Below are 56134 nucleotides of genomic sequence, written 5' to 3' on the forward strand. Positions count from 1 at the left end.
CTGATGCCGTTCACCTACTCCATCACCAACGGTGTGGGTGCGGGCCTGATCGCCTACGTCGTGATCAAGGCGGCACGCGGGAAGTTCAAGGAAGTGCACTGGCTGCTGTATGTGACCAGCGCGGTCTTCGTCGCGTACTTCAGTATCAACGCCATCGAGCTGGCCTTCGCCTAGTTCTCCGCGCGGCCCCGCGGCACAGCCCAAAGGCTGTGCCGCGGGGCCTTGCTGGGTTGACAGCCATGTTTTGTATTTCTCTCCGAGAGCGCAGGTAGCCTGATGCCCATGTGGCTGCGTGCTGAGTTCACCACCGAGCCGTTCCATGGCGAAGGCGATCCACCGCCGCATGCCGCCGAGACCCTCGCCGTGCTCGAAGCCGCCGGTCTCGATTGCGATTTCGGCCCGCTGGGCACCTCGGTGTCCGGCCCGAGCGAGAAGTTGCTGGACCTGCTGCGCGATGTCCTCGCGACCGGCTTCGCCCACGGTGCGACCCGGGTGACCTTGCAGGTGGAGCGGGATGGCGATGACTGACACACACCTCGACCCCACGCACCCGGTGCTGGTGACGATCACACCGCTGCTGGACCGGGTCGGTGGTCGTCTCGTGCCGCCCGGCGACTGCGGTCCCGATGACGTTCCCCTGGTGTGGGAAGGCGCCACGCTGGCGGCTGTGCGCATCGTCGGCAAAGGACACAGCTCCGAGCGGGAAGACAGCGCCGCGGCTGCCGCGGCCACCGACCCCACCACCGAGGGCGGTCTGGCTCGTCTGCTCGACGCTGTGGCGACCGAACTGGGTAGTTCCCTCACCGACCTCAAGCGGGCCGACAAACAGCGTGCGGTGCGTTTGCTGGAAGAGCGCGGGGCGTTCAGCTACCGCAAATCGGCGGAGACTGTCGCCGAAGCGCTCGGCGTCACCCGTTTCACTGTGTACAACTATCTGAACCGCACCCGGTCCTGAGCCCGCCACTTGGGCTTTCACCCCAACTTTCAACAAATTGTTGATTTCCGAGTGAGACCTGTGCCACTCTTCTCGAAGTAAGCGGATGTGACCTCCGCTACACGAGAAAGGCCAGGCAATTGGGGACTACGGCAGCGTTCGATTCGACCGCTAGCGAACAACTTCGGCCGGTACTACTGGCTTGCTGCGACGTTCCGGCATGGGCCGACGCCGTCCTGGCGGGCCGGCCGTACGCCGATCTGGACAGCCTCTTGGCGGCGGCCGACAGCGCCGCTCGCACCTTCACCGCCGAGGACGTCGACCGAGCCCTCGCCGCTCACCCCCGGATCGGGGAGCGGGCCAACGGCAGCACCGTCGACGCCAAGTGGTCGCGTGGCGAGCAGGCCGGCGTCAGCCAGGACCTGGCGACCGCCGCGTCCCTGATGGCCGGCAACCAGGCTTACGAGCAGCGGTTCGGGCGGGTCTTCCTGATCTGCGCCACCGGGCTCTCCGCCGAGGAGATTCTGGCCGCCCTGCAGGCCCGCCTCGGCAACGACGACGATACCGAAGCGGCGGTCGTCGCGGAGGAGCTGCGCAAGATCGCGATTCTGCGGCTGCGCAAGGCAATCGATGAGATGGAGGTGGCCACGGCGTGAGTGCAATTACGACGCACGTGCTCGACACGGCCCTCGGTAAGCCCGGCGCGGGTGTGCCGGTCCGGCTGGAATTCGTCAAGGACCGCGAGCCGGTGCTGGTGGCCCAGGCGGTCACCAACGCCGACGGCCGCGTCGGCGAATTCGGCCCCGACGAGCTCGAAACCGGCCAGTACCGCCTGGTTTTCGACATTGCCAGCTACGCCGCCGCCACCGGCCAGGACTGCTTCTTCCCCGAAGCCGTCATCACGTTCGAGCCGAAAGGCCCGGCCGGCAGCCACTTCCACATTCCGCTTCTGCTTAGCCCGTTCGCCTACTCCACCTACCGAGGGAGCTGAATCTCAGCATGGCCATCCAGCTTGGACCCAACCAGTACGGCAAGGCCGAGAGCCGCGTCGTCCGCGTCTACCGCGACACCGCTCGCCACCAGATCCGTGATCTGAACGTATCTTCCGCTCTCCGTGGGCGTTTCGAGGACGCGCACATCACCGGTGATCAGAAGGACGTGCTCCCCACCGACACCCAGAAGAACACCGCCTTCGCCTTCGCCAAGGAGAAGGAGATCGGTGCGATCGAGAACTACGGCCTGACCCTGGCCGATCACTTCATCGCCCGCTGCCCCGGCGCCGACGGCGCCCGCGTGGAGATCGAGGAGTACGCCTGGGATCGCATCAACGTCGACGGCATCGGCCACGATCACTCGTTCGTGCGCAGCGGCGCCGGCGTGCGTACCGTCCACGTGAATGTCGACGGTGTGGGCCCGGATCGGCGCGCGCACGTGGTCTCCGGCATCAAGGACCTGGTGCTGTTGAAGACCACCGGCTCGGAGTTCCACGGGTACTTCAAGGACAAGTACACGACCCTGCAGCCGACCAACGACCGCATCATGGCCACCTCGCTGGTCGCCAAGTGGCGCTACGACAACGCCGAGGTTCCGGACTGGGACAAGTCCTTCGACTCGATCCGCTCGATCCTGCTGCGCCAGTTCGCCGCCGTGCACTCCTACGCGCTGCAGCAGACCCTGTACAGCATGGGTCGCGCGGTGCTCGAGCAGCACCGTGAGGTCGCCGAGATCAAGTTCTCCGCGCCGAACAAGCACCACTTCCTGGTCGACCTGAGCCCGTTCTCGCTGGAGAACCCGAACGAGGTCTTCATCGCCGCCGATCGCCCGTACGGCCTGATCGAGGCCTCGGTGGTTCGTGACGACGCCAGCGACGCCGGTTCCGCCTGGCACGCCGTGCCCGGATTTTGCTGATCGCGGAGAGGCGACACCCATGTTCAACCGCCGTAGCACCCCGCCCGCCGGGGCTGCTTCAACCGCCACGGTCCGGCCGGAAGATACGAAATATCCACCGCTGCAACTGATTGCGTATGGTTTGCAGCACATCCTGACGATGTACGGCGGTGTCATCGCGCCACCGCTGATCATCGGCGGGGCGGCCGGACTGTCGGCCACCGACATGGCCTTGCTGGTGACCGCGGGACTGTTCGTCTCGGGTCTGGCCACCATGCTGCAGACCTTGGGCCTGGGGCCGTTCGGCTCCAGACTGCCGATCGTGCAAGGCATTTCGTTCGTCAGTGTGTCGACGATCGTGTCGATCGCCAATGACGGCGGGCTGCGGCCGGTGTTCGGCGCGATCATCGTCGCCGGTGTCATCGGATTGATCGCCTCTTCGTTCTTCGCACACCTGGTGCGGCTGTTCCCGGCGGTGGTGACCGGCACGATCATCACGGTGATCGGGTTGTCGCTGATGCCGGTGGCGTTCCGGTGGGCGATGGGTGGCAATGCGAAAGCCACCGATTACGGCTCCATGGCCAATATCGGGTACGCCGGTTTGACGCTGCTGATCATCTTGGTGATCAGCCGGCTTTTCCAAGGCGCGATTTCCCGGTTGTCCATTCTGATCGGCCTCGTCATCGGAACACTCGTGGCGGTCGGCACGGGCAAAGCCGATTTCTCCGGAGTCGGCGATGCCAAATTGGTCGCCTTGCCCTCGGTGCTGCATTTCGGTACGCCGACTTTCGAAATCGGCGCGATCGTCGCCATGACCATCGTGATCCTGGTGATCATGACCGAGGCCACCGCCGACATTCTCGCCATCGGTGAGATCTTGCCGACCAAGGTCGACAAGAAGCGGCTGGCGGACGGCCTGCGCGCCGATATGGCGTCGAGCGCGGTGGCGCCCCTGGTGGGCTCCTTCCCGTGCAGCGCGTTCGCGCAGAATGTCGGACTGGTCGCGCTGACCGGCATCAAGAGCCGCTACGTGGTCGCGGTCGGTGGCGCGATTCTCGCGCTGCTCGGGCTGCTGCCGGTGGTGGGCGCGGTGGTCGCCGGGATTCCTTATCCGGTGCTCGGCGGCGCGGCGATCGTGCTCTTCGGCTCGGTGGCCGCCAGCGGTATCCGCACGCTGTCGCGGGTGGATTACGAAGACAACCTGAACATGGTCATCGTCGCGGTCAGTGTCGCGATCGGCGTGATTCCGATTGCGGCGCCGGACTTCTGGCACGCGTTCCCGAAGGGGATCGCCGTGGTCCTGGAATCCGGGATCAGTGCGACAGCGGTGGTGGCGATCGTGCTGAACGTGGTGTTCAACGAGATTCGCGCCGGCAAGCGCGAGGGTGTGTCGGTGTTCGCCGCCGCACAGGACCAGCGCGAGGAACTCGGCGATCGGCTCGACGACGATATCCGAAAGTAATTTCTAAATACCAACCCTGAGAAGGGCATTGAAATGCCTCTGATTTTCCTGAACGGCTCCGCTATGCGCGGAGGACCCCTGAATTACCTGCTCGACGGTGCACCGTTCGCCGGTGAAGCCGAAACCGCGCCGCGTTACCGCTTTTATTCGGTGGGCGACCGGTTCCCGGGCCTCGCGCCTGTCGCCGATGGCGGCGCGCCGATCGCCGGTGAATTGTTCGATATCTCCCTGGACGTATTGCGGGAGAAGCTGCTTCCGGCCGAACCGCCGGAACTGGAGCTCGGCGTGATCGAGCTGCAGGACAACCGCTCGGTGCTGTCCATGGTGATGCGCAAGCCGCCGACCTCCTACCCGGAGCTGAAGGACATCACCGAGATCGGCAGCTGGAAGAAATACAAGAAAGGAGCTTGATCGTGCCAAAATTCGATGTCAATTGCTCGATTCTCTTCACTGATTTGCCACTGCTCGAGCGTCCGGCCGCTGCCAAGGCGGCGGGCTTCGACGGTGTCGAATTCTGGTGGCCCTTCGGCACCGATCCGACGCCGGGCGACAAGGAGATCGACGCGTTCGTCTCGGCGATCGCCGACGCCGGCGTCCAGCTGGTCGGGTTGAACTTCATCGACCTGATCCCGGCCGGCCGCGGCCTGGTCTCGGTGCCCAGCGCGGTCACCACCTTCCGCGACAACATCGAGGTCGCCGTCGGTATCGCCGAGCGCACCGGCTGCAAGGCGCTGAACGCGCTGTACGGCAACCGGATCGAGGGCGAGGACCCGGCCAAGCAGGACGAGCTTGCGCTGGAGAACCTGCGCCTGGCCGCCCAGGCCGCGTCCCGGATCGGCGCCACGGTGCTGCTGGAAGCGCTGAATGCGCCGGAGTCCCCGGACTATCCGGTGGTTTCGGCCGAGCACGCGATCCGCATCATCGATGCTGCCGGTGAACCGAACATCAAGTTCCTGTGCGACCTCTACCACCTGTCGCGCATGGGTGAAGACCTGCACCAGGTGATCAACACCTACGCCGATCGCATCGGCCACGTGCAGATCGCCGACAGCCCCGGCCGCGGCCGTCCCGGCACCGGTGATCTCGACTTCACCGCACTCTTCAACAGCCTCGAGTCCGTCGGCTACGACGGCTGGATCGGCTTGGAATACAAAGACGCAGACCTGGATTGGAGCTGGACGCTGTGAGCACTAAAAACGTGAGCAAGATCGGATTCGTCGGACTGGGCATCATGGGTGGACCGATGGCGGGCCACCTGGTCGCCGCGGGCCACGAGGTCACCGGCTTCGACTTCAGCACCGCCGCGCTGGACAAGCTGAAGGCCGCGGGCGGCAATGTCGCCTCCGGTGCAGCAGAAGCCGTGCGCGACAAGGACATCGTGATCACGATGCTGCCGCAGGACGAGCACGTGGAGTCGGTGTTCGCCGACGTGCTCGAGCACGCCAACCCCGGCACCCTCTACATCGACTTCTCCACCATCACCCCGAAGACCTCGCGGTGGACCGCCACCGAGGGTGCCAAGAAGAACCTGCGGGTTCTGGACGCTCCCGTCAGCGGCGGCGAGCCCGGCGCGGTCAACGCGGCGCTGTCGATCATGGTCGGCGGTAGCGAAGAGGACTTCGCCGCGGCCAAGCCGATCTTCGAGGCGGTCGGCAAGACCTTCGAGCTCGTCGGCCCGAACGGCGCCGGCCAGGTCGTCAAGGCCGCCAACCAGCTGATCGTCGGCGGCACGTATGCCCTTGTCGCCGAGGCGATCCTGCTGATGGAGAACCTGGGCGCGGACGCGGGCAAGGGCCTGGACGTGCTGGCCGGTGGTCTCGCGGGCAGCAAGATCCTCGAGCTCAAGCGCAAGACCATGCTGGAGCGCTCGTTCGTCCCCGGTTTCCGGATCGACCTGCACCACAAGGACATGGGCATCATCCTGGCCGCCGCCCGCGACGCCGAGGTGGCGATCCCGATGGGCGCGCTCACCGCGCAGCTCATCGCCGCGGCCCGCGCCATGGGCTACGGCAACCTGGACCACTCCGGTCTGCTGCTGGTTGCCGAGGCGTTGTCGAAGCGAGACAACGCGTGAGTACTGCTGTCGCACATGAAGAGTGCGTGACCCATGTGCCCGAAGGCTGGGTACTGATCGATGTGACCGATGAGGCGGAGAACTGATATGGCACGGATGCGTACCGTCGACGCGGCGGTCCTGATCCTGGAAAAGGAAGGCGTGACACAGGCTTTCGGCCTGCCCGGCGCCGCGATCAACCCGTTCTACAGCGCCATGCGCGCCCACGGCGGACTCAAGCACGTACTGGCCCGCCACGTCGAGGCCGCCTCGCACATGGCCGAGGGTTACACCCGCGCCAAGGCCGGCAACATCGGTATCTGCATCGGCACCTCCGGCCCGGCCGGCACCGACATGATCACCGGATTGTATTCGGCCAGTGCGGATTCCATTCCGATCCTGTGCATCACCGGTCAGGCGCCGGTGGCGAAACTACACAAGGAGGACTTCCAGGCCGTCGACATCGCCTCGATCGCCAAGCCGGTCTGCAAGTGGGCCGTCACGGTGCTGGAGCCCGCGCAGGTGCCCGGCACCTTCCAGAAGGCCCTGCACCTGATGCGTGAGGGTCGTCCGGGTCCGGTGCTGATCGACCTGCCGATCGATGTGCAGCTCGCCGAAATCGAGTTCGACATCGACACCTACGAGCCGCTCGTGGTGCACAAGCCCGCCGCCAGCCGCGCCCAGGCCGAGAAGGTCCTGGACATGCTGGCTCAGGCCGAGCGCCCGCTGATCGTCGCCGGTGGCGGCATCGTGAACGCCGACGCGGCCGAGCTGCTCGTCGAATTCGCCGAGCTGACCGGGATTCCGGTGGTGCCGACGCTGATGGGCTGGGGCACCATCGCCGACGATCACCCGCTGCACGCGGGCATGGTCGGCCTGCAGACCTCGCACCGGTACGGCAACGCCACCATGCTGGAGGCCGATTTCGTTCTCGGCATCGGCAACCGGTGGGCCAACCGGCACACCGGCGGCGTCGAAACCTACACCAAGGACCGCACTTTCGTGCACGTCGACATCGAGCCGACGCAGATCGGCCGGGTCTTCGCGCCCGACTTCGGCATCACCTCCGATGCCGGCGCCGCGCTCCAGGTGTTCCTCGAGGTGGCGCGTGAGCGCAAGGCCGCGGAGACGCTGCCGAGCCGCGCGGACTGGGCCAAGCAGTGCAAGCACCGCAAGAACGAAGGGCTGCGCAAGACGCACTTCGACTCGGTGCCGATCAAGCCGCAGCGCGTGTACGAGGAGATGAACAAGGCGTTCGGACCCGACGTCCGCTACGTCAGCACCATCGGCCTCTCGCAGATCCAGGCGGCGCAGCTGCTGCACGTCTACCACCCGCGGCATTGGATCAACGCCGGTCAGGCCGGGCCGCTGGGCTGGACGCTGCCCGCCGCGCTCGGTGTCGCCACCGCCGATCCGGAGGCGACCGTGGTCGCGCTCTCCGGTGACTACGACTTCCAGTTCCTGATCGAGGAATTGGCCGTCGGCGCGCAGTTCGGGATCCCGTACATCCACGTCGTGGTGAACAACTCCTACCTGGGGTTGATCCGGCAGGCGCAGCGCAACTTCTCCATGGACTACTACGTCCAGCTCGACTTCGACAACATCAACAGCCCCGAAATCGGCGGCTACGGTGTGGACCACGTCAAGGTCGTGGAAGGCCTGGGCTGCAAGGCGATTCGGGTCACCGAACCGGACAAGCTCGAGTCGGCGATGGAAGACGCCAAGGCGTTGATGGCGAAGCACCGGGTGCCGGTGGTCGTCGAAGTCATCCTCGAGCGCGTGACCAACGTGTCGATGGGCCTCGAGATCGACAACATCATGGAGTTCGAGGAACTCGCCCAGTCGCTGGAGGACGCGCCCACCGCGACCGCCCACCAGCCGGAGCCCGAGGCTGTCGGGGGCGCCAGGTGATCACGCCTCGGCGAGCGCCACGGCCCCGGTGGCGGGAAGGATATGTGGTCATCGCGCCCGATAAGTTCAAGGGCTCGCTGACCGCACCCCAGGTGGCCGAACATCTGGCTGCCGGCCTGCGCCGGGTCCGTCCCGATGTCCCCATGGTGACCGTTCCGGTCGCCGACGGGGGCGACGGCACGGTCGACGCGGTGGTGGCCTCGGGTTTCGCCCGGTTCCGCACCAGCGTCACCGGGCCGATCGGTGATCAGGTCGTCGCGTCGTTCGCTATGCGCGACCAGACGGCCGTGATCGAGCTCGCCGAGGCCTCAGGCGTCCGCAAGATGCCACACCCGCCGACCTCGTCGACGTCGCGAACCGTGTCGAGCACCGGCACCGGCGAGCTGATCAGGGCCGCCGCGCAACGCGGTGCCCGGCGAATCCTGTTGGGGCTCGGCGGAAGTGCGTGCACCGACGGCGGCGCGGGCATGATGTCCGCGCTCGGTGTGAAGTTCCTCGACGAGCGCGGCGAACAGCTGGCGCCGGGCGGCGCGGCACTGCGCCGTCTGGCCCGCATCGACGCCAGTGAAATGGTGCGGGTGCCGCTGGTGACGGTGGCCTCCGACGTGGACAACCCGCTGCTCGGTGAGCGCGGGGCGGCCAACGTGTACGCCCGGCAGAAGGGCGCCAAGCAGTTCGACGTCGAGGATCTCGAGCGGGGTCTGGCCCGGCTGGCGTTGATCGTGAAGCGCGATCTCGGCATCGATGTGGCCGAGCGCCCCGGCGCGGGAGCGGCCGGCGGGGTCGGGTTCGCCGCGATGGCGTTCCTCAACGCGCAGGCGCGTCCGGGGATCGACATGATCCTGGACCAGCTCGGTTTCTCCGGGCAGGTCGACGGAGCGCGGCTGGTCATCACCGGCGAAGGCTCCCTCGATCAGCAGACGCTGCACGGGAAGGCGCCTGTCGGCGTCGCGCGGATCGCCAAAGCCGCCGGTGTGCCGGTGATCGCCGTCTCCGGGCGGCGCTCGATCACCGCCGAGCAGCTGCGGCGGGTCGATATCGAACAGGCCTACGCGCTGACCGATATCGAGCCGAACCCGGCCGCGTGCATGTTGCACGCCGGGCCGCTGCTCGAGCACCTGGCGGCCAAGGTAGCCGGAAAGTGGCTGGTGGACAACAACCTTCGCAAGGTGGCTGGTGGACATGGGTAGTTCCGGGAATTCGGTGGGTCTGGCCTCGGGTTTGGTGGGCGTCGCCGCTGGTTCGGTAGGCGCCGCCGCGGGCCTGGGGGCCGTTGCGGGTTCGGTAGGCGCCGTTGCCGGTTTGGTGGGTGTCGTCGCGGGTTTCGTGGGCGTCGCCTCCGGGTCGGTCGGAAGCTGGCGGCGGTTGCCCGCCGTCATCCCGGCAGATGCCGAGCCGTTTCGTGGGCAAGGAGTGAGCAGGCATGTATGACTTGGTGATCCGGTCGCGCCGCGTGGTCCTGCCGGAGGGGATTCGTCCCGCATCGATCGCGGTGCGGGACGGGCGAATTGCAGCCATCGACCACTACGCCACCGATCTGGCGGCGACCACCACCACCGATCTGGCGGATCTGGTCCTGCTGCCCGGTCTGGTCGACTCGCACGTGCACGTCAACGAACCCGGTCGCACCGACTGGGAAGGGTTCGCCACCGCGACGAAAGCGGCTGCGGCGGGCGGTGTTACGACGATCGTCGACATGCCGCTGAACTCGTTGCCGCCGACCGTCGACGTGCCCGCGCTGGCGGCGAAGCGCGCGGCGGCGGCCGGGCAGTGTCAGGTGGACGTGGCGTTCTGGGGCGGCGCGATTCCGGGGAACCTGAAATCGCTGCGGCCACTGCATGAATCGGGTGTGTTCGGGTTCAAGTGCTTCTTGTCCCCGTCCGGCGTGGACGAGTTCCCGCCGCTGTCGCTGCCCGAGATCGAAGAGGTGATGACCGAGCTCGTCGCGTTCGACGGGCTGCTGATCGTGCACGCCGAGGATCCGGGTCAGCTGGGTGAGCCGGTTGACGGATCGTATGACGCCTTCCTGGAATCACGGCCGGGAGCGGCGGAAAGCGCTGCGGTGCAAGCGATCATCGCACTCGCCGAGAAGACCGGCGCCCGCACGCACATCCTGCACGTGTCGGCGGCGGACTGTCTGGCACCGCTGGCCGCGGCGCAGGCCCGGGGTGTGCGGATCACCGCCGAGACCTGCCCGCACTATCTGACCCTGGCGGCCGCCGAGGCGCACACCACCGCGTTCAAATGCTGTCCGCCGATTCGGGATTCGGCGAACCAGGACGCGCTGTGGCAGGGTCTGGCCGACGGTGTGCTGTGCTGCGTGGTCTCCGACCACTCGCCGTGCCCGCCCGCCATGAAGGAGGGCGACTTCGCCAGCGCCTGGGGCGGGGTCTCCTCGCTGCAGATCGGCCTGCCCGCGGTCTGGACCGCCGCGCGCACCCGGGGTTTCGGCCTCGAGGACGTCATCCGCTGGATGGCCGAAGCGCCCGCCGACCTGGTCGGACTGGAGAACAAGGGCCGGATCGCGGTCGGCTGCGATGCCGATCTGGTCGCCTTCGATCCGGACGCGGCGTTCACCGTCGAGCCGGCCGCGTTGCAGCACAAGAACCCGATCACGGCATACAAGGGGCGCGAGCTGTCGGGCGTCGTCCAGTCGACCTGGCTGCGCGGCGCGGTCGTGGGGGACCGCGCTGCCGGCCGCTTCATCGAAAATAGCTGAGGGAGAAGACATGTCAGACTTCACCGCACTACCGGACCTGGCGCTGCGCAGCAATCTCGGCAGCGTGATCGCGGCCAGCGACGAGTCCTTCGAGGAGCGCGAGAACCTCATCAACCCGTGGGCCCCGAAGTTCTCCCCGGAGACTTTCGGGCCCAAGGGCCAGGAGTACGACGGCTGGGAGACCCGCAGGCACCGCGGCCCCGGCGACGACTGGGCCATCGTGCGGCTCGGTATGCCCGGTGTGGTCCGCGGCGTCGTCATCGACACCGCGTGGTTCAAGGGCAACTACCCGCCGTTCGCCTCGATCGAGGCCTGCCGCGTCTCGGGCTACCCGTCGGTGGCGGAGCTGGAGTCGGCCGACTGGGTGGAGATCCTGCCGCGCAGCCCGCTGACCGGCGACGCCGTGCACGAGTTCCCGGTCTCCGACGACCGCGTGTTCACCCATGTCCGGCTCACCATCTACCCCGACGGCGGCGTGGCCCGGCTGCGCGTGCACGGCGAAGTGGTGCCCGACCCGGCGCTGCTCACCGGCCTGACCGTCGACCTGGCCGCACTCGCCAACGGCGCTCGCGGCCTGGGTTGCTCGGACATGTTCTACTCCGCGCCCGACAACATGATCAGCCCCGGACTGGCCCGTAACCAGGCCGAAGGCTGGGAGACCAAGCGTCGCCGCGACAGCGGAAACGACTGGGCGACAATCCAGCTGGCCGCCCAGGGCGTGCCGCAGCTGCTCGAGCTCGACACCACCAACCTGCTGTTCAACGCGCCGGGCGAGGCACGGCTGCTCGGTATCGACCACCAGGGCGACGAGCCGCTGCCGGCCGCCGACGACGCGGCCTGGTTCGAGCTGCTGCCCCGGACCAGGTTGCAGCCCGACACCCCGCACCGGTTCCGGTTGCACAACGACCGTGCGGCCACGCACGTGCGCCTCGATATCTACCCCGATGGTGGTCTCGCCCGCCTGCGGCTCTTCGGCTCGCTGACCGCCGCGGCCGAGGAGCAGCTCAACACTCGTTGGGGCACCGCGTAATTCGCTGATCCGGTGTCGCACCGTATTTCTCCGTCGTCCCGGCGCACGCCGGGATCCAGTACTACGTCTTTGGGCACCGGCGTGCCCCGGGGCGACGGAAACGGTGTGACGCGGGACACCAGCAGTTCGGTTGTGCACAACTTAATTGCGGACTACCGTTCAGAACGTGACCGACCATCTTCGTCTCGACGAGCAGCTGTGCTTCCCGCTGTACGCGGCGTCGCGGGCGATGACGGCGGTCTACCGGTCCAAGCTGGACAAGCTCGGGCTGACCTACCCGCAATACCTGGTGATGCTGGCGCTGTGGGAACGCGATGGCCGCTCCGTCGGTGAGCTCTGCACGGCGCTGTCGCTCGATTCCGGCACGCTGTCGCCGCTGCTCAAGCGGCTGCAAACGACGGGATTCGTGGAGCGTCACCGCAGCACCGCCGACGAGCGGCGGGTCGAGATCCGGCTCACCGGCGCCGGTCGCGAACTGCGGGCCCAGGCCCGCGACATACCGAACGAAATGGCCGATGCCGTCGGCCTGTCCCTGGACGAACTCGCCGCCCTGCGGGACACCTTGCGGCACATGACCGAGACGCTGTCCGCACAACCGCGGGCCGCGCACCCTCGAAGCGAAAGAGAGCACTCATGAACACCCTCTACACCGCCGAAGCCCTCGCCACCGGCGACGGCCGCAACGGCCACGCCCGCACCACCGACGGCAAGGTCGATGTCGACCTGACCTCGCCCAAGGAGCTCGGTGGCAGCGGCGAGGGCACCAACCCCGAGCAGCTGTTCGCCGCCGGCTACGCCGCCTGCTTCCACGGCGCGCTGCGCCTGGTCGGCAAGAACGACGGCGTCAACGTCGACGACTCCGCGGTCGGCACCAAGGTCAGCCTGGGCAAGAACGACGCGGGCGGCTTCCAGCTGGCCGTCGTCATCGAGGTGACGCTGCCGAACCTGTCCCGCGACGAGGCGCAGGCGCTGGCCGACAAGGCGCACCAGGTCTGCCCGTACTCCAACGCCACTCGCGGCAATATCGACGTCACCGTCACCGTCGCGGAGGACTGAGCCGTGCGCGCGGTGGTGATCGACTCCTTCGGTGAACCGAAGGACGTGCTGACCGCGGGGGAGCGGCCGATGCCCGAGCCGGGCGAAGGCCAGGTGCGGATCGCGTTGATCCTGGCGCCGATCCACAATCACGACCTGGCGACCATTCGTGGCGTGTACGGCTACAAGCCGGCGCTGCCCGCGATCCCGGGCACCGAGGCCGTCGGCCGGATCGATGCTCTCGGTCCGGGCGTGAGTGGCCTGGAAGTCGGTCAGCGCGTGAGCGTTTCGGGCATCCACGAGGCCTGGGCCGAGTTCTTCCTGGCCAAAGCCACTCAGGTGGTGCCGCTGCCGGATTCGATTCCGGACGAGACCGCGGCCCAGCTGATGGCCATGCCGCTGAGCTCGCTCATGCTGCTGGAAGACCTGAATGTGGCGGCGGGCGAATGGATTACGATCAACGCCGCCAACGGCGCGGTTGGCCGGTTGCTCAATGTCCTTGCCCGCCAACGCGGTGTGCACGTGCTGAGCCTGGTGCGCAGCGCGGAATCGGCGAAGGCGCTACAGGATCAGGGCGCGGAGGCGGTCGTCGACACCGGATCCGAGGGCTGGCAGCAGCAGGTTGCCGAGCTGACCGGCGGCGCACCGATCGTGCGCGCGGTCGATCAGGTCGGCGGTAGCGCGGCCAACGATCTGCTCTCGCTGCTCGCACCGAGCGGTGAGCTGATCTCCTTCGGTGCGCTCTCGGGCAAGCCGCTGATCATCGATCCCGGCCCGATCATCTTCAAGCAGGCCGTGATCAAGGGGTTCTGGGGCTCCAAGCGTGCCGAGCAGACCAGCCGCGAGGACATGCGCCGCCTCATCACCGAGCTGGTGACGATGGCGGCGACGGGCGCCCTGACACTGGAGGTCGAAGAGACCTACGCGCTGGATTCGGCCGCCGAAGCCGCCGTCGCCAGTGAAACCCCGGGCCGCAGCGCGAAAATCGCACTGAAGCCCTGACGCCGCTCGTCAACAACTACATACGCCACACACAGCGCAGGCCATCGGCAACGATGGCCTGCGCTGTTTCGTCGTATTCGTTTCGAAAATTGCAGATTCCGATGAGCGGGACGGGGTGTCCGGAAACCGCGTGTGGATCAAGATCGGTCGCTACAGTTTCTGCACCCGGCCGCTCGTTCGCCCATCGCCGTGATTCAGCGCGAGCGGCCGAGGCTAGAAAGGCAATTCGACTATGAGTTCGACGTCGATCCCCGCTTCGCCGACCCTGCTCACCGGGCTCTGGCAGCGCAAACTTCCCAGTTATCCCGATACGCCGGCGCGGTCCTGGTATCTGACCGTCGTGGTCATCACCTCGATCGCGCTGTACTACCAATTGTTTGTCACCGGCGCGGTCGGCAATGAGCTGATCGCCTATTTCGATCTGTCGTTCGCCTATTTCGTCTGGATCTTCATCATCGGCGCCGCGTTCGGCGCGGTCGCCTCACTCGTCGCCGGTCTGCTGGACCGGTGGGGGCGCGCCAATATCGTGGCCTACGGCGTGGTGATCGTTTCCGCGCTGACGCTGTTCGCGGTGCCGGCGACCACGAGCAAAGAGGCCTACCTCGTCGTCTACATCCTGGTGAGCGTGGTCGAGGGTGCGGTGCTGGTGGCCACGCCCGCGTTGATCCGGGATTTCTCCCCGCAGCTCGGCCGCGCCTCGGCCATGGGTTTCTGGACACTCGGGCCCGTGATCGGCGCGCTGGTGACCACCGCGATCTCCACCCGCACGCTCGACGCGCACCCGGACTGGCAGTACCACTACCGGCTCTGCGGTGTGATCTGCCTGGTGATCTCGGTGTTCGCCGTAATCGGACTGCGTGAGCTGAGCCCCGCGCTGCGCGACCAGGTAATGGTGTCGCTGCGCGACAAGGCACTGATCGAGGCACGCGCCCGCGGGCTGAATGTCGAAGAGCTGGAACAAGGTCAGTGGAAGCAGATGCTGAAACTGAATATCGTCGGATCCGCTTTGGGCATCAGCCTTTTCCTGGCTTTCTTCTATACGATCATCTCCTTCCTCGCGGTCTACATGGCCACCAACTTCGGGTTCACCTCGGCGCAGGCCAACGCGCTGGGCAACTGGTATTGGGGCGCCAATGCGATCGCGCTCGTCGCGGCCGGTATCGCCTCGGACTGGTTGAAAGTGCGCAAGCCGTTCATGATTGTCGGCGCGCTCATCTCCATCGTCGGCATGTTCATCCTGATCCAGCACAACGACAATCCGGAAGCCGGGTATTACACCTGGGCCTGGATTTTCGCGTTGATCGCGATCGGCACCGGCATCGCCTACTCCACCTGGATGGCGAGCTTCACCGAAACCGTGGAGGAACGCAATCCCGCCGCCACCGCGGTCGGGCTCGCGGTCTGGGGCGGCACGCTGCGCGGCGTGGTCACGCTGGTGCTGTTCGGTTTGCTGCTCGTGGTGAATGCCGCTGGGCCGCTGGTGAATTACGGCCCGCGGCTGGCCGAGATCCAGGCCAAGCACGGCTCCGAACTCGCCACCATCCAGACCGTCGGCCCGGAAACCCTTGCGGCACTGCAGGCCAACCCCGGCGATCAGGTCGCCCAGCTGACCGCGATGCAGAAGCTGACCGGCGCCACCGCCGCCGAGATCCAGACGGCTATGGCGCTGAACGTGAAGTACCCCCAGGAACTCCAGACGCTCAACGCCATAGAGCCCGACACCCAGGCGGCGCTGGCGGCCAACCCGGCCGACGGCAATGCCGGGCTCGCCGCGGTCGGTCAGGTCGCGCAGAAGTTCAACATCCCGGTGAACGACGCGATCGCCCGGCTCACCGCGACCCAGGCGGTGCCGCGCGATGACCTCACCGTCGCCGCGAAGGTGGCCCCGAAGCTGCAGGACGCGGGCGCGAAGCTGCAGGCGATCAGCACCATTTCCGCCTCGGACCAGGCCTACCTGGCCGAGCGCGGCCCCGAAGTGCAGCAGGCCAAGCATGATTCGGCCGACCAGTGGGGCCGCTGGTGGTGGATCTGCCTGATCGCCCAGGTGCTGTTCATCCCGTTCGTGTTCCTCATGTCCGGCCACTGGAGCCCGAAGAAGGCCGCCGCCGAGGCCGCCGCGCACGACGAGGTGGTGCAGAAGGAGCTGGCCGAAATCTCGAAGTAGCCGAGTGCGGGAGGGTGGCGGCAGTCACCCTCCTGACCATCGGGATATGTCTGGTTATTTGTCCGGTCAACTGGCACCCTTAACCGGTGACATCACCTCCGGATATCAAGGCCGACCAAGACCCGGCCGACGACAAGCTAGATGCAGGGGTTTTCAAGATCGCCGGCGTCGTTGTGCTCGGCGCGATCATGTCGATTCTCGACATCACCGTCGTCACCATCGCCATCCCAGAATTCCAGAAAGAGTTCGGCTCCAGCTACGCGCTGACCGCGTGGTCGATGACCGGCTACACGCTGGCGCTGGCCACCGTCATCCCGCTGACCGGCTGGGCCGCCGACAGATTCGGCACCAAGCGCCTCTACATCTCGGCGCTCGCGTTCTTCGTGCTCGGTTCGGTGCTGTGCAGTTTCGCCTGGAGCATCGAAACGCTGATCGCCGCGCGCGTCGTCCAGGGCATCGGCGGCGGCATGCTCATGCCGCTCGGTATGACCATCATGACCCACGCCGCCGGTCCGCACCGGATCGGCCGCGTGATGGCCGTGCTGGGCATTCCCATGCTGCTCGGCCCGATCGGTGGCCCGATCCTCGGCGGCTGGCTGATCGATGACTTCTCCTGGGAGTGGATCTTCCTGATCAACCTCCCGCTGGGCATCATCGCGCTGATCTACGCGTTCATCATCCTGCCCACGGACAAGCCGCAGCCCTCCGAGGCGTTCGACTTCGTCGGCATGCTGCTCGCCTCACCGGGTTTGGCGCTGTTCCTGTTCGGCGTGTCCTCGATCCCGGACGAGGGCAAGATCACCGCGCCCAAGGTGTGGGTGACCATGCTCCTCGGTGCGGCGCTGCTGGTGGCGTTCGTCTTCCACGCCCTGCGCGCCAAGCATCCGCTGATCGACCTGTACCTGTTCCGCAACAAGGCGCTGTTGTACTCGGTGCTGACCATGACCCTGTTCGCGGCCGCGTTCTTCGGTGCGGGCCTGCTGCTGCCGTCCTACCTGATCTCGGTGCAGGGTGAGACCGCGCTGTCGGCCGGTTTGATGCTGGCGCCGCAGGGGTTGGGCGCCATGCTGACCATGCCGATCGCGGGCCGCCTGGTGGACAAGATCGGCCCGGGCAAGGTCGTGCTGACCGGCATCGTGGTGATCAGCATCGGCATGGCGTTCTTCACCCAGCTCGAGGCCGACACCTCGTACCTGATGCTGGGGTCCGGGCTGTTCGTCATGGGTCTCGGTATGGGCTGCACCATGATGCCGGTGATGACGGCGGCCATCCAGACGCTGACCCATCAGCAGGTGGCGCGCGGTTCGACGCTGATGAACATCATCAACCAGACCGCCGGCTCCATCGGCACGGCGACCATCGCGGTCATCCTGACCAACCAGTTCAAGGACAAGGGCCTGCCCACCGCTGGTCAGTCCCCGGAACAGGCTGCGGCCATGCCGGATCCGGCCACCATGCCCCCGGAAGCGGCGGCGGAATTCGCGGCCAAGAAGGCCGAGGGCCTGAGCCTGGCGGCGGAGGCGTTCAGCAACACCTTCGTGGTGGCGCTGATCCTGATGGTGCTGGCGTTGATCCCGGCGTACTTCCTGCCGCGGACCAAGCCTTCGATCCCGGCCGACGGTAGCGCACCGGTACTCGTGCACTGACGAGTGAACAGGGGGCCCACGATGTTTCGGCATCGTGGGCCCTCTGTCGTTACTTCTCGCCGTACAGCGTGACGAACTTGTCCAGCGACTTTTCGATGTCGCCCTTGATCGCCCGCGCCACCGTGGTGCCGATCGGCCCGAACAGCGGTCGTCCGCCGAGGTCGATGTCCACGGTCACCTCCGAGCCGGAACCCTTCGGCGCCACCAGCAATTCCAGGCCCAGCTTGGTGCCGCCCTTGCCCGCGCCGCGCAGTTTCAGCCGGCGCGGCGCTTCGACCTTCTCGACCGTCCAGGTCACCCGGTTGCGGAAGCTCTTGACCGTGGCGACGCCGACCAGCGTGCTGCCCTCGGTCAGCTCGGCCGGGACCTCGCTGCGCCACGCCTCGTGCATGGTGAGCCACTGATCCAGCTCGGACAGGTTGGACGTGTGCGCCCACGCCTTTTCCGGGGACAGCGGGACATCTACGGAAACCTTCAGTTTCGCCATGCGCGCATGGTATCCGGTACCGGCGGTAGCGGTGGAACGGCAACGGTTGCTGAATGTTTCGCGGATGCAGGTTCCATAGCGAGAGTTCGCCGGGATCCTGCTAGGGTGGGCGGGTCCGCGGGAGCGTGGTGTGATCGCCTGTCCCGCAGGCAATGTGAGGCGGTTCAGCCTCGTTTGTCGGCGGGTGTGAGAAAGGCGTGACGGAGCCGGATGAACCTAGACATGGCCCAGGTACTTCCGTGGATCATCGCTCCCGCGTTGATCATCGCAGTCGTGGTGTACTTCGTGAATGCCGGTAGACGGCAACAACATCGGATCGACGAGCTATCCCGCCAGCAGCGCGCCTACGAGGACACCCTCGAATCCTTCGCCGTGCACACCGTTCCGGCGATCACCGACGCCATCCGGCGCTTCGAGAACCCCGCCATCGCCTTCGATGTGCCCGAGGGCATGGAGAATTCGCGCTTCGTCCAGTGCCTGCAATGGCTCGGCGAGCGCTATGCCGATGAGTTGCGCAAGGTGCAGGCCGACGCGGAGGAGCGCAAGCGCGCCGCCGTCGACCAGGCCGACGCGACAGCGCGCACGGAGGTCACCGCCAGCGCCCGCGATGCCACCAGCGGCGCGGTCCGCGCCTTCGGCACCTCGGTGGTCAGCCTCGGCGCCGACGCCGGCCAGGTGGTCAGCGCCGCCCTGCGCCAGCACCGCGGCGACGAGGTCTATGCCACGCTCACCCGCATCGACCACACCGTGCAGCAGATGATCCGACAGGCCCAGTCCTACGTCATCGTGTGCGGCGGTCTGCCCGGACGGCGCTGGCCCGCACAGTCACTCACCGACGTGGTGGGCGGCGCCACCGGGCGCGTGCGGGACTACCTGCGGGTGCGGTCCAACCAGTCCGAGCGGGTCGTCATCAGCCGCGCGGTGGAGCCGATCGTGCACACCCTGGCCACGCTGCTGGACAACGCGCTGCGCTACTCGCCGCCGACCTCCTTCGTGGACATCAGCTTCCAAGAGGGTCATCACGGCGTCACCGTCATCATCGACGACGCGGGCGTGCGGATGAATTCCGAGCAGATGGAGGAGGCGCGCCAGATCCTGGCGGGGGAGCGCACCGTCGACATCCATCAGCTCGGACCGGCGCCCAAGGTCGGCTTCCCCGGCGTCGCCGCGCTGGCGCGCCGCTACGGATTCACTGTGTACATCGATGGGCCCAACGCTTACGGGGGTATGCGGGCGATGGTTTATATCCCGGAGTCCCTGCTCGCCACTCCGGAAGCCGCCCCCGTCGTCGAAGCGGCCGCGCCGCCCGAGCCGGCGGTGCAGCGGCCCGCGGAACCCGAAAACGACAGCCCGGACCAGGCTTTCGCGGTGCACGAGATCACCAGCGGCGGCCTGCCCAAACGCCGTCGCCGTCCGGTGGCGCCCAGTATCGCCGCCGCGCCCACCCGGCCGGCCACCCAGCGCACCGAACCCGCACCAGCTCGACCAGATATCGCCGCCGCATGGCAGACCGGATCCAAGAGCGGCCGCGCGGCCGCCGCTGAGAACACGGAAGGGACGACGCCTTGATGAGCACCGCCACCGATTCCAGTAACAAACTGGGCTGGTTACTCGAAGAGCTCACCGTGCCCGGCGTCCGGTTCGCGGTGCTGCTGTCCGAGGACGGCTTGCGAATCGCGCACTCGCAGGGCATCACCCGCGACAATGCCGAGCGCTTCTCCGCCGCCGCCTCCGGATTGCGTTCGCTCGGTAAGGCTTTGGGCGAGTTCTGCGGCGAGTCCGGCGCGGGCTCCGCGCTCCGGCAGAACATGACCGAATACGACGACGGGATGATCTTCATCACCGCCGCCGGAGACGGTGCGCTGCTGGGTGTTTCGACCACCAACGAGGCCGACGTCAGCCTGGTCGCGCACCGGATGAACGAACTCGCCGCCCGCGTGGGCCACGAGCTCGGCAATTACTCACACCGGAGAGCGGACAGCGATCGGCGATGACCAGGCCACGACGCGACCCCGACCTGGTCCGCTCCTATGTGCGTACCGGCGGGCGCTCGCGTCCCAGCCGGGAGCTGGACCTGGTAACCATCGTCGTCGCGGCGGGTAGCAACCTGCCGCAGGGTGCGCGGCCGGAAGCCCGGCGGGTCCGAGAGGTGTGCAACAACGGCGCCCTCTCCCTCGCCGAGATCGCCGCGTACCTGGATCTGCCGCCCTCGGTGGTGAAGATCGTCGTCTCCGACCTGCTCGACCACGAATGCCTGGCCATACCCGTGCCCACCAACGTGCCGCATTTGGCAATTCTCAAGGAGGTCCTCGATGGGCTCCGTGCTCTCCCGGCCTGAGGTCAATTATGTGCCGGAGACCGTGACCCGATCGGTAAAGCTGTTGGTGGCGGGGAACTTCGGGGTCGGCAAGACGACCTTCGTGAGCAGCATCTCCGAGATCACGCCGCTGCGCACCGAGGAGACCATCACCGAGGCCAGCATCGGCATCGACGACATGGCCGGGCTCGGCGACAAGACCCAGACCACCGTCGCCATGGATTTCGGGCGCATCACGCTGAATCCGCAACTGGCGCTGTACCTTTTCGGCACGCCCGGCCAGCAGCGCTTCGTGCCGCTGTGGGAGGAGCTCGCCCGCGGTGCGCTCGGCGCGCTGGTGCTGGTCGACACCCGGCGCATCGAGCGCTCCGACGAGGTGCTGTCGGTGCTCGAGGAACGAGGGGTGCCGTACTCGGTGGCGGTCAACGTCTTCGACGACGCCAAACGCTACCCGCTGGAAGAGGTCCGGGACGCACTCGATCTCACGCCCGAGACCCCGCTCACCGCGCTCGATGCCCGCAATCGCACCACCTGCCTGCCATCGCTGATCACGCTCGTCGAATTCCTGTTCCACCGTCAGGAGTCCTTGCCTTGACAGTTCCCTCTCAGACGCCCCTGGGCCCCGGCGCTCAACGACAACTCGGACAGGATCGGAACGCGCCCGGCTGCCCCGTGCCACATGGGTCGCCGGTGGATTCCGACGGCCCGCGCATCTCCCTGTTCACCGAGGAGTACGCCGCCGACCCGCACCGCGCGTACGACGAAATGCGCGGGAAATACGGCTCTTTGGTGCCGGTCGAGCTGTCGCCGGGGATCCCGGCGACCCTGATCATCGGCTATCACACCGCGCTGCGGATCCTCAACGATCCCGACCACTTCCCGGCCGACCCGCGCACCTGGCAGCAGAACGTTCCCGGCGAATGCCCGATCCTGCCGATGCTGGAATGGCGCCCGAATGCGTTGCGCAGCGCCGGAGTCGAGCATCTGCGTTATCGGCAGGCCAACCTCGTCGCCATCGGCGGCGTCGATCTGCACGCCCTGCACGCCACCGTGGAACGGGTCGCGATCCCGCTGATCAACACCTTCTGTGGCGACGGCACCGCCGACCTGATCAGCCAGTACGCGTTCCCGCTGACCTTCGCGGTGCTCAACGAAATGCTCGGCTGCCCAGCCGATATCGGCCAGCAGGTGGCCACCGGCATGGCCGCCATCTTCGAAGGCGTCAACGCCGACAAGGGCAACGCTATGCTCACCGACGCGCTGCTGGAACTCACCACCCGCAAGCGCAAGGAACCCGGCGACGACATCACGTCGCGGCTGCTCGCCCATCCCGCCGGGCTCACCGATGTGGAGATGATCCACCAGCTGGTCACCCTCTACGGTGCGGGCATCGAACCCGAGCAGAACCTGATCGTGAACACGCTGCTGCTCATGCTCACCGACCAGCGTTTCGCCGGAAACCTGCTGGGCGGCAGCCTTTCCACGCGCGACGCCCTGGACGAGGTGCTGTTCACCGACCCGCCGATGGCGAACTACTGCGTGTCCTACCCGCGCCAGCCCATGCTCATCGACGGGGTGTGGCTGCCCGCGCACCAGCCGGTCGTCATCAGCATGTCCGGCTGCAACAACGATCCCGCCATCAGCGCGGGCGAATACACCGACAACCGCTCGCATCTGGCGTGGAGCCTCGGCCCGCACGCCTGCCCCGCCCGGTCGGTCGCCTACCTGATCGCCCAGGAAGCCATCGACCAAATCCTTGACGCACTACCGGAAATGCGGCTGGGGGTGCCGGCAGTCGAGCAGCTCAACTGGCGGCCCGGACCCTTCCATCGCGCATTGGTGTCCCTCCCGGTCACCTTCCCGAAATCCCCTCCGCTGCACGTGTTTTAAGGAGAGAAGAGATGGACAGTCAGCCCATTGTCCTGGATCCCACCGGTACCGACATTCAAGGTGAGTCCGCGCGCATCGCCGAGCGCGGGCCGGTCACTCTGGTCGAGTTGCCCGGCGGTGTGCGTGCGTGGTCGGTGACCGACGCCGAATTGCTGAAGAAGCTGCTGATCGATTCCCGGGTGTCCAAGGATGCGCGCCAGCACTGGCCGGCGTTCATCAACGGTGAAGTGCCGCAGGATTGGCCGCTGTTCCTCTGGGTGGCCGTGAACAACATGTTCACCGCCTACGGCGCCGACCACCGCCGACTACGCAAGCTGGTCGCGCCCGCGTTCACGCATCGGCGCACCGAAGCGATGCGGCCGCGGATCGAGCGCATCACCACCAAGCTGCTCGACGAGCTCGCCGCCACCGAAGGGCCGGTCGACCTGCGCGAAGGATTCGCGTATCCGCTTCCGATCCAAGTGATTTCGGAACTCATGGGCGTGCCGGAGTTCCTGAACGACGGCCTGCGCAAGTGCGTCGACGGCATCTTCGACACCTCCCTCAGCCCGGAGGAATCCCAGGCCAACTACATGGAGATGTACCGGATCCTCGGTGAGCTGGTCGCCCACCGCCGCGAACATCCGGGCGACGACATGACCAGCCTGCTGATCTCGCACCGCGACGAGGAAGACGACACCCAGCTCCAGGAGCAGGAACTCATCGACACCCTGCTGCTGGTCATCAGCGCGGGCCACGAAACCACCGTCAACCTGCTCGACCAGGCCATCCACGCCCTGCTGACCCGCCCTGACCAGCGCGCCGCCGTGGTCGAAGGCAACGTCGCCTGGTCCGACCTCGTCGAAGAGTCGCTGCGCTTCGAAGCCCCCGTCGCCCACCTGCCGCTGCGCTTCGCCGCCGACGACATCGAAATCGAGGGCGGCATCCACATCGGCAAGGGCGACCCGATCCTCGCCTCGTATGCCGCCGCCAACCGCGACCCGAAGCTGCACGGGGAAACCGCCGCGGAATTCGATGTGACGCGGCCGTCGAAGGAGCACTTGGCCTTCGGCCACGGCGTGCACCACTGCCTCGGTGCGCCGCTGGCCCGGCTGGAGGCTCTGATCTCGCTGCCTGCCCTGTTCGAGCGCTTCCCGAACATGACCTTCGCCGCCGATCCCGGTGAGCTGGGGCACGTGAACAGCTTCATTTCCAACGGCCACCGCGTGCTGCCGGTGAATTTGAATCCGGTGTAATCGGCAGTACGACACCTCGTTTCGCTCGGCTTTCGTCCTGCCGACTGTTTTCGGATGGGCACCGGGGGCGCTTAGCTTCCCCGGTGCCGCACTGCTTCGGGCTTGCCTCGCTTCGCTCGGCCTTCGCCCTGGTTGGGCGAGCGATTCTGCAACAGACGCGGAATGCGACACCCGTAGCGGCGGGTGCGGAGTCAACCACCCCGGCGGATTCGCCCGTCCCGCATAGTGGCTGCGGGAGGGGGAACGATCTTGCAACAAGCTTGGAGTGCAAAGTCGTGTCGGTGGGCGTGGAGCCAGCCACTCCGGCATATTTGCCAGTCCCGGCATAATGGCTGCGGGAGGGGCGAATGATCTTGGAACAAGCTCGGAGTGTGACGCCGTGGCGGTGGGTGCTGCGCGGAGTGGGCGTCGTGGTGACGGTCGCATGTCTGGTGGCAGTGGGGCGGTTCGTGTGGCCGCAGCCCGATGTGGGCGAGCAGCCCGATGGGACCTTTCGGCAGTTGTCCTTTCTGCGCGGCGCGATTCATGATGGCGCGGACAAGGAAGCGCAGGGGTTGTTCCCCGAGGGGTATGTCTTCGTGAATGCGCTCTATGGGATTGCGTGGGTGCAGGCGGGGTTGAACGATCCGGCGCACCGGGGGCAGGCTTTGCGTGAATCGCGTTGGGCGCTGGATAGATTGGAGTCGGGCGCGGCGAAAGCGGTGTTCGATTCGCGGTTGGTGCCCGCGTATGGGGTGTTCTGGGCGGGGTGGACGAACTGGTTGCGGGGTGGTGTCGTCTTGTTGGATGGCGGCGCGGATGCTGAGCTGGTGCGCCAGTTCGAGGAAGGTAGTGCGGGGATCGCGGCGGCGTTCACAGGCTCGACGACGCCGTTTTTGCAGGCGTATCCCGGGCAGGCATGGCCGGTCGATTCGACGGTGGCGATTGCCTCGTTGCGGCTGCACGATCACCTGCGTGGGGCTCGGTTCGGTGCGGTGGTTGCGCGCTGGCTCGACGATGTCCGGGGGCGGCTTGATCCGGCGACCGGTCTACTGCCGCACGAGGTTTCGTGGGCGGACGGGTCTGTCGCGGACGGGGCGCGGGCTACCTCGCAGACGATGATCCATCGCTTCCTTCCGGAGATCGATGCCGACTTCGCACGCTCGCAGTACACCGCGTTCCGGCAGCAATTCCTCGCCTACCCAGGTGGTTTCGGTCCTGGCCTCCGCGAGTATCCGCATGGCCGAGCCGGGAAGGGTGATGTCGACTCCGGGCCGCTGGTGGCGGGAATCAGCTTGTCCGCCACCGTAGTCGGGATGGGTGCGGCCCGGGTCAACGGCGATCGTGAGCTGGCGCGGGCGCTGGGGTCGGAGGGTGAGCTGTTGGGCCTGCCGCTCACGCTGCCCGGCAGCAAGCGCTATGCGCTCGGTCTGGTACCCATCGGGGATGCCTTCATAGTCTGGTCGTCCACCGCGCGATTGCTGACGGCCTCGACGCCACCCGCCCGGGACTACGGCATTCGATGGTGGTGGCGCATACCGTGGCTGCTGTTCATCGGCGCGCTAGCCATCGCGCCCTGGGTGCGGTCCATATTCAGCCGGTCATCACCTTCTCGGCCTTGATTCTGACCGTGACCCACTGCGGATTCGGTCCGGCGAATCCGGGGTACGGGCCGCCGGTGTACTTGTGCGATAGTTCCTCGATCAGGGTTCCGTCCGGGTCGTACTCGAGGGTTGCGGTGCCCTGTACCTGCACGCTCACATAGGGATTGGCGGCGTCGAAGACCGCCACGGCGGCTCGCGGGTCCCGCTCCAAGTTGGCGACTTTGCGACGGCTCCGGGGCAGCGCGAAAAGGATGTCGTCGCCGTCGGATGTTACCCAGACCACCGTCGAATGCGGTCTGCCGTCCGGTTCCAGCGTTGACAGGACGGCAAAATTCTTGCCGTCGAACAACATACGTTCCTGCTCGGTGAGCTGGGCCATCGATTCTCCTGTGCGATAGGGATACCGGAGTAGACGGCGCGGCCGACGCGGAATCATCGGTCCGAAAGGCGCGAGACTTTCGGACTCGCGAAATCAGGAGGACTACGACGCAGGTGTCCGGGTAGCCAGGTTGTATCTGGATTAACTACAAGGAGGGTCGATGTCGAACGGGAACGGTATCGCGATCGGGCAACTTCGGAGTGTGGTCCTGGATTGCCCGGAGCCGCGCAAGCTGGCCGAGTTCTATATCAAGCTGCTCGGGGCCGAGCTGATCGAGGACGAGGAAGACGACTGGATCGTCATCGCGGACCAGGAGGGCCGAAGGCTGGCGTTCCAGACGGCGCCCGAGTACCGGCCACCCCGTTTTCCAGATCCGGAAGCGTCGCAGCAGATGCACTTCGATGTGCTCGTCGATGACGTGACGAGCGCGCAGGAGCGGGTGCTCGCGCTCGGAGCCCGGCTGGTGCAGCAGGACACCGACGGGGACTTCCGGGTCTTCGCCGACCCGGTCGGGCATATCTTCTGCCTGATGTGGCTGGACTGACCACTCAGAGTTGGGTGAGCGCGGCCAGCAAAGTCAGGGCGGGCAGGGTGCCCTGCGAGGCCGCGGCTTTCGCGAAACGGCGATCGGTGCCGACCAGTACGGCGGCGGCCGCGAGCATCGAGCCGCAGCCCATGATGATCAGGGCCCAGCCGGCGGCAGGGCAGGGGCGCACGAGGAAGACGCCGACCAAGGTGCCGATGGCCAGGAATAGGTTGTAGCAGCCCTGGTTGAAGGCCCACGGCTTGACCGCTTCGAGCTCGGTGTCGTCGACCAGGAATAGGCCCGCGTGCACCTTACGGTCGGTGAAGCGCAAGCTCTCCAAGGTGAAGATGTAGAGATGGATCAGGGCGGCGAGGCCAGCCAGGATCTGCACTACTGCGAGCACGAGCCCTCCTCGGATCGGTCACTCCGGCGCGCGGGGCCGCGGGGGCGGTCCGGTCAGCACGGTAGCCGTGAGGTTGCGCTCGGTCCCGTCGCCGCGCCGCACGGCCTATCGATGATGGCACTGTTTGCCCGCCGCCGGGCGAGGTATCCGGCAGCCATGAGTGGACCTGAAATGGACCGGGCGACAGCTGAGTCGCTGCTGGAGGACGCGGATTTCGCCGGGGAGCACGAGTCGGCGACGCACGCCGACGAGCATCCGATGAGCGAGGAGATGGAGTCCGACGAATCGACACCCGAGGAACTGTGACTAGGCGTCCGCCGGTTCGGTCCAGTTGTAGGTGAGATCGGCGGCCTGGGACCAGCGGCGGTATTCGGTGTCGCGGCGAGCGGCGGGCATGGCCGGAAGCCAGCGGCTGGCGGTGTGCCGGTTGCGGCGCAAGCCGTTCATGTCCGGCCAGAGGCCGACCGCGAGACCGGCCGCGTAGGCGGCGCCGAGGGAGACGGTCTCGGAGTACAGCGGGCGTTCCACCGGGACGCCCAGCGAGTCCGAGACCTGTTGCATCAGTAGGTTGTTGGAGGTCATACCGCCGTCGACCCGGAGTTCGGTCAGGGGGTGGCCGGAGTCGGCGTTCACGGCGTCGACGACCTCTCGGGTCTGCCAGCCGGTCGCTTCCAGCACCGCGCGTGCCAGGTGGCCCTTGGTGATGTAGGAGGTGAGCCCGGCGATGACACCGCGGGCCTCCGAACGCCAGCGCGGTGCGAACAGTCCGGAGAAGGCGGGCACGACGTAGCAGCCGCCGTTGTCGTCGACAGTGCTTGCGAGGGTTTCGATTTCGGGCGCCGCGCCGATCAGATCGAGCCGGTCGCGCAGCCACTGCACCAGGGTTCCGGTGGCGGCCATAGACCCTTCGAGGGCGTAACGCGCTGGGTCGCTGCCGATTTGGAAGGCGACGGTGGTGAGCAGGCCGTGCTTGGAGTAGACGGGGGTGGTGCCGGTATTGGTGAGCAGGAAGCTGCCGGTGCCGTAGGTGCACTTCGCTTCGCCCGCGTCGAAACAGGTTTGGCCGAACAGAGCGGCCTGCTGGTCGCCGAGGGCGGCGGCGATCGGGATGCCGTGCTCGGTGCGGCCGTAAATCTCCGCGTTGGAACGGATCTCGGGCAGCATCGCGCGGGGGACGCCGAAGAAGTCGAGCAGCTGGTCGTCCCAGTCCAGGGTGTGCAGGTTCATCAGCAGGGTGCGGCCGGCGTTGGTCACGTCGGTGACGTGCACGCCGCCCTCGGGACCGCCGGTGAGGTTCCAGATCAGCCAGCTGTCCATGGTGCCGAACAGGATCTCGCCGCGTTCGGCCGGTTCCCGGAGCCGGGGGTGATGATCGAGAATCCATCGGATGCGCGGGGCGGCAAAGTAACTCAGCAGCGGTAAGCCGCAGCGTTCGGCCACCTCGGCGGCTGCGGGTTGCCGCGCCAGCTGCGCGACCAGCTCCTCGGTGCGCGTGTCCTGCCAGACGATCGCGTTGCCGACCGGTTTGCCGGTGCGCCGGTCCCACAGCACCGTCGTCTCACGCTGATTCGCGATCCCGATCGCCACCACCTGATCGGGGGAAACTCCGGCCTTCGCCATCACCCGTCCGACCAGATTGCCGACGTTCTTGCGGATCTCCTGCGCATCGTGCTCGACCTGCCCGGCCGCCGGATAGAACTGCCGGTGTTCCTGCTGCGCGACCGAAACCAATTGCCCGGCAGCGTCATACAGGATTGTCCGGCTGGAGGTGGTGCCCTGGTCGATCGCCATCACATAGCGCGCCCTCGAAGGATTCATGACTGGATCCGCGGTCGTTCGGTGCCGAGGTCGCGGGAGATCGACGTCGCGGTGCTGAGAACCAGGTCGATAAGTCTGGCGTGGGTGGACTTGTCGGTCAGGCGGTCGAAGGCCCCGACCACCCCGATCGCGCCGACCACCCGCCCGCCCGAGTCCCGGACGGGCGCGGCGACGGACGCGCGTTCGGAGGCGAACTCGCCGATGTCCTCGCCGAACCCCTGGCCACGCACCCGCGCGATCTCACCGTTCAGAGCGCGCGGTCCGGTCACCGTCCGTCGCGTGTAGGCGAGCAGTGTTCCCGCCGTGGCGCGTTCGGCGAGACCCGGGGTGTAGGCGAGCAGCACTTTGCCCAAAGCGGTTGCGTGCAAGGGTAGTTCGACGCCGAGCCGCAACACCTGAGCGCTCCCGTCGGGCCGGAATACGTGGTGCACGATCTGCACGCTGTCGCCCCGCAGCGCCCCGATTCGCACCGACTCGCCCGACCGCGCCGCCAAGGTATCGCCCCAGTTCATCGCATACGACCGCAGCACGTTCGCGTCGAACGGCCGCGGCGTCAGACCGAGCGCGGCATCCCCGACGCGGTACTTCCCGGACTGCGGGTCCTGGTCGATATATCCGACACCCTGCAGCGTGCGCAGCAGCCCGTGTGCGGTGGGCTTCGGCAATCCGAGCACCGCGGCCAGTTCGCCGACGCCGATGCCGAAGGGCGCCTCGGCGACCACATTCATGATCGCGGCGGCGCGCTCGATCGACTGGATCGGTCCCGGCACGTCCTCCACGGTAGCGCGAAATCGTTCGACATTGTCGAACGGGCACCGTTGAAGCCCGATCCGGAGATCTTTACGTTCGGTAATGGCTCACCCTTCAGGGTCGGAGCCGTGTCACGGACAACGGAGAATGTGATGCCTGACCTCATTGGAGCGGTCGATCAGGGCACCACCAGCACGCGCTTCATGGTCTTCGACCGCGCGGGCACGGTGGTCGCGCACCACCAGCTCGAACACGAGCAGATCCTGCCGCGCCCCGGCTGGGTGGAACACAACCCGGTCGAGATCTGGGAACGCACCTCCGCCGTCATTCAAACCGCGCTGAACTCGAACGGCCTGTCCGGCGCCGATCTGGCCGCGCTCGGCGTCACCAATCAGCGTGAGACCACCGTCGTCTGGGACCGCCACACCGGCCGTCCGTACTACAACGCCATCGTCTGGCAGGACACCCGCACCGACCGGATCGCCGCCGACCTGGACACCTCCGATGCCGGTCGGCTCATCCGCCACCGCGCGGGCCTGCCGCCCGCCACCTACTTCTCCGGCGGCAAGATCCGCTGGATCCTCGACCATGTCGAGGGTGCGCGCGCCGCCGCCGAACGCGGCGACGCCCTGTTCGGCACCATCGACACCTGGCTGCTGTGGAACCTGACCGGCGGGGTGCGCGGGGGTGTGCACGTCACCGACGTCACCAATGCCAGCCGGACCATGCTGATGGACCTGGAAACGCTGGACTGGGACGACGAACTGCTGGCGCTGTTCGACGTGCCGCGCGCGATGTTGCCCGTCATCCGGCCGTCTTCGGATCCCACCCTCTACGGCCACACCACCGCGTGCGGGCCGTTGGGCGCTGCGGTGCCGGTCGCGGCGGCCGTCGGCGATCAGCAGGCGGCGATGATCGGCCAGGTCTGCCTGAAGGCGGGCGAAGCCAAGAACACCTACGGCACCGGCAACTTCCTGCTGATGAATACCGGTGCGGCGCTGGTGCGTTCGGACAACGGCCTGCTCACCACCGTGTGCTATCAGTTCGGCGACCAGCAGCCGGTGTACGCGCTGGAAGGATCCATCGCCGTCACCGGATCCGCCGTGCAGTGGTTGCGGGATCAGCTCGGCATCATCCAGGGCGCGTCCCAGAGCGAAACGCTCGCAAGCGAAGTCGAAGATAACGGTGGCGTGTACTTCGTGCCCGCCTTCTCCGGACTCTTCGCCCCGCACTGGCGTTCGGATGCCCGCGGCGCGATCGTCGGGCTCACCCGCTACGCCACCAACGCCCACATCGCGCGCGCCACCCTCGAAGCCATCTGTTACCAGACCCGCGATGTCGTCGACGCGATGTTCAAGGATTCCGGTGTGCCACTGGAGGTTCTGAAGGTCGACGGCGGCGTCACCGCCAACAGCCTCTGCATGCAGATCCAAGCCGACGTGCTCGGCGTCGAGGTGAGCCGGCCGATGGTGTCGGAAACCACCGCTCTCGGCGCGGCCTATGCGGCGGGACTGGCTGTCGGATTCTGGGCCGGCCCAGAGGATTTGCGCCAGAACTGGCAGGAGCGCACCCGCTGGCATCCGCAATGGACCGACGAGCAGCGCGTCGCCGGATACGAGGGCTGGGGCAGAGCCGTCGGCCGCACCCTGGACTGGATCCCCACCAACTAGAAAGCCCGTGTCAACCGTGAAGAAGGAATTCGAAATGCGTTCTCTGACAGCACCTGTCGCGATGAGCCCCGAGGCCCGGCAGCACGCGCTCGACACCATGGCCGGTACCGAACTCGACGTGCTGGTGATCGGCGCCGGCGTGGTCGGCGCGGGCGCCGCCCTCGACGCCGTCACCCGCGGCCTCACCGTCGGTCTGGTCGAAGCCCGTGACTATGCCTCCGGAACCTCCAGCCGCTCTTCGAAACTCGTCCATGGCGGCCTGCGCTACCTCAAGCAGCTCAACTTCCGTCTCGTCTTCGAGGCGCTGCGCGAACGCAAGCTGATCCTGGAAACCCTTGCGCCGCACCTGGCCAAGCCCGTCGAGTTCATCTACCCGCTCGAGACGCCGGTCATCGACCGCGCCTGGGTCGGCACCGGCGTCGGCGTCTACGACGTGCTGGGTGCGGGGCGCGGGGTGCCCTCGCACTTCCGCCATCTGGGCAAGAAGAAGACCATGCAGCGTTTCCCCGGCGCCAAGCGCGGCACGGTACGCGGCGGCGTCAGCTTCTACGAAGGCCAGCTCGACGACGCTCGCCACACCATGATGCTCTCGCGCACCGCCGCCTCACACGGCGCGCTGGTCGCCTCCAGCACCCGTGTCGTCGACTTCGTGCGTGAAGACGGCCGCGTGGTCGGCGCCCTCGTGCAGGACCTGGAGTCCGGCCGCAAGTTCGAGGTCCGCGCCAAGCGCGTCGTCAACGCCGCCGGCGCGTGGACCGACGAGCTCCAGGAAATGCTGGGCGGCGCAAGCCAATTCAAAATCAAGGCCTCCAAGGGCGTGCACATCGTGGTGCCCCGCGACCGCATCGACTCCGAAACCGGCCTGATCACCGAAACCGAGAAGAGCCTGCTGTTCGTCATCCCCTGCCCGTGGAGCGACGACCACTGGGTCATCGGCACCACCGACACCGGCTGGGACCACGACCTCGCCCACCCCGCCGCTACCCGCGCCGACATCGATTACATTCTGGCGCAGGTGAACCGGCTCCTGGAAACCCCCATCGTTCACGACGACATCGTCGGCGTCTACGCCGGCCTGCGGCCCCTGCTCGCCGCCGGTGACTCCAACCAAACCGCGAAGCTCTCCCGCGAGCACGCCGTCGTCCGCCCGGTTCCCGGCCTCGTCATCATCGCCGGCGGCAAATACACCACCTACCGCGTAATGGCCAAGGACGCCATCGATCTCGCCGTCGCCGACCTCCCCGGTCGCGTCGCCAAATCCTGCACCGAACGCGTCCCCCTGGTCGGCGCCCACCAGTACCGCGAACTGTCCCTGTCCCGCGCCCGCCTCGCTGAGGTCTTCGACGTAGACATGGAAACGATCGACCACCTCCTCGGCCGCTACGGCAGCGCCGTCACCGAACTCCGCGAGCTCATCGACAGCACCCCCGAACTCGCTGCCCGCCTCGGCAACTCGCGCTACCTCAAAGCCGAAATCGTCTACGCGGTAACCCACGAGGGCGCCCTCCACCTCGACGACATCCTCGCCCGCCGCACCCGCCTCTCGGTCGAAACAAGCGCCCGCGGCGTGGACATCGCCCCCGAGGTAGCGATGCTGGTCGCCCCGTACCTCGGCTGGGACGAGGACCGCATCGCCCGCGAAATCAAGATCTACCGCCTCCGCGTCGAAGCCGAACTGGCCTCCAACATGCAGCCCACCGACGCAGAAGCCGACGCCATCCGCGTCTCCGCCCCGGACTCCCGCGAATCCTTCGGCTTCCCCTTAGGAGAGTCGGTCTCGGCCTAACTCCCACAACAACATTCGGGCCCTCGGACAGTCGTCCGGGGGCCCGATTGCGTCCGCCGAGCGGCACACGGCTGAGGCAACGTGGAACAGCCGGAGGTAGGCGGCGAGGAGTTGAGCACCCAGCGTCTGTGCTGGAGGCGTTCTGCAAGGACGTGCCGGTGATTGCGCCGGGGATGAATAGCCCTGCCGTGGCGGGCCCTGGTCGGTGGCAGGAGGATTGGGCGGTGGACGAGGTGAGGGACGCTGCCGACAGGTTCGGGCGTGGGGAAGTGGCGCGGGCGGAGTTGCCGATGATTGCGGCTCACGCGCTGGCGCGGGGCGTGGATTCGCCGGCGCTGTGCGAGCTTGCGGGATTGCATCGCGACGACAGTGATGAGGCGGGGGAGTTGTTTCGAACTGCGTTGATCGAGTTGGGGATGTTGGAGGCGACCGACGACGATTGGCCAGGTAGTTCGACAGTTGTATTGGTGCGCCGGGTGCGGTACTTGGCGGAGAAGTTGGTGGCGGGTGACGGATGTCCGGCGTGCCACAGCGGACCCCTCACCGCGTCGTTGATCGAACTCGGCTACATCGGAGAGCCTTGGGACTCGGTCCTGAACGGTCTGATCCACGACCTCGAGCACTCGGTCGTCTTCTGGGACGAGTACCCGGACGACCGGGAGGCTTTGGCTGTCCGAATGCGCGAGGCCGCGGCGAACCTGCTCGACGGGCCACTGCGCGATCTCTGATAGGCCGATACTCACCCTGACGGGTGGCGCGGCCTCCCTGGCCGTCGCGATTCGGCGACCGATTGACCACCGCTGCGAGCATGCATGGCCGCCGAAGATGTTTCGTATGCCACACTCGCTCACCGGCGCATTCCGTTGATCACAATCACAGAATGGGATGATTGAGAATTATCTTCATCGATATAGATCTGATCTCGCAGAATGTTCACACTCATTAGTGAAGCGCCCGGCTGTTCCCGGGCTGTCCAAATCCGCTGAGTGTCAGGAGTCGCAGTGAAGATCGGAGTGCCTCGCGAGGTCAAGAATCACGAGTATCGGGTGGCGTGTACGCCCGCGGGGGTGCGGGAGCTCGTCGCGCGGGGGCATGAGGTGGTTGTCGAGGCGGGGGCCGGGGTGGGGTCCGGGTTCGAGGATGCGGCGTATTCGTATGTGGGGGCGCGGGTTCTCGCAACGGCCGATGAGGTGTGGGGGAGTTCCGACCTGGTGCTGAAGGTGAAAGAGCCGGTGGCGCAGGAGTATTCGCGGATGCGGGAAGGGCAGGTGCTGTTCACGTACCTGCATCTTGCGGCGTCGAAGGAGTGCACGGATGCGCTGCTGGCGTCGGGGATCACTTCCATCGCGTACGAGACGGTCACCGCTCGGGACGGGTCGCTGCCGTTGCTGGCGCCGATGAGTGAGGTGGCGGGGCGGTTGGCGCCGCAGGCGGGCGCGTATCACCTGATGCGAAGTGAAGGTGGGCGTGGCGTGCTGATGGGCGGGGTGCCGGGGGTGCGGCCGGCGAAGGTTGTCGTGCTCGGGGCCGGGGTGGCGGGGCGCAATGCGATCGCCGTCGCGCTGGGAATGCACGCGGAGGTGACCGCGCTGGATGTGAATATCGCGCGGTTGCGGGAGATCGATGAGCAGTATCGCGGGCATGTGCGGACGATCGCGTCCAACGTGCAGGAGGTCGAGACCACGGTGCGGGAAGCCGATCTGGTGATCGGCGCGGTGCTGGTGCCCGGAGCGAAAGCGCCCACGCTGGTGCCGAATGAGCTTGTGGCGCAGATGAAGCCGGGCTCGGTGCTGGTCGACATCGCGATCGATCAGGGCGGATGCTTCGCGGATTCGCGGCCGACCACACACGCCGAGCCGACCTATCAGGTGCACAACTCGGTGTTCTACTGCGTCGCGAATATGCCTGGGGCGGTGCCGAATACGTCGACGGTGGCATTGACCAACGCCACGCTGCCGTACGTGCTGGAGCTTGCCGACAAGGGCTGGCGGCAAGCGGTGGCGTCGGACGCCGGTCTCGCCGCGGGCCTGAGCACGCACGCGGGCAAACTCCTGGCGGAGTCGGTCGCGACCGCCCACGGCTACCCGGTCGGCAGCCTGGTCGCCGCCTGACCACACCACGTTGGCCGCGTCGCACAGGTGGCAACCTGTGCGACGCCGCGAGTGCCGGAGTCAGTGCTGGGCGAGGGTGGTGCGGGGGCGCAGGTGTTCGAAGATCAGGATGGTCTCGGTCGAGGAGACCGCGGGATGCGCGCTCAGGTGCTCCAGCACGAAGCCCCGCAGCTCCTCGGTGTCGGCGGTCGCGACGTGGATCAGATAGTCGTCGCCACCGGCGATGAAGTACACGTTCAACACTTCTTGCAGGACCGAGAGCTGCTGCCCGAACTCCGCCAGGTGCTTACGCGAATTACTGTGCAGCCGAACGGAAATCATCGCCTGCAAGCCCCGGCCGAGGGCTCCGGGGTCGATTTCGGCGTGAAATCCGCGGATGACTCCACGTTCGACGAGCGAACGCACCCGCCCGAGGCAGGTGGACGGCGCGATCCCGGCCGCCGCGGCCAGCGCATTGTTGGTCATGCGCCCGTCGCGCGCGAGATGGTCGAGCAGCACCCGGTCGATGTCGTCGATCGGGACCGGGGTGCGGGGGCGGCTCGGCGCGGGCGGTAACCCCGCCGCCGACACTGCGCCGCGCCGCCGCTCGGTTCTGCCATGTTCGCTCACAGAGGTCACGCTACCGAAAATGATTCGCCAGGATGCGGAGACTTCGAATCATAATTCGCGGATCTGGCCTGTATCGATAGATATGCGCTATGAGCCGCCTGACTATTGCTGCGACACCCGGCGGGCCGCGCGTTAGTATCGACGGCGTGGACACCACTTATTGGCACGCTGTTACGCCGCCCCCGGTCATCTGACCGGGCGCACTTCCGCGTAGATCCGACTTCCAGCTCGCGGGCTGACCGATAGGTCGCCGAGCTGTCGTTCGTGCGCCCGTTTCGAACCCCATCCTCTTAGGTTTCGAGAACGGAAGTTCACGACTGTGTCCAATGACGTCTTCTCCATCTCTACTGAAACATCTGCCCGGTTCGGCGGCTCCGTGCCGATTCTCGCCGCGTCGGTGCTGTGGGGCACCACCGGCACGGCCAGCTCGATGGCGCCGGCCGGTGCTCCCGCCGTGTCGATCGGGTCGGCGGGCCTGGTCCTCGGCGGGGCCATGCTGTTCCTGGCCGGATATTGGAAACCGCTGCGGGAGAACGCAGTAGCGGCTCGCAGCTACACTCGCCGGGAATGGCGGCTGCTCCTTCTCGGTGCGGTGGCCGTGGCGGGCTATCCGGTCACCTTTTATCCCGCGGTGGCGCGCACCGGGGTCGCGGTCGCGACAGTGGTGGCGTTGTGCAGCGCACCGGTTTTCGCGGGTGCGCTGGCGTGGGCGGCCGGGCGGTCGAGGCCGAGCCCATGGTGGGTCATCGCCACCTCGGTGGCGGTATTCGGTTGCGTGGCGCTGGTGTTGGGTCCGCAGCTGACCGGCGGCGGCGCCTCGGTCGACCTGCTCGGTCTCAGTCTGGCCGCGACCGGCGGGTTCGCCTATGCCGTGTACTCCCTCGTCGGCGGTGAACTCATCACCCGCGGTCATCGTTCCGGATCGGTGATCGGCGTGATGTTCGGCGCCGCAGGACTTTTCGTCCTGCCTGTGGTGCTGTGCACCGACACCAGCTGGCTCACCACCGGACGCGGAATGGCGGTGACCGTGCACCTCGCGGTGTTCACCACCTTCCTCGCCTACCGCCTCTTCGGTTACGGCCTGCGCCACACCACCGTCGCGGTCGCGACCACGCTGACGCTCGCCGAGCCCGCCGTTGCGGCGGTACTCGGCGTCACGGTCGTCGGAGAACGCCTGCCGTTCGTATCGTGGTGCGGCTTAGCGGTTCTCGCGTCGGGGCTGGTACTGCTCAGTCTTTCACCAAAGGCCCGGTAGCCGCGGCGGGGCCTGTCTGCTCGAGTTTGGAATGGGTGCGGGAGTACCCGATGTAGATCACCAGTCCGACGACCAGCCAGGCCCCGAACCGCAGCCAGGTCTCCCACGGCAGCGACAGCATCAGCCACACCGAGGCGATCACGCCGATGATCGGAATCACCGGCATGAAGGGCAGCTTGAACGTACGGTCCGCGTCGGGGCGGGTGTAGCGCAGCACGATCACCGCGATGCAGACCACCACGAACGCCATCAGGATGCCGATGTTGGTGAGTTCGGCGACGGTGTTGATCGGCAACAGACCGGCCAGGATCGCCGACCCGATACCTACGATCCAGGTGACCCGGGTCGGAACCTTGCGCACCGGATGGGTTTTCGCGAACCACTCCGGCAGCAAGCCGTCGCGGCTCATCGCGAACCACACGCGGGTGACGCCGAGCATGAAGGTCAGCACCACGGTGATGATGCCGACGATGGCGCCGATCGCGATGATGTTGGCGACGCCGGGCATCCCGACCGCCTTGAAGGCGCTGGAGAAGCCGCTCTCCGGGTCGATCTCGGTGTACTTCTGCATGCCGGTGAGCACCAGCGTGGCCAGCACGTACAGCACCATCGCGATGGCCAGGGAGTAGATGATCGCCTTCGGCAGATGCTTGCGGCCGTCGACGGACTCCTCGGCCGCCGTACTCATCGCGTCGTAACCGAAGACCGCGAAGAAAACGGTTGCGGCGCCGGTGAATACGGCGGCGGTGCCGAACGGGAAGTACGGGCTGTAGTTGGAGCTGTCGATGTGGAAGACGCCGAGCACGACGATCAGCAGCACCAAGGCCACCTTGAGGCCGACGGCCACCGTCTCGAACCGCCCGACGCTGCGGATACCGCGCGAGAGCAGCCACGCGGTGCCCAGGCAGAACAGCACCGCGAACACGTCGACCACGCGCCCGTCCTCGGTGCCGTAGGCGCCCAGCATCCAAGTGGGCAGGTCGATGTCGACCTGTTCGAGCAGGAACTTGAAGTACCCGGAGACGCCGATCGCGACCACCGCCGCCACCGCCACGTACTCCAGCAGCAGGTCCCAGCCGATGAACCAGCCGCCGAGCTCACCGAGCGCCACATACCCGTAGGTGTAGGCCGACCCGGCCTTGGGGATCATGCCCGCGAACTCGGCGTATGACAGCGCGGCTGCGGCACTGGCGACGCCGGCGATCAGGAACGAGATCAGCACCGCGGGCCCGGTCACCGAATGCGCGACCGACCCGGCGAGTGCGAAGATGCCCGCGCCGATGATGCCGCCGACACCGATCGCCGTGAGCTGCCACAGGCCGAGGTGCTTGGCCAGGCGCTCGTCAGTCGGGATCTCGTCCTCGACCTCCTGGAGGGGTTTGCGGCGCAGCATCTGACGGCGCATATCGGCGTTGAACATGCGATTCCTTTCCATCGCTGCCCCCGCTCGGCCCAGGGGTACAGGGCCGAGGGGGCGCAGACCAGCACTGTGAGCTGGGTTCAGCTAAACCGACCGGCGGGTGTGGCGGGCGGAGAATCGGCGAAATTGCCGGGGGTGAGGGCGCGCAGGAAGAACACCAGGTTGGCCGGGCGCTCGGCCAGCCTGCGCATGAAGTACCCGTACCACTGGTCGCCATAGGGCAGGTAGACCCGCAACCGGTGACCGGCCTTGCCCAGTCGCCGCTGTTCGGAATCGCGGATCCCGTAGAGCATCTGGAACTCGAAATCCCCGGTGCTACGGCTGTTTTCACGCGCGTACTGCTGAGCGGCGTCGATCATGCGGGGATCGTGGGTGGCGACCATGGGATAACCCGTACCCGCCATCAGGATCCGCAAACACCGCAGATACGACTCGTCGACCTCCGCGCGGCGCTGGTAGGCGACGTCGGCCGGTTCGCGATATGCGCCCTTGCACAAGCGGATTCGGGAATCGGCGAGCTCCCGGCAGTCCGCCTCGGTGCGCTTCAGATAGGCCTGCAGCACCGTGCCCAGATCCGGGAAATCACCGCGCAGTTCCCGGACGATCGACAGGGTCGAATCGGTGGTGGTGTGGTCCTCGGCGTCGATGGTGACCGTGGCCCCGACAGCCTTTGCCGCTGAACAGATTTCCCGCGCGTGTTCGAGGGCGATCCGATGCCCGTCGCGGGGCAGGGCTTGTCCGAGGGCCGACAGTTTGAGCGAAACCTCCAAGGGGCCCGCGGGCGCCACGGCGGTCTGGTCGCCGCTGAACGTCCCTTGCAGGTGCGCCAGCGCCGACAGCAGCTTCAGGTAGTGCTCGACGGTGGCACGTGCCCGCCCGACGTCGGTGGTGTCCTCGCCGAGGTAGTCGATGCTGATCCGGCGGCCGGACTCCAGCAGCGGCGTGGCGGCGGCGATCGCCCGGTCCTCGGTGTCGCCCGCGACGAACCGGTCGACCAGCCGCCGCGTCGAGGACATCCGGCGGACCGTTCGTTCCAGCCGCGGCGAGCGCGCGGCAGCCAGCATGGCGGGTCGCAGCAGTCCGTTCGCCATCACTGTTCCTGATGCGGGTAGCGGTGCTCGGTCGCCGGCACGAACGTCTCCTTGATGGTCCGCGCCGACGTCCAGCGCAGCAGGTTCATCGGCGACCCGGCCTTGTCGTTGGTGCCCGAGGCCCGCGAACCGCCGAACGGCTGCTGACCGACCACAGCGCCGGTCGGCTTGTCGTTGATATAGAAATTGCCTGCGGCGAAACGCAATGCTTCGGTGGCGCGGGCGACGGCGCCGCGATCGTCGGCGACGATCGATCCGGTGAGCCCATAGCTCGCGCCACGATCGACGAGATCCAGTGCGGCGTCGAATGATCCGGCCGCCGAGTCGTCGTAGACGTGCACCGCCAGGATCGGCCCGAAGTACTCGGTGCGGAACGCCTCGTCCGCGGGATCGTCGCCGAGCAGGACGGTCGGTTCGACGAAGTAGCCGACGCTGTCATCGGCCTTCCCGCCGACCGCGATGGTCAGTCCCGCCGTCGCTTTGGCGCGCTCCAGTGCGTCGGCATTGCGGTCGAACGCACGCCGATCGATCAGCGCCCCACCGAAATTGGAGAAATCGGTGACATCGCCGTACTTCAGCTCGGCGACCTTCTCGACCAAGTCGGTGCCCATCTTCGCCCACACCGATTTCGGGATGAAGGCGCGCGAAGCCGCCGAGCACTTCTGGCCCTGATAGTCGAAAGCGCCCCGAATCAGCGCGGTGGTCAGCACGTCCGGGTCCGCCGAGCTGTGCGCGATCACGAAGTCCTTGCCGCCGGTCTCACCGACCAGGCGCGGATAAGACTGGTACTCAGCGATATTCGCCGCCACCGAACGCCACAGATGCTGGAACGTCTTGGTGGAGCCGGTGAAATGCACACCCGCCAGCCGCGGATCGGCGAGCACCACATCGGAAACCTTCGGCCCCGCACCGTGGACCAGGTTGATCACCCCGGGCGGCAGGCCCGCCGCCTCCAGCAGCCGCATCGTCCAATACGCCGCAACCGACTGTGTCAGTGCGGGTTTCCAGATGACGGTGTTACCCATCAACGCCGGAGCGGTGGGTAGATTGGCGGCGATCGCGGTGAAGTTGAATGGCGTGACCGCGTAGACGAACCCTTCCAACGGCCGATAGTCGAGCCTGTTCCACACGCCGGGTACCGAAATCGGCTGCTGCGCCAGGATTTCCCGCGCGAACTGTACGTTGAACCGCCAGAAGTCCACCAGCTCACACGGCGCATCGATCTCGGCCTGATAGGCCGTCTTGGACTGCCCGAGCATGGTGGCGGCGGCGATGGTTTCCCGCCACGGCCCGGCCAGCAGATCCGCGGCGCGCAGGAAGATCGCGGCGCGATCCTCGAAAGACAACGCGCGCCAACCGGGCGCCGCCGCGGTCGCCGCGTCCACCGCGGCCCGCACATCCCGGGCCTTGGCCGCGGTGACGGTGCCCAGCACCGCCGCATGCCGATGCGGTTGCACCACATCGATCACCGGCCCCTCGGTGCGCCGATGCACACCGCCGATGACATTGTTCACCTCGGTGCGTTCGGCACCGAGTTCGTCGAGTTTCGCTTGCAGTCTGGCCCGTTCGGGGCTGCCCGGAGCGAAAGTTCCCACCGGCTCGTTGGCGGGCGGGGGAGTGGTCGCGATGGCGTCCATGCTGAATCTCCTCGAGAGCGTAGCTCCTGGATAGCGCGGTAGCACTGGAGGCGAGTCAACTCCGCGAAACGCTGCGAAGGATCGGCCGATCGGACAAAGATGGGATGTCTGGATTGTCCGATCGGCTGAAGGTTGCTCTGCCATGCGTGTTCTGCTCGACGGTGAAACCGACCTGTTCGGGCTGGCCCAGCTGGTGGCGCAGAACGCGGGCGGGATGGTCTCCATCGAGGACCCCGAATCCCATGTCCTGGCCTATTCGGCCTCCGACGAAGCCGCCGACCCGATGCGCATCCAATCGATCCTGGGCCGCGAGGGACCGCGCGACTACCTGCGGATGCTGCGCGAATGGGGCGTGTTCGACCGGCTGTACCGCACCGACGAGGTCATCGATGTGCCCGCCCATCCGGAGCTGAACATCAGGCGGCGCCTGGTCATCAGCATCCGGCAGCCCTCGGTGACACCGGATGTCGCGCCACGGCTGCTCGGATCGATCTGGCTCCAGCAAGGGGACGAACCGTTCGAACCGGGAGCGCCGGACGTGCTGCGCGGCGCGTCCGCCATAGCCGCACGGATCATTTCGCGCATCCTCGACGCACCCTCCACCGAAGCGCTGATGGTGCAGCGATTATTCGGCGTCCGCGGCGAAGGCGTCGATATCCCCTCTGTCGCAAGCGCATTGAACATCCCGGCGAATGGGCCCGCGGCTGTGCTCGGCTTCACTTCGACGCTGGGGCGCAATGGTTCGCCGGAAGTACAGCCCGACCGCGATGCCGGTGGCGTGCTCTCCGACGGTGTGGCGGGCCTGATCCGGCTGCACGCCAGCGCCTTCCGCCGGGATGCCGTGACGATGGCGCACGGGACTCGAATCTATGTGCTGCTGCCGGGGTTTCGATCCGAACGGGCGGTGACGGGCTGGGCTCGGCAGTTGGTCGAGCGGTTCGACAGCGCCAAGGCGATCGCGCTGCACGCGGCGATCGCGATTCCGGTCGCCGACCTCGCGGCAGTGGCCGGTGCGCGCCGCGAGGTGGACCGTGTCCTCGACAGCCCCGCGGAGTCCTTTCCGCAAGGCCGCGTAACCACCCTGGCGGAGTCGCGAACCGCGGTGCTGCTGGGCGAGATACTCGATCTCCTGCGCGCCCGCCCGGACCTGCGCGACCCGCGCCTGACGGCGCTCTTCGACTACGACCGTGACCATTCCGCGAACCTCCGCGAGAGCGTGGAGGTCTATCTACGCGAACACGGCGAGGTCCGGGGCGCGGCCCACGCATTGCGGGTGCACCCGAATACGTTGCGGTACCGGATCCGTCGCGCCGAGCACCTCACCGGAATGAACCTGACCGACCCGGCCGACCGGCTCCTGCTGGAAGTACAACTCGCGCTGTGCCGGGGCGAAACCGGCTGAACAGCCCGGACGAGCGGGGGCCGGCTGTCCACCGAGGCGGCGCTGGCCATGACGCGGCGCGAACCCTGGCATCCTGTTTTCATGGCGACATGGCAGGAGTTCGCGGGCGAGGCACCCGAGTTGGCCGCGCAGGTGAGGTCCCGGTTCGAGGCTCACAAGACTCATGTGCTGGCTACGTTGCGCCGGGACGGTGCTCCCCGGGTGAGTGGATCGGAGGTCGAGTTCATCGTGCCCGATCTGATGTTCGGCTCCATGCCCGCCGCGATGAAGGCAGCCGACCTGCGGCGCGACGGGAGGTGCGCGATCCACGCCCACCCCGGCGACGGTGACGCCAAGGTCATGGGTGTCGCGGTCGAGATCACCGGCCCCGCGAAGGCGGCCTTCGGTTCGCCGCCGGGTGTGCACGACTTCCGGCTCGACCTCACCGATGTGGTGCTCACCTCCGTCGACGCGGCGGCCGAGCTGCTCGTCATCCAGCACTGGCGTCCCGGCAGCGGTGTGGCGGTCACTCGGCGACGCTGATCAGTCGGCCAGGCCTGCGGCTGATTTCGCCTGGGACAGAACGGCTTCCAGCATCGCGGGGGTGAGCAGGCCGGTGGAGGTGTTGCGTTGGCTGACGTGATAGCAACCGAGTACGTGCAATGGTGCACGATCGGATGCCTTGGGGGACAACGTGATCTGTACACCATGGCCGAACTTGGGGCGTGGGCGTGGAATCGCCCAGCCGGCACCGTCGAGCACGGGCAGCAGCGCCTGCCAGCCGAACCCGCCGAGTACCACGATCGCTCGCACTGTGGGGGCGAGCAGGTCCAGTGCGGTTTCCAGCCAATGGCGGCAGCGGTCGCGCTCCTCGGGTAGTGGTTTGTTGTCCGGCGGCGCGCAGTGCACAGGTGCGGTGACGCGGGTGCCGACGAGTTGGAGACCGTCGTCGCGATGCACAGCGGTCGGCTGATTCGCCAGACCCACCGCGTACATGGCGGCATACAGGACATCACCACTGCGATCACCGGTGAACATCCGACCGGTCCGGTTCCCGCCGTGCGCGGCCGGCGCCAACCCGACGATCAACAGCCGCGCGTCGTCCGGTCCGAACCCGGGAACCGGTCGCCCCCAATAGGGTTCGTCCCGGAAGGCGGCCCGTTTCTCCCGCGCGACCTGCTCCCGCCAGGCCACCAGCCGCGGGCAGGCGCGGCAGTCGGAGACAGCTGCATCCAGTTCACTGATGGATCGGCACATCCCCCGACTCAACCACGGGTGGGTGCCTCGGCGGTTTCGGCGCGCAGGTCCGCGTCCAATCGCGCGCGAACCGCGGCCGCGAATGCCTCGTCGTCGGCGGCGGTGAAGAGTTGCGCCAGGAGCGGCCGGGGAAGTCGGCGGATGTTGTCATTGATCCACGTGCCCGAGGGCACGTACGCCAACGCCCGCAGGATCGCGGCGAGGCTCGCGCCGTCCGCGGCCAGCGCGGTGACGAGATCGGTGAAGGTGGCGGGTCCTGGTTCCCCGACCGGCCGGTGCGTCAACTTCATCGGCATCGATCGCTACCTCATGACGAGGACATGAAGATCGCGCATATCGACACCCATTGGGACACCGCCTTCGTCGGCATGCAGCTGTCACCGGTGGCCCTGCCCAGCGTGCCCTGGCGTCTGGTGCGATCCGCCGCCGCGGTAGAACGCGCATCGGCGCCCCTCCTGCGTCGCCTGCCGCACCGCCCGGGCGTCTCTATGCCTGTCACCGGAGCGGCCAGTTCGCGGGCCTGGTGGACGACCCGGGCATGGCCGGCGACCAGGATGACCGGGCCGCGCCGGTGCACCCGCTGCACTACGTCGATGACGTGGGAAACGTTGTCCTCCACCGTGATTGCGGACATCGGTGAGGGGGCGGCGCTGAACGCGGCTAGATCCTGCGTTTGGTAGGACATGGGTAGCGGGGCGTCGAGCCCATGGCCGGGTAGGACTACCGGCAGGCTGCGGTGACCCAGCAAGGCCAGTTCGCGGACCACGGGTGTCCAGAAGAAGCTATTGCTGATGAGGCCGTGGACGAAGACCGCCAGCCCGCCTCGGCGGAGCGCGCCGGGGCGCGGGTGGGGACTGAAACGTGTTCTAGACAAAATTGATTGATTGTCTTACGGTGGCGACATGTCGTCAGGGTTGTCCAGTAGCGTCCGGTTCGAGTTGCGGTCGGGGGTGACCTGGCGAGATCCGTGGCAGATGTATGCCGCGCTGCGGGACCACGATCCGGTGCACCACGTGATCCCCGAGGGTGACCCGGAGTCGGATTACTTTGTGCTGTCGCGATATTCGGATGTGTACGAGGCGGCTCGTGATCCCGCGACGTACTCCTCGGCCTCGGGGATCACCATCGACTATCGAGATCTGGAAAAGGTGGGGCTGGGGGAGAACCGGCCGTTCGTGTTCACGGATCCGCCGGAGCACACCGACTTTCGCAAGCATGTCTCGAAGGGGTTCACGCCGCGCCAGGTGAGCGCGGTGGAACCGGCGGTGCGGGAGTTCGTGATCGAGCGGATCGAGCGACTGCGGGCCGCCGGCGGCGGCGACATCGTCACCGAGCTGTTCAAGCCGCTGCCGAGCATGGTCGTCGCGCACTATCTCGGTGTGCCGGAAGCGGATCGGTCGAACTTCGACAGCTGGACCGAAGCGATCGTCGCGGCCTCGGCGCAGGGGAACGTCGCGGACGCGCAGGCGGCGGTGGGGGAGCTGCTCCAGTATTTCACCGGCCTGATCGAACGCCGCCGCGGCGAGCCCGGCGACGACACCATCTCGCACCTGGTGGCCGCGGGAATGGGGGCCGACGGTGATTTCGCGGGGATCCTGGCGATCCTCGGCTTCGCCTTCACGATGATCACCGGCGGCAACGACACCACCACCGGAAACCTCGGCGGCGCAGTGCAATTGCTGCATCAGCGACCGGATCAGCGGCAGCTGCTGATCGACGACCCGAGCCTGATCCCGGACGCGGTCGAGGAATTCCTGCGGCTCACCTCACCGGTGCAGGGACTCGCGCGCACGCTGCGCCGGGACGTCGAGCTGCACGGCGTCACCATCCCCGCCGGTCGCCGGACCTTGCTGCTGTACGCCTCGGCCAACCACGACGAGCGCGAATTCGGTGCCAACGCAGGCGAACTCGATGTGCGCCGCAAACCACGGCAGATCATGACCTTCAGCCACGGCAACCATCACTGTCTCGGTGCGGCTGCCGCTCGGATGCAGGCCCGGGTCGCGTTGGAAGAGCTACTGACCCGCTGCCCTGCTTTCACAGTCGATCTCGACGGGGTTCGCTGGTCGGAAGGGAATTACGTGCGCTGGCCTACGAACGTGCCGTTCCAGGTCGCGGGATGAGAGGTAGAGCGATGCAGGAATCCAAGGGCGGCAACGGCTCTCGTACTCCGTGTAGGTCAGGTGCTGAGATGCCAGTCCACGCAGTTTCGACGGGGATGCCGGTGCTGGTCGGTGCCGTCTCGCAGCAGGTGGCTTCGCTATCGCCACAAGGCGCTTCGCAGTGGCGGCATGGTGTGGCGCTGTGGTGAGCGGTTGGCTTCGCGACGAGCGGAACGACGCGGCGGTGGAGCGAATCCTCGACGCGGCTGGTCGAGTCTTCGCTGAGAGTGGTGTGGCCGAGACCGGGATGGCGGAAGTTGCCCGGGCAGCGGGTTGTTCGCGCGCGACGGTCTACCGCTATTTCGAGAATCGGCAGGCGCTGCGACTGGCGTTCGTGCATCGCGAAGCGCGACGGTTGGGGGCTGAGGTGGCCGACGAGGTCGCGGGGATCGAAGAGCCGATCGAGCGAATTGTCGCGGCGATGCTCGCGGCAGTGCACGCGGTCCGGGCCGACCCATTGCTGATCGCTTGGTTCACCCCCACCAACGCCGGGTTCGCGGGTGACATCGGTCAGTCGTCGGAGGTCATCGAGGCAATGGCGGGGCACTTCCTCGGCGCGAGCGGGGCAGCGGAACTCCCGCTGCTTGCCCGATGGATCACCAGAGTGATCGTCTCGCTGCTCACCGTCCCGGGCCGCGACGTCGGCGAGGAACGCGCCTTGCTCGAAGAGTTCGTCGCACCGCTGCTCAGCGGGGTGCGAGTGACTTATAGGGCGGTGGGTCGGCGCCTTGCTCGCGCTGTTTGTCGGGCCGCTACTGAGCGGGAGTGCCGACGCCGTAGTAGGCGGTGGGTCGGGGCGTTGCCCGAAGGCTTAGTGGGTGCCGACGTCCTTGCGGGCAGGAAGGGACATACTCGAGGAGTTTGTTGGCCGCTGCCACTGGGGTGCGGGCGTCCTAGTCTGCGGCAGGGTTGGCGCCGACAAGCACCGCGACAACCTGCCGGAGCCGGTCGACGTCGCCGCGAATACCGGCGGCGCGGTCGTTGTACAGGAATGCCTCGGCCAGGCGGACCAACGAGTAGGCGAGCAAGGGGCGTTCCAGCGGTGGCTGGTAGCCGTCCTCGCGCTCCACGCGGGCGATCAGTTCTTCCACGGCCGCAATGGCTCTGGTCTGCACCGGCCCGTCACCGGCGGTGATGATGCGCAGACCGGACAGCGGTTCGTTCTCGAAGTAGCGGCGGAAGGGTTCGTTGTCGGACTCCCAGCGGGCGACCCGGTCGAACACTTCGAGCACGCGTTGCGCCCCGCTGGCACGGCAGCGCGTATCGGCCCGGGCGATCAGGCCCTCGTATTCTTGGACCAGCATGGCGCCGAGCAGTCCGTCGCGGGAACCGAACCAGCGGTAGATGGAGGCGCGGCTGAGCCCGAGTTCCGCGGCGATGGCTTGCACGTCGACGCGCTCACCCGCCAGGAAGGCGCGGCGGGTGAGGTCGAGGACCTGTTCGCGGGTTGCCGAGGCCGGGCGGCCGGGGGAACGGGTGGGCGGGGGGTTGCGCACCGGGTGAATAATACAGCTCGTAACGTATGTCTCGAACGTCGCCCATTCACGTCAGGAGTCTCCATGACCCGAACAGCCATTGTCACCGGATCCGCCCGCGGCATCGGCGCGGCCACCGCCCGCCGGCTCGCCGCCGACGGTTTCGCGGTCGCCATCCTGGATCTCGACGAATCCGCCTGCAAGACCGTGGTCTCCGAAATCGAAGCCGCCGGTGGCAAGGCTCTTGCCGTCGGCGTCGACGTCTCCGACGAGCAGTCGGCCGAAGCGGCGGTGCAGCGGGTCGCCGACGAACTCGGCGCCCCGACCGTACTGGTGAACAACGCGGGCATCCTGCGCGACAACCTGCTGTTCAAAATGTCGCTGGCGGACTGGGATTCGGTGATGAACGTGCACCTGCGCGGGTCGTTCCTGATGAGCCGCGCCACCCAGAAGTACATGACCGAAGCCAAGTGGGGCCGCATCGTCAACCTGTCGAGCACCTCGGCGCTGGGCAACCGCGGGCAGGCCAACTACTCCGCGGCCAAGGCCGGCCTGCAGGGCTTCACCAAGACCCTCGCGATCGAGCTCGGCAAGTTCGGCGTCACCGTGAACGCGATCGCACCCGGCTTCATCCAGACCGACATGACCGCCTCGACCGCCGAGCGGGTGGGTGTGCCCTTCGACCAGTTCATCGAGTTCTCGGCCAAGCAGATCCCGGTCCAGCGGGTCGGGCAGCCCGACGACATCGCCAACGCGGTCTCCTTCTTCGTCGGTGAGGCGGCCGGATTCGTGTCCGGCCAGGTCCTCTACGTCGCGGGCGGACCGACCAGCTGACGCCATGAAGATTTTCAATGGAACGGCCGAACTCGAGCAGGCGGTCGGCACGCATCTCGGTTACAGCGACTGGCACACCATCACCCAGGAGCAGGTGAATCTGTTCGCCGAGGCAACCGGTGATCACCAGTGGATTCACGTCGATCCGGTCCGGGCCGCCGATGGACCGTACGGGACCACCATCGCGCACGGGTACCTGACGCTGTCGCTGCTGCCGATGCTGGTGTCCGAGATCTACCGGGTCGACGGGCTGAAGATGGGCATCAACTACGGCTCCGACAAGGTCCGGTTCCCGGCCGCGGTGCCGGTGGGCAGCCGGGTGCGAGCCGGAGTCGAGCTGGTCGCGGTGGATCGCAAGTCCGCGGGCGCTCAGATCTCGACTCGGGTCACCATCGAGATCGAGGGCGGTGCGAAACCGGCCTGCGTCGCGGAACCGATCGCGGTCCTGGTCGACTGAGTGGCCCCTCGTCGTCCCGGCATGCGCTGGGACGACGGGGGTGCATTGTCTCTAGCTGACGCGCTGGCGTGATCAGCCGTTATCGGGCGGGTGCAGCCGTTACCATCAGGCGCACTGGACCGGCCGACGCAGCTCCATCGACGTGCGCCGGCACCGCGCGACGAGGGACTCCCACATGAGTGACCGGATCACCGAACCAACCGCCCGACTGCCCCTGCGCGTGGGCGTCGTCGCGGCCGTCTGCGCCGCAATGTCGGCGACCGCACTGCTCGGTGCGCCCGGAGCGGGCGCGACCGCGACCCGTCTCGGGATCTTCGCCGACATCAACGTCGGTTCCGCCACCAATTACGGCACCGGCTGCACCTATACCGTGCAAGCGTTCGTCACCGACCCTGTGGCCCCGGTCTACTTCTACGACAACGGAATTCCGCTCAACACGATCAAACCGACCGGCGGCGTCGCCATCCTGAAATGGGTGCCCGCGACTACGGGCCTACACACCCTCGGCGCTGTCCAGGTTCCCGACGACATCATCACCGCGACGGTCGACGTGCGCGTCGGCACCGGCCAGCACCTCGGCTACGGCTGCGTCGTGCACGGCGGCTGAGACCGTTACTTCGGACTCGCCGAAATAGCGTCTCGCACCGAGGTCTCCTCGTTTCCGAGGAACTTCGGGTCCGGCTCGGTGGCCATCTCCCACACCGCCTTGGTCGAGGCGATCTGATCGCGCACCCAGCACTTGATCCAGACACCCTCGTGCGGCTGACTGTGGTCTGCCACCGCGTCGGTCTCGATCCCGGCCGCCTGACACAGCGACACCGTGCGGGGAACGCTGAAATCCTGGGTCACGACGATCGCCCGCCGCACGCCGAAGATCTTGTGTGCCCGGACGCAGGACTGATAGGTGTCGAACCCGGCGTAGTCCAGCGCGATCTTGGCGGACGGGACGCCCTTGCGCACCAGATATCTGCGCATGGCCTCGGGCTCGTCGTAGGTGCGCCGGCCGTTGTCCCCGGTCAGCAAGAGCGCCTTGACCTTCCCGGACTCCAGCAGCTGCCGCCCGATATCCAGTCGCGCCGCCAAGTACGGCGACGGCTGGCCGTCGTCATATACCTGCGCGCCGAAGACGATCGCGACCTCTGTCGCCGGTACCGCGTCCGCCGTGTACTCGTGCCCGCTGGCCTGATACCTGACCCAGCCGACCGAGGCCAGCACGGCGAGCGCACCTGCCAAGACAACGATGGCCGACCACCGCAGTACCACGCGCGGGCGCGGACGCACCGATGCTGCCCGGCCTAGAACTTCCCGAATCCCCACTCCGCCATAGTGCCTGAATGTCAGGCGGGTTGACACCTATCAAGTGCTGGACGCCCGAAAGCCTGCGGCACATGGGGTGCCGCAGGTTTCGGGCGCGGAGTGGTCAGGCGCCCGGGACGAGGGTCGCGAGCGCGGTGGCCGTGGCGGGGTGCTTGTCCAGCAAGGCCGTCACGGCCGTGTTGGTGGCGGGACCGGCCGACTGCCACGTTCCCTGGTAACCGAGCAACTCGGTGAGAGCGTCACAGGTCGCGGGATGGGATCGGAGCAGGTCGGTGGCCGGGCCGCCCGGCGCAGCGGGGAGCGCGGCGAGGGGTTTCGGTGCCGCGATCCACGGCGGCACCCAGGATTGGAGTGCGGGCAGGGTCGCGGGGAAGGTGCGGCCCGCTTCGCGGGTGAGAGACGGGATGAGTTCGGCTGCTTGGCCTTTCAACGTGGTGATCAGTTTTGGCAGCCAGGGGAGCAGGACCGAGTCGGGGAGCCGGCCGAAGGCCTTCGACAACACCTCCACGATGAAGGGTTTCAGCGTGGGGACCGGGTCCATGGCCTGGATGAAGCCGCTGAGATACTGCGGGAAAGCCGGGACGACAAGGGGATTGGCGAGCATGTCGTCGCAACGGGTGCGCAGTTCCGGCAGTGTCAGCAGGCCCAGTTGGTAGCGGGTGGCCCAGAGCAGCGCGACCTTGGCCGGTGCCTCCGGATGGGATTGCAGGACCGCGAGTTCGAGCTGGGTGTGATCGCAGCCCAGGGACAGCGCCAGGTTCTCCATGCCGAACAGGAAGCCGAGCATGGCCGCGACCGGGCGGACGCCGGTGTCTTCGTCGGCGAACGCGGTGGGCAGCAGGGTGCAGTAGTGGGCATAGCCAGCAGTGACGAATTTCCCGCACCAGTCCGGCAATCCGGCCTCGGTAGAGCGGAAGTAGTTGAGTAGCAGGCGGATTCGGCGCAGCACCTCCGGGGCATCGTCGACCGAGCGCTCGGCGGCCAGCAATTCCACCGCGCGGGAGCCCAGCTCGTCGGCGAGCCGGGAGGAGCCCAAGTACAACAGCGCGTCCTCGACGGCGGCCAGTGCCACCGCCGCGGTGGCATCTGGGTCGTTGACGGCCCGCCGGAGCCGCTGCTCCAGCACCTGTTCGAGAGTCACGCCCTCGTAGCCGATCTGGACCAGGGCGCGCTGGTGTTTGCCGATCGCCAGATCCCAGGATTCCTGAATCGAGCGTTCACCCAGTGCTCGTGTGCCCATGATGGGGCGCACCGCCTCGGCGGGCATGAGCCGGCGCAGGATCCAGAGCAGGTCCGAGCACGGTTGCAGATGCTTGTCGGTTTGCAGGTCGAGCAGGCAGCGCTGCACGGTGCGTTTGCTCAGGTCCAGCCCGAGGGGTTCGAGCCGATCGAGGACATCCTGGGCCAGCGGCGGCAGCGCGGCATAGCCGACCTGGCCGATCCGATCGCCGCCGAGCAGGATCTCGCAGAGCCGCCGCACGTCGCGACGACCGGGCGTGTGGTCCTTCTCGATGCAGGTGATCGCCGCGTCTTGGAAGTCGTACGGGGTCGGGCGGGCCCGATTTCGCATGCCCGCCAACAGGATCGAGGTCTCGAAGACCGCGATGGCGTCGGCGGTGGAGGCCAGGTAGCCGTTGCGCCGGGCCAGCCGGACGATGTCGACCGACCATTCCAGGAGTTCGGCTTCGTCGAGGGCGTCCAGTTGCGGTGGGCTGGACAGGAACCCGGAGAGCTTGTCGGCAGCGGCCGGAACCGTGGCCAGCGGCTGCACCTTCCCGCGCCGGGTACTGGCCTTCGCGGGTTGCCCGTTCAACTGGAACGACTTGATCCCGTTGCGCCGCAAGCCCTTCGCCCAGGTCGCCGTGGCGATCGAGACCGAACCCGAGGCCAGCCCGAATTGCGCTTCGATCGCGGAATGGCTGGACGGGATCAGCCCGTACTGCCAGGCCGTCGCCGAACGCGGAGTGATCTCGAAGGGCGCCTGCGAAGCCAGCCCGAACTGCTCGACCCGGCTGGCCGCGTGGAACGCGCCGCAGATGTAGAGGCAGCTAGCGGGGTCGGCACCGGTCGCGGCAAGGTGCTCGCGCATGCGGGTCCACATGTAGCGTTCCCGGTCCTCGTCGCGGTCCAGATCGGTGCGCCGCAACCGGCGGAACAGGCTGCCGATCAACACCATCACCTGGCGGTAGGTGTCGTAATCGGCGCCCGACAACGGCTGTTCGACGTACTGGTCCCACCATTCCGACCAATGCCGGACCTTGCCGTGGTGCAGCAGATGCTGCTCCAGCTCGGCGAAATGCGGTCGCATATCGCCGATTTCGATGCCCACCGCGTCACCGTGCAGGGCTGCTTCCTCGCCCTCGGCCGGCTCCGCGGGTTCGGCCGGCGTCCACTGGAAAACGTGGTCGGTGGAACGGTCGACCAGCACCAGTTCCACGCCGGGAGTGTCGAGCGCGTAGGCGATGGCCTGATATTCCGCGGACGCCTCGGTGATCGGTGCGACCACCGACAGCGGCGCCCACTCCTTCGGCAACCCGTCCGGCTCGCCCGCCCAGGCCTGCACCGCGACCGGCAGCTTGCAGTTGCGCAGCTCGTCCAGAATCGGGCGCAGATCCTCACACAGCTCCAAATAGATGACGCTGGGCCGTTTTTCGTGCAGTCGGCGTGCCATCGCCAGCGCGGAGGCGGGCGAATGGTGGCACACCGGGAAGATCTCGAGCTCTTCGCGCAGCGCCCGGTCGACATCGTCGACGATGCCGGTCAAGATATCCGTGGCCGCACCGGGTGCACCGGCGAATTGCGTTGCGGCGGTGGTCAGTTGGTCGCGTAGCGCGGAGAACTGTGCCGGCTCGGTCATGAGAGCCTCGCGATCGCGTCCTTGCCGCCGTCCAGGAACTGCGACCAGTCATCGGAGTTCTTGCTGCGCGGTTCGACCACGCCGTGCCAGAACTTGTTGAGGATCGCCAGATCCTCCGGCGCCCGCCGGGCCAGCGACCCGACCAGCGAACTCGCCAGGGTGTTCGCTCGCAGGGTGCTGTCGCCGAAGAACTGGCTGTGCAGGATGGCGTCCTCGAGCACACCGATCTGCTCGGCGGTCGAGAGCGCCGACTCCAGCTTCTCGTCGTCACTGGCGGCAGCAGCCGCGGCGGCGCGCAGATCGGCGAAGGAATCCAGCAGGATGTCGAGCAGCGTGGGCGGCACCTCCAGTTCGATCTGGTGTCGGCGCAGCAGCTCGGCGGTCCGGAAACGCACGATCTCGGCTTCGCTGCGCTTGTTCGTGACCACCGGGATGCGCACGAAATTGAAGCGGCGCTTGAGCGCCGAGGACAGATCGTTCACGCCGCGGTCGCGGCTGTTGGCGGTGGCGATGATGGAGAAGCCGGGCTTGGCGAAGACGATGTTGTCGTCGTCGAGTTCGGGGATGGAGACGTATTTCTCGGACAGGATCGAGATCAATGCGTCCTGGACATCGCTGGTGGAGCGGGTGAGTTCTTCGAAACGGCCGATCACGCCGTTCTCCATCGCGGTCATGATGGGCGAGGGGATCATCGACTCCCGGGACTGGCCCTTGGCGATGACCATGGAGATGTTCCAGGAGTACTTGATGTGATCCTCGGTGGTGCCGGCGGTGCCCTGTACGACGAGGGTGGAGTTGCGGCTGATCGCGGCGGACAGGAGTTCGGCCAGCCAGCTCTTGCCGGTGCCCGGGTCGCCGATCAGCAGCAGGCCACGGTCGGAAGCCAGGGTGACGATGCTGCGCTCGACGAAACTGCGGTCACCGAACCACTTCTGGTCGATCTGGCGGTCCAGTCCATCGGCGCGTTCGGAGCCCAGAATGAACAAGCGGACCATCTTCGGGCTCAACCGCCACGAGAACGGCTTGGGTCCGTCGTCGATCGATTCCAGCCAGGCCAGCTCGTCGGCGTACTTGACTTCGGCAGGGGCGCGCAAGGTGTCGGACATGTCTGAAATCTCCTAGTCGAGAAAGTTCTTGAGTTCGTGGACGAGTTTCTGGATGCGGCCCGAAAGCACCGGCGTCCCCATGGTTTTGAAGCGTTCTTTGAACCACGGATTCACGCTCTGGTGCCCGGAGCTGTTGACCGAGCCGACCGGGATGAACTTCACCCCGTTGCGATGAATGGCCTGCATGGACTCGAACAGGGGTTGGCATTCCCATTCGTAGAAGTCCGAGATCCACACCACCACGGTGTTTTTCGGGTCGGTGATCTTCGGCTGCGTGAGGGTCATGGCGACCCGGCCGTCGGTGCCGCCGCCGAGGTTGGTGCGCAGCAGCACCTCGAACGGATCGTGCACCCAGGGTGTGAGGTCGAGGGCGTCGGTGTCGTAGGCGATCAGATGCACGTCGACCTTCGGCAGGCCGGCGAAAATCGAGGCCAGGATGGTGCAGTTGACCATGGCGTCGACCATGGACCCGGACTGGTCGACCACGACGATCATCTTCGCGGGCACCGTCCGCTTGGCGGTCTGCCGGTAGAACAGCCGATCCACGTAGAGGCGTTCGTCGTTCGGGTTCCAGTTCGGCAGGTTCTTCCAGATGGTCCGGTCGACATCGAGGTTGCGCAGGATCCGCTTGGGCGGCACCGAACGGTCGATCGTGCCCGCACTGGCCTGCTGCACCTGGGTGCGCAGCACCTCGGCGATCTGCTCGACGAACCGCCGGATCAGCGCCTTGGCATTGGCCAGGGCGATGCCGGAGAGGTTGGATTTGTCGCGCAGCAGCTGTTCGATCAGCGACATGCTCGGGGTGAGCTGGGCGGCCAGGCCCGGGTCGGCCAGCACTTCGCGCAGCCGCATCCGGGAGACCAGATCGCCTTCCAAATCTGCCAGCACCGTGCGCATCTCGCCGTTGCCCTCGTCACCGAGGATCCGCTTCAGCCAGCCCGCGTCCCGCTGCCAGCCCGCGAGCTGGGTGGCGCTGACATTGCCCGAACCGGTGGCGAAGACGTTGAGCAGCAGTTTGGAGACCAGTGCGGCACTCCGGACCTGCTGCGTATCAACGACATTCGCGGCATCGGCGTCGGCGTCGGCGTCGGGAAGGTCCGTCGCTGCGGGTTCGTCCGCGTCCGCGTCGTCTTCGGTCCGGACTGCGGCCCCAAGGGTTTCGAATTCTGTTTCCAGTTCCGGAAACCGTTGCACGACAGTGTCGATCGAGACACCCGGGTCGAGCAGTGCGACCGGGAGCCCGAGGTCGCCGACTACGGCGGCGCTGCCCGATTCCAGCGCCGGCTGCGGCTCGTTGTCGAAGATGCTCGCGAGCAGACGCCAATACAGGATCTGTCGCTGGGTTTCGTAGGTCTCGTTCATTTCCGCAGCAACCTGCCTGCTCGTTCCCGTAGCACTGCCACGGAATCGCCCGACTTCGCCTGTGCCTTCACGACTTTCGGATCGGTCGGGCCGCACGCCCAATCGCCGCCGTGCAGTTCGGTGATCGCGCCCTTGACTGTCTTCCGCACGGCGAGCGGGCGCAGGCTCCAGCTGCCCGCGTCCCACCGCAGCAAGCCGAGGCACGCCGAGGAGCCGGTGAACGACGTCGGGGTGAGCGGGCCGCAGCTGGGCAGCCGGTCCAGCTCCAAGGCGAGCCGATGTCCGTCGAGCTCGAGGCTGCCCTCCTTGAGCCGGTAGCCCTCCAGCAGGACCGGTTCGGCAACGTGGACGGGATCGCGGTCCAGTGGCGGCACGGCCGGGCCGGTTGCCGCAGGGAGCTGAATCCGCGCGCTGGCGAACGGATCCGCCGGGGCGCCCAGCGCGGCGCGGTCGTCGTGCCAGAGCAGGTCGCCACTCGCGGTGAGCGGCATGTCGGTTACGTCGACGCTGCGGTGTTCGGCCAGCGCTTTCAGGAGCACGGGATGCGCGCCGAGCACTTGCCAGATCGCCGGGCCGACAATGGTGTCGACTTTGGCGGCGGAGACGCTCGCCCGTACTCGCCGGGTGCCTTCCGAGCTTTCCAGCACGGCATACACCTGTGCCTGAACCGCTGTCCCGTGCTCGTGTACGTCCACGCCGAGGATCAGCAGGCGTCCGGAAACCGTTGTGGCTCCGGAGAACTCGTCGCCCCGCCAGGACAGCAGCAGCGCCCGCGCCCAGAGGTCGGCCCAGCGTTTGGCCGGTACCCGATCCATGGTCGCTACCGGAGACGAGGCACTCAGCTCCGCGGCGAGCCCGTCCAGCAGTACAGCGAGCCGCCGCAGACCGGGCTCGGCCCACAAGGCCTCCACTGTCTGGTCGGCCGCCGAGACCAGGTCGTGGTCGACGCCGCGCCAGCCGGTGATCGCCAGCTCCTGCAGCCAGGCTCGGCAGCCCGCGACCAGATTTCCCGGTGCCGCGGCCGAATCCCCCTGGACCCATGCGGATCTCGATCGGCCGAGTGCGGTATCGAGCCGCTCGGTGAGTGCGTCGTGCACCGCTCCGAGCAGTGCCGCG

Annotated in this window: 57 protein-coding genes and 2 pseudogenes (2 of these 59 only partly in view); 41 read left to right on the forward strand and 18 right to left on the reverse strand. The window is 67.1% G+C overall.

What is annotated here, in order from left to right:
• The 20 genes from IBX22_RS24640 to IBX22_RS24735 all read left to right on the forward strand — a co-directional run.
• Positions 1-174, forward strand: partial view of an NCS2 family permease gene (locus IBX22_RS24640; RefSeq protein ID WP_228539559.1) — the end only. It extends 1260 nt beyond the left edge of the window; the window shows 174 of its 1434 coding nt (coding positions 1261-1434); its start codon lies off the left edge, out of view; its stop codon occupies positions 172-174.
• A gap of 108 nt (positions 175-282) precedes the next feature.
• Positions 283-528 (forward strand): thiamine-binding protein, encoded by a 246-nt coding sequence (locus IBX22_RS24645; protein WP_194818083.1) that lies wholly within the window; start codon positions 283-285, stop codon positions 526-528.
• Positions 521-955: a helix-turn-helix domain-containing protein gene (locus IBX22_RS24650; RefSeq protein ID WP_194818084.1), complete on the forward strand. Its 435-nt coding sequence runs from the start codon at positions 521-523 to the stop codon at positions 953-955. Before IBX22_RS24645 ends, IBX22_RS24650 begins: the two co-directional genes overlap by 8 nt.
• Positions 956-1074: 119 nt before the next feature.
• Positions 1075-1590: a 2-oxo-4-hydroxy-4-carboxy-5-ureidoimidazoline decarboxylase gene (gene uraD, locus IBX22_RS24655; protein ID WP_194818085.1), complete on the forward strand. Its 516-nt coding sequence runs from the start codon at positions 1075-1077 to the stop codon at positions 1588-1590.
• The gene (gene uraH / locus IBX22_RS24660; RefSeq protein ID WP_194818086.1) at positions 1587-1925 is read left to right on the forward strand and encodes a hydroxyisourate hydrolase; all 339 of its coding nucleotides are present in this window, start codon (positions 1587-1589) and stop codon (positions 1923-1925) included. Before uraD ends, uraH begins: the two co-directional genes overlap by 4 nt.
• 8 nt (positions 1926-1933) lie before the next feature.
• The gene (gene pucL / locus IBX22_RS24665) at positions 1934-2842 is read left to right on the forward strand and encodes a factor-independent urate hydroxylase (RefSeq protein WP_194818087.1); all 909 of its coding nucleotides are present in this window, start codon (positions 1934-1936) and stop codon (positions 2840-2842) included.
• A gap of 19 nt (positions 2843-2861) precedes the next feature.
• Positions 2862-4283 carry a nucleobase:cation symporter-2 family protein gene (locus IBX22_RS24670; RefSeq protein ID WP_194818088.1) on the forward strand — a complete coding sequence of 474 codons (1422 nt, stop codon included), beginning with the start codon at positions 2862-2864 and terminating at the stop codon, positions 4281-4283.
• Between the two features lie 33 nt (positions 4284-4316).
• Positions 4317-4694, forward strand: coding sequence for a gamma-glutamylcyclotransferase (locus tag IBX22_RS24675; protein ID WP_194818089.1), 378 nt, complete (start codon positions 4317-4319; stop codon positions 4692-4694).
• A gap of 2 nt (positions 4695-4696) precedes the next feature.
• Positions 4697-5470, forward strand: a complete 774-nt coding sequence (locus IBX22_RS24680) for a TIM barrel protein (RefSeq protein WP_309234777.1) — start codon at positions 4697-4699, stop codon at positions 5468-5470.
• An 11-nt stretch (positions 5471-5481) separates the two neighbouring features.
• Positions 5482-6357, forward strand: a complete 876-nt coding sequence (locus IBX22_RS24685; RefSeq protein ID WP_194818867.1) for an NAD(P)-dependent oxidoreductase — start codon at positions 5482-5484, stop codon at positions 6355-6357.
• An 87-nt stretch (positions 6358-6444) separates the two neighbouring features.
• Positions 6445-8247 carry a glyoxylate carboligase gene (gcl, locus tag IBX22_RS24690; RefSeq protein WP_194818090.1) on the forward strand — a complete coding sequence of 601 codons (1803 nt, stop codon included), beginning with the start codon at positions 6445-6447 and terminating at the stop codon, positions 8245-8247.
• A gap of 44 nt (positions 8248-8291) precedes the next feature.
• Positions 8292-9437, forward strand: coding sequence for a glycerate kinase (locus IBX22_RS24695; protein WP_194818091.1), 1146 nt, complete (start codon positions 8292-8294; stop codon positions 9435-9437).
• Positions 9430-9678 (forward strand): hypothetical protein, encoded by a 249-nt coding sequence (locus tag IBX22_RS24700; protein WP_194818092.1) that lies wholly within the window; start codon positions 9430-9432, stop codon positions 9676-9678. The genes IBX22_RS24695 and IBX22_RS24700 overlap by 8 nt, the downstream gene beginning before the upstream one ends.
• Positions 9671-10966: an allantoinase AllB gene (gene allB / locus IBX22_RS24705; RefSeq protein ID WP_194818093.1), complete on the forward strand. Its 1296-nt coding sequence runs from the start codon at positions 9671-9673 to the stop codon at positions 10964-10966. Before IBX22_RS24700 ends, allB begins: the two co-directional genes overlap by 8 nt.
• 10 nt (positions 10967-10976) lie before the next feature.
• A complete protein-coding gene (gene alc / locus IBX22_RS24710; protein ID WP_194818094.1) occupies positions 10977-11996 on the forward strand; it encodes an allantoicase in 1020 nt (339 codons plus the stop codon).
• 166 nt (positions 11997-12162) lie between these two features.
• Positions 12163-12633, forward strand: a complete 471-nt coding sequence (locus IBX22_RS24715) for a MarR family transcriptional regulator (protein WP_309234778.1) — start codon at positions 12163-12165, stop codon at positions 12631-12633.
• Complete coding sequence (locus IBX22_RS24720; RefSeq protein WP_194818095.1) at positions 12630-13052, forward strand: organic hydroperoxide resistance protein; 423 nt, start codon at positions 12630-12632, stop codon at positions 13050-13052. The genes IBX22_RS24715 and IBX22_RS24720 overlap by 4 nt, the downstream gene beginning before the upstream one ends.
• A gap of 3 nt (positions 13053-13055) precedes the next feature.
• The gene (locus IBX22_RS24725) at positions 13056-14033 is read left to right on the forward strand and encodes a zinc-binding dehydrogenase (protein WP_194818096.1); all 978 of its coding nucleotides are present in this window, start codon (positions 13056-13058) and stop codon (positions 14031-14033) included.
• 232 nt (positions 14034-14265) lie between these two features.
• Complete coding sequence (locus tag IBX22_RS24730) at positions 14266-16197, forward strand: MFS transporter (RefSeq protein WP_194818097.1); 1932 nt, start codon at positions 14266-14268, stop codon at positions 16195-16197.
• An 86-nt stretch (positions 16198-16283) separates the two neighbouring features.
• Complete coding sequence (locus IBX22_RS24735) at positions 16284-17843, forward strand: DHA2 family efflux MFS transporter permease subunit (protein WP_194818098.1); 1560 nt, start codon at positions 16284-16286, stop codon at positions 17841-17843.
• A gap of 49 nt (positions 17844-17892) precedes the next feature.
• Here IBX22_RS24735 and IBX22_RS24740 read toward each other — a convergent pair whose 3' ends face one another.
• Positions 17893-18330, reverse strand: coding sequence for an SRPBCC family protein (locus tag IBX22_RS24740; protein WP_194818099.1), 438 nt, complete (start codon positions 18328-18330; stop codon positions 17893-17895).
• Positions 18331-18540: 210 nt separating this feature from the next.
• Between IBX22_RS24740 and IBX22_RS24745 the strand changes: the two genes are divergently transcribed.
• The 7 genes from IBX22_RS24745 (at position 18541) to IBX22_RS24775 (ending at position 25373) form a co-directional block, all read left to right on the forward strand.
• A complete protein-coding gene (locus IBX22_RS24745) occupies positions 18541-19899 on the forward strand; it encodes a sensor histidine kinase (RefSeq protein WP_194818100.1) in 1359 nt (452 codons plus the stop codon).
• Positions 19899-20324, forward strand: coding sequence for a roadblock/LC7 domain-containing protein (locus IBX22_RS24750; protein ID WP_194818101.1), 426 nt, complete (start codon positions 19899-19901; stop codon positions 20322-20324). Before IBX22_RS24745 ends, IBX22_RS24750 begins: the two co-directional genes overlap by 1 nt.
• Positions 20321-20668, forward strand: a complete 348-nt coding sequence (locus tag IBX22_RS24755) for a DUF742 domain-containing protein (protein ID WP_194818102.1) — start codon at positions 20321-20323, stop codon at positions 20666-20668. Before IBX22_RS24750 ends, IBX22_RS24755 begins: the two co-directional genes overlap by 4 nt.
• Positions 20643-21242 (forward strand): ATP/GTP-binding protein, encoded by a 600-nt coding sequence (locus tag IBX22_RS24760; RefSeq protein WP_194818103.1) that lies wholly within the window; start codon positions 20643-20645, stop codon positions 21240-21242. Before IBX22_RS24755 ends, IBX22_RS24760 begins: the two co-directional genes overlap by 26 nt.
• A gap of 95 nt (positions 21243-21337) precedes the next feature.
• Positions 21338-22537, forward strand: a complete 1200-nt coding sequence (locus tag IBX22_RS24765; protein WP_309234779.1) for a cytochrome P450 — start codon at positions 21338-21340, stop codon at positions 22535-22537.
• An 11-nt stretch (positions 22538-22548) separates the two neighbouring features.
• Positions 22549-23772 carry a cytochrome P450 gene (locus IBX22_RS24770; protein WP_194818104.1) on the forward strand — a complete coding sequence of 408 codons (1224 nt, stop codon included), beginning with the start codon at positions 22549-22551 and terminating at the stop codon, positions 23770-23772.
• A gap of 347 nt (positions 23773-24119) precedes the next feature.
• Positions 24120-25373 (forward strand): hypothetical protein, encoded by a 1254-nt coding sequence (locus IBX22_RS24775; protein WP_228539395.1) that lies wholly within the window; start codon positions 24120-24122, stop codon positions 25371-25373.
• Here IBX22_RS24775 and IBX22_RS24780 read toward each other — a convergent pair.
• On the reverse strand, positions 25345-25734 hold the full coding sequence (locus IBX22_RS24780; RefSeq protein WP_194818105.1) for a PPOX class F420-dependent oxidoreductase: 390 nt from the start codon (positions 25732-25734) through the stop codon (positions 25345-25347). The two genes, IBX22_RS24775 and IBX22_RS24780, sit on opposite strands and share 29 nt — an antisense overlap.
• A 160-nt stretch (positions 25735-25894) precedes the next feature.
• Here IBX22_RS24780 and IBX22_RS24785 point away from each other — a divergent pair, with 160 nt between their 5' ends.
• Positions 25895-26278, forward strand: coding sequence for a VOC family protein (locus IBX22_RS24785; RefSeq protein WP_194818106.1), 384 nt, complete (start codon positions 25895-25897; stop codon positions 26276-26278).
• A 4-nt stretch (positions 26279-26282) separates the two neighbouring features.
• Here IBX22_RS24785 and IBX22_RS24790 read toward each other — a convergent pair whose 3' ends face one another.
• A complete protein-coding gene (locus IBX22_RS24790) occupies positions 26283-26663 on the reverse strand; it encodes a DUF1304 domain-containing protein (RefSeq protein ID WP_194818107.1) in 381 nt (126 codons plus the stop codon).
• Positions 26664-26819: 156 nt separating this feature from the next.
• Here IBX22_RS24790 and IBX22_RS24795 point away from each other — a divergent pair, with 156 nt between their 5' ends.
• On the forward strand, positions 26820-26969 hold the full coding sequence (locus IBX22_RS24795; protein ID WP_194818108.1) for a hypothetical protein: 150 nt from the start codon (positions 26820-26822) through the stop codon (positions 26967-26969).
• On the opposite strand, the gene glpK (IBX22_RS24800) is transcribed toward IBX22_RS24795, so the two are convergent.
• Together glpK (IBX22_RS24800) and IBX22_RS24805 are read right to left on the reverse strand one after the other, a co-directional pair.
• Positions 26970-28481: a glycerol kinase GlpK gene (gene glpK, locus IBX22_RS24800; RefSeq protein ID WP_194818109.1), complete on the reverse strand. Its 1512-nt coding sequence runs from the start codon at positions 28479-28481 to the stop codon at positions 26970-26972.
• Entirely contained in the window at positions 28478-29251 is a 774-nt protein-coding gene (locus tag IBX22_RS24805; protein ID WP_194818110.1) for an IclR family transcriptional regulator, read from the reverse strand. The genes glpK (IBX22_RS24800) and IBX22_RS24805 overlap by 4 nt, the downstream gene beginning before the upstream one ends.
• 132 nt (positions 29252-29383) lie before the next feature.
• Here IBX22_RS24805 and glpK (IBX22_RS24810) point away from each other — a divergent pair, with 132 nt between their 5' ends.
• The 4 genes from glpK (IBX22_RS24810) to ald all read left to right on the forward strand — a co-directional run bounded on the left by glpK (IBX22_RS24810) (position 29384) and on the right by ald (position 34798).
• Positions 29384-30901: a glycerol kinase GlpK gene (glpK, locus tag IBX22_RS24810; RefSeq protein WP_194818111.1), complete on the forward strand. Its 1518-nt coding sequence runs from the start codon at positions 29384-29386 to the stop codon at positions 30899-30901.
• 34 nt (positions 30902-30935) lie between these two features.
• Positions 30936-32687: a glycerol-3-phosphate dehydrogenase/oxidase gene (locus IBX22_RS24815; RefSeq protein WP_194818112.1), complete on the forward strand. Its 1752-nt coding sequence runs from the start codon at positions 30936-30938 to the stop codon at positions 32685-32687.
• A gap of 128 nt (positions 32688-32815) precedes the next feature.
• Positions 32816-33415, forward strand: a complete 600-nt coding sequence (locus IBX22_RS24820; protein WP_194818113.1) for a hypothetical protein — start codon at positions 32816-32818, stop codon at positions 33413-33415.
• 273 nt (positions 33416-33688) lie between these two features.
• Entirely contained in the window at positions 33689-34798 is a 1110-nt protein-coding gene (gene ald, locus IBX22_RS24825; RefSeq protein ID WP_194818114.1) for an alanine dehydrogenase, read from the forward strand.
• A gap of 60 nt (positions 34799-34858) precedes the next feature.
• On the opposite strand, the gene IBX22_RS24830 is transcribed toward ald, so the two are convergent.
• Positions 34859-35368, reverse strand: coding sequence for an Lrp/AsnC family transcriptional regulator (locus IBX22_RS24830; protein WP_309234827.1), 510 nt, complete (start codon positions 35366-35368; stop codon positions 34859-34861).
• A 358-nt stretch (positions 35369-35726) separates the two neighbouring features.
• Between IBX22_RS24830 and IBX22_RS24835 the strand changes: the two genes are divergently transcribed.
• Positions 35727-36662 (forward strand): EamA family transporter, encoded by a 936-nt coding sequence (locus IBX22_RS24835; protein WP_309234780.1) that lies wholly within the window; start codon positions 35727-35729, stop codon positions 36660-36662.
• Here the strand turns inward: IBX22_RS24835 and IBX22_RS24840 are convergent.
• The 3 genes from IBX22_RS24840 to pruA form a co-directional block, all read right to left on the reverse strand.
• Positions 36637-38082: an amino acid permease gene (locus IBX22_RS24840; RefSeq protein WP_194818115.1), complete on the reverse strand. Its 1446-nt coding sequence runs from the start codon at positions 38080-38082 to the stop codon at positions 36637-36639. The two genes, IBX22_RS24835 and IBX22_RS24840, sit on opposite strands and share 26 nt — an antisense overlap.
• A gap of 80 nt (positions 38083-38162) precedes the next feature.
• Positions 38163-39173 (reverse strand): proline dehydrogenase family protein, encoded by a 1011-nt coding sequence (locus IBX22_RS24845; protein ID WP_228539397.1) that lies wholly within the window; start codon positions 39171-39173, stop codon positions 38163-38165.
• Positions 39173-40810, reverse strand: a complete 1638-nt coding sequence (pruA, locus tag IBX22_RS24850) for an L-glutamate gamma-semialdehyde dehydrogenase (RefSeq protein ID WP_194818117.1) — start codon at positions 40808-40810, stop codon at positions 39173-39175. The genes IBX22_RS24845 and pruA overlap by 1 nt, the downstream gene beginning before the upstream one ends.
• A 151-nt stretch (positions 40811-40961) precedes the next feature.
• Between pruA and IBX22_RS24855 the strand changes: the two are divergent.
• Positions 40962-42212, forward strand: a pseudogene (locus tag IBX22_RS24855) (PucR family transcriptional regulator); the annotation flags it as partial.
• Between the two features lie 81 nt (positions 42213-42293).
• Complete coding sequence (locus IBX22_RS24860; RefSeq protein WP_194818119.1) at positions 42294-42734, forward strand: pyridoxamine 5'-phosphate oxidase family protein; 441 nt, start codon at positions 42294-42296, stop codon at positions 42732-42734.
• Here the strand turns inward: IBX22_RS24860 and IBX22_RS24865 are convergent, their stop codons facing one another.
• From IBX22_RS24865 to IBX22_RS24875, 3 genes are read right to left on the reverse strand one after another with little or no spacing between them, the layout of a single operon-like run.
• Positions 42735-43448, reverse strand: coding sequence for a uracil-DNA glycosylase (locus IBX22_RS24865; RefSeq protein ID WP_194818120.1), 714 nt, complete (start codon positions 43446-43448; stop codon positions 42735-42737).
• 8 nt (positions 43449-43456) lie between these two features.
• The gene (locus IBX22_RS24870; RefSeq protein ID WP_194818121.1) at positions 43457-43744 is read right to left on the reverse strand and encodes a hypothetical protein; all 288 of its coding nucleotides are present in this window, start codon (positions 43742-43744) and stop codon (positions 43457-43459) included.
• Positions 43745-43755: 11 nt separating this feature from the next.
• Positions 43756-44322, reverse strand: coding sequence for a hypothetical protein (locus tag IBX22_RS24875; RefSeq protein ID WP_194818122.1), 567 nt, complete (start codon positions 44320-44322; stop codon positions 43756-43758).
• A gap of 28 nt (positions 44323-44350) precedes the next feature.
• Here IBX22_RS24875 and IBX22_RS24880 point away from each other — a divergent pair, with 28 nt between their 5' ends.
• Positions 44351-45571, forward strand: coding sequence for a cytochrome P450 (locus IBX22_RS24880; protein ID WP_194818123.1), 1221 nt, complete (start codon positions 44351-44353; stop codon positions 45569-45571).
• 181 nt (positions 45572-45752) lie between these two features.
• Positions 45753-46301 (forward strand): annotated as a pseudogene (locus IBX22_RS24885) (TetR/AcrR family transcriptional regulator); the annotation flags it as partial.
• Between the two features lie 202 nt (positions 46302-46503).
• On the opposite strand, the gene IBX22_RS24890 reads toward IBX22_RS24885, so the two are convergent.
• Positions 46504-47106: a QsdR family transcriptional regulator gene (locus tag IBX22_RS24890; protein ID WP_309234781.1), complete on the reverse strand. Its 603-nt coding sequence runs from the start codon at positions 47104-47106 to the stop codon at positions 46504-46506.
• Between the two features lie 63 nt (positions 47107-47169).
• Between IBX22_RS24890 and fabG the strand changes: the two genes are divergently transcribed.
• The 3 genes from fabG to IBX22_RS24905 all read left to right on the forward strand — a co-directional run bounded on the left by fabG (position 47170) and on the right by IBX22_RS24905 (position 48983).
• On the forward strand, positions 47170-47919 hold the full coding sequence (gene fabG / locus IBX22_RS24895; RefSeq protein WP_194818124.1) for a 3-oxoacyl-ACP reductase FabG: 750 nt from the start codon (positions 47170-47172) through the stop codon (positions 47917-47919).
• Between the two features lie 4 nt (positions 47920-47923).
• On the forward strand, positions 47924-48376 hold the full coding sequence (locus tag IBX22_RS24900) for a MaoC family dehydratase (RefSeq protein ID WP_194818125.1): 453 nt from the start codon (positions 47924-47926) through the stop codon (positions 48374-48376).
• Positions 48377-48551: 175 nt separating this feature from the next.
• Entirely contained in the window at positions 48552-48983 is a 432-nt protein-coding gene (locus IBX22_RS24905) for a hypothetical protein (RefSeq protein ID WP_194818126.1), read from the forward strand.
• Positions 48984-48988: 5 nt separating this feature from the next.
• Here IBX22_RS24905 and IBX22_RS24910 read toward each other — a convergent pair whose 3' ends face one another.
• From IBX22_RS24910 to IBX22_RS24930, 5 genes are all read right to left on the reverse strand, one after another.
• Positions 48989-49693, reverse strand: coding sequence for an ElyC/SanA/YdcF family protein (locus tag IBX22_RS24910; protein ID WP_309234782.1), 705 nt, complete (start codon positions 49691-49693; stop codon positions 48989-48991).
• A gap of 103 nt (positions 49694-49796) precedes the next feature.
• Positions 49797-52550: a DUF5682 family protein gene (locus IBX22_RS24915; protein WP_194818127.1), complete on the reverse strand. Its 2754-nt coding sequence runs from the start codon at positions 52548-52550 to the stop codon at positions 49797-49799.
• Entirely contained in the window at positions 52547-53656 is a 1110-nt protein-coding gene (locus tag IBX22_RS24920; protein WP_194818128.1) for an AAA family ATPase, read from the reverse strand. The genes IBX22_RS24915 and IBX22_RS24920 overlap by 4 nt, the downstream gene beginning before the upstream one ends.
• 12 nt (positions 53657-53668) lie before the next feature.
• On the reverse strand, positions 53669-55018 hold the full coding sequence (locus IBX22_RS24925; RefSeq protein WP_194818129.1) for a VWA domain-containing protein: 1350 nt from the start codon (positions 55016-55018) through the stop codon (positions 53669-53671).
• Positions 55015-56134, reverse strand: the 3' portion of a protein-coding gene (locus IBX22_RS24930; protein WP_194818130.1) for a hypothetical protein. It continues 254 nt past the right edge of the window; 1120 of the gene's 1374 nt are visible here — the last part of the coding sequence; its start codon lies beyond the right edge, outside the window — the gene reads right to left on this strand; it ends in the stop codon at positions 55015-55017. The genes IBX22_RS24925 and IBX22_RS24930 overlap by 4 nt, the downstream gene beginning before the upstream one ends.

Origin of the sequence: Nocardia sp. XZ_19_385, from assembly GCF_015355755.1 — a bacterium.
In the GTDB taxonomy this organism is placed as follows: Bacteria; Actinomycetota; Actinomycetes; order Mycobacteriales; family Mycobacteriaceae; genus Nocardia.

Excerpts from the sequence above, each read along its gene's own strand:
- gcl (WP_194818090.1), top strand. The coding sequence starts at position 6,445 with ATGGCACGGATGCGTACCGTCGACGCGGCGGTCCTGATCCTGGAAAAG.
- IBX22_RS24700 (WP_194818092.1), top strand. The coding sequence starts at position 9,430 with ATGGGTAGTTCCGGGAATTCGGTGGGTCTGGCCTCGGGTTTGGTGGGC.
- IBX22_RS24645 (WP_194818083.1), top strand. The coding sequence starts at position 283 with ATGTGGCTGCGTGCTGAGTTCACCACCGAGCCGTTCCATGGCGAAGGC.
- IBX22_RS24780 (WP_194818105.1), bottom strand. The coding sequence starts at position 25,734 with ATGGCCCAGCTCACCGAGCAGGAACGTATGTTGTTCGACGGCAAGAAT.
- IBX22_RS24815 (WP_194818112.1), top strand. The coding sequence starts at position 30,936 with ATGCGTTCTCTGACAGCACCTGTCGCGATGAGCCCCGAGGCCCGGCAG.
- IBX22_RS24865 (WP_194818120.1), bottom strand. The coding sequence starts at position 43,448 with ATGTGCCGATCCATCAGTGAACTGGATGCAGCTGTCTCCGACTGCCGC.
- IBX22_RS24745 (WP_194818100.1), top strand. The coding sequence starts at position 18,541 with ATGAACCTAGACATGGCCCAGGTACTTCCGTGGATCATCGCTCCCGCG.
- fabG (WP_194818124.1), top strand. The coding sequence starts at position 47,170 with ATGACCCGAACAGCCATTGTCACCGGATCCGCCCGCGGCATCGGCGCG.
- IBX22_RS24905 (WP_194818126.1), top strand. The coding sequence starts at position 48,552 with ATGAGTGACCGGATCACCGAACCAACCGCCCGACTGCCCCTGCGCGTG.
- IBX22_RS24870 (WP_194818121.1), bottom strand. The coding sequence starts at position 43,744 with ATGCCGATGAAGTTGACGCACCGGCCGGTCGGGGAACCAGGACCCGCC.
- pucL (WP_194818087.1), top strand. The coding sequence starts at position 1,934 with ATGGCCATCCAGCTTGGACCCAACCAGTACGGCAAGGCCGAGAGCCGC.
- IBX22_RS24740 (WP_194818099.1), bottom strand. The coding sequence starts at position 18,330 with ATGGCGAAACTGAAGGTTTCCGTAGATGTCCCGCTGTCCCCGGAAAAG.
- IBX22_RS24730 (WP_194818097.1), top strand. The coding sequence starts at position 14,266 with ATGAGTTCGACGTCGATCCCCGCTTCGCCGACCCTGCTCACCGGGCTC.
- IBX22_RS24670 (WP_194818088.1), top strand. The coding sequence starts at position 2,862 with ATGTTCAACCGCCGTAGCACCCCGCCCGCCGGGGCTGCTTCAACCGCC.
- IBX22_RS24840 (WP_194818115.1), bottom strand. The coding sequence starts at position 38,082 with ATGTTCAACGCCGATATGCGCCGTCAGATGCTGCGCCGCAAACCCCTC.
- IBX22_RS24650 (WP_194818084.1), top strand. The coding sequence starts at position 521 with ATGACTGACACACACCTCGACCCCACGCACCCGGTGCTGGTGACGATC.
- alc (WP_194818094.1), top strand. The coding sequence starts at position 10,977 with ATGTCAGACTTCACCGCACTACCGGACCTGGCGCTGCGCAGCAATCTC.
- IBX22_RS24720 (WP_194818095.1), top strand. The coding sequence starts at position 12,630 with ATGAACACCCTCTACACCGCCGAAGCCCTCGCCACCGGCGACGGCCGC.
- IBX22_RS24675 (WP_194818089.1), top strand. The coding sequence starts at position 4,317 with ATGCCTCTGATTTTCCTGAACGGCTCCGCTATGCGCGGAGGACCCCTG.
- IBX22_RS24880 (WP_194818123.1), top strand. The coding sequence starts at position 44,351 with ATGTCGTCAGGGTTGTCCAGTAGCGTCCGGTTCGAGTTGCGGTCGGGG.
- IBX22_RS24915 (WP_194818127.1), bottom strand. The coding sequence starts at position 52,550 with ATGACCGAGCCGGCACAGTTCTCCGCGCTACGCGACCAACTGACCACC.
- IBX22_RS24845 (WP_228539397.1), bottom strand. The coding sequence starts at position 39,173 with ATGGCGAACGGACTGCTGCGACCCGCCATGCTGGCTGCCGCGCGCTCG.
- glpK (WP_194818109.1), bottom strand. The coding sequence starts at position 28,481 with ATGAATCCTTCGAGGGCGCGCTATGTGATGGCGATCGACCAGGGCACC.
- glpK (WP_194818111.1), top strand. The coding sequence starts at position 29,384 with ATGCCTGACCTCATTGGAGCGGTCGATCAGGGCACCACCAGCACGCGC.
- pruA (WP_194818117.1), bottom strand. The coding sequence starts at position 40,810 with ATGGACGCCATCGCGACCACTCCCCCGCCCGCCAACGAGCCGGTGGGA.
- IBX22_RS24760 (WP_194818103.1), top strand. The coding sequence starts at position 20,643 with ATGGGCTCCGTGCTCTCCCGGCCTGAGGTCAATTATGTGCCGGAGACC.
- IBX22_RS24795 (WP_194818108.1), top strand. The coding sequence starts at position 26,820 with ATGAGTGGACCTGAAATGGACCGGGCGACAGCTGAGTCGCTGCTGGAG.
- IBX22_RS24900 (WP_194818125.1), top strand. The coding sequence starts at position 47,924 with ATGAAGATTTTCAATGGAACGGCCGAACTCGAGCAGGCGGTCGGCACG.
- IBX22_RS24925 (WP_194818129.1), bottom strand. The coding sequence starts at position 55,018 with ATGAACGAGACCTACGAAACCCAGCGACAGATCCTGTATTGGCGTCTG.
- IBX22_RS24860 (WP_194818119.1), top strand. The coding sequence starts at position 42,294 with ATGGCGACATGGCAGGAGTTCGCGGGCGAGGCACCCGAGTTGGCCGCG.
- IBX22_RS24920 (WP_194818128.1), bottom strand. The coding sequence starts at position 53,656 with ATGTCCGACACCTTGCGCGCCCCTGCCGAAGTCAAGTACGCCGACGAG.
- IBX22_RS24770 (WP_194818104.1), top strand. The coding sequence starts at position 22,549 with ATGGACAGTCAGCCCATTGTCCTGGATCCCACCGGTACCGACATTCAA.
- IBX22_RS24755 (WP_194818102.1), top strand. The coding sequence starts at position 20,321 with ATGACCAGGCCACGACGCGACCCCGACCTGGTCCGCTCCTATGTGCGT.
- IBX22_RS24775 (WP_228539395.1), top strand. The coding sequence starts at position 24,120 with ATGATCTTGGAACAAGCTCGGAGTGTGACGCCGTGGCGGTGGGTGCTG.
- IBX22_RS24785 (WP_194818106.1), top strand. The coding sequence starts at position 25,895 with ATGTCGAACGGGAACGGTATCGCGATCGGGCAACTTCGGAGTGTGGTC.
- IBX22_RS24750 (WP_194818101.1), top strand. The coding sequence starts at position 19,899 with ATGAGCACCGCCACCGATTCCAGTAACAAACTGGGCTGGTTACTCGAA.
- allB (WP_194818093.1), top strand. The coding sequence starts at position 9,671 with ATGTATGACTTGGTGATCCGGTCGCGCCGCGTGGTCCTGCCGGAGGGG.